The following is a 57,671-nucleotide window of genomic DNA, read 5'->3' on the forward strand; positions in this document are numbered from 1 at the left end:
AGTGCGGCTGACTTTCCACCAGACCCTTCAGGCGGACAACTCGATTATACTGTTACAATCGAGTCCGACCTGGCTTTATCAACTGCTGTTATTGCAGCTGCAAACTTTAGCGGAGTAGCTGCAGCCGGTGCCGGTGTTTTTTAGGGCTAGTTCTATTCGCAAAACCTGAAGGTTCTCCTTCAGGTTTTGTTTTTTACTCTTTCTTCATCATTGCCTGCACTTATTAACTGATTGGAAAAATACGAAAAAAAACTTTTAAAAATGCTTTGCAGTTCCACTCAGACGAACATTTACAGTATCTAGGTATATGGCGGATAGGCTTGTAGCATGAGGGATGGGTTATAAAGCCGGAAGCAATACCAGTGACCAATGATGTTTCCGTTAAGGTTTAGTCGTTTGCTCCTAAACGATTTCCGGATAATTTTTAGCTAAAGTAAGGTTGGAGGAAAGAGAGATACAGTGTTTCTACCAGGAACAGCAAGGTCTGGTTTTAAAAATATTACCTATAGTAGAGATAAAAAACAGATTGAAAAATGGAAAGCAGATTTTAACAAAAGGAAAATTTAGCATCATTGCAAGGAAAGCCTTATTGATAATATATTATTCTTATTAAGAAAGCCCGAATCATAATCGGTTTATGGTTCTCAATAACAGAGGCCTGTATTTCCTCTTGAGTAAGTTTGCTTCATTAAGCAGCTTTGTTCTGTGTTTAATGGACCCCATTTTGTTATGGACTTTATACAGAGTTAAAGGTTCATCCAGGTAGCCAAAATTATAATGCTGAATTGTCCGGAGCCAATAATCATAGTCTTGTGTACAGGCTAGTTTTTCATTGAATTTGCCCACCTTATTATAAACCTCTCTCTTCATCATAATCGTAGACCCATTTATTGGGCAGCCTTTTAAAAGTCTAATACAAAGCTTTTTTCTTGAAACAGGATGGATTGCTGCCCTTTCCTTAATGACCACTCCTTTTTCGTTTATCCTTGAAAAATTCGTATAACTTATATGAAAATTATTTTTTTGCATAAAAAGGAATTGTTTTTGTACTTTATCTTTAACAAAGAAGTCATCGGAACTTAACCAAACAATATAATTTCCTTTGGAGATTCTAATACCAGCGTTCAACGCACTGGCTGTCCCTCCATTAGCCTTTTCGATGTATTTTACTCTTTTATCTTTTAAAAAAGGCATAATCCGATCTTTATACAAAGTCGATCCATCATTAACCACAATCACCTCTATATTAGAATATGACTGCTTCAGAGCGCTCTTTATTGCTTGATTTATATATTGGCAATTAAAAAAAGGAATGATAATGGATACATTTGGTTTCATTTGTACCTCCTTATAACTGTAACAATCTATATATCTTATGAATATTTATGGAAACAAGTGAAGGAGTTTTGTTTTATTGCCAATACTAAAAAAGGGGTTTTACTGTGAAAATTCTATTTGTTTATTATTATCCCAGTGGCGGAGTTGAGACATTAGCAAGACAAAGGAGCAAAGCACTCAAAAACATGGGAATCAAATTTCATTTTCTTTACTTTTACAAAGGGCCAGGACTGCAAAATATTAATGAAACAGTATTTGTTACGAATAATGATCAAAATATTCAAAATATAATAAAGCGAGAAAAATATGATGCGATGATAGTATGTTCAGACTATACGTTTCTGCCACGAGCAAGAAGGTTAGGATATAAAGGACCGCTTATATACGAAGTGCAAGGTCTTGGACCCATTTATGCCGCAAATAAGTATCTGAAATCTGGCCAACCAATCGTGCAAAAATATGCAAATTGTTTGTTATATCCAAGAACTCCACATTTAATGAGATTAATGGATGAATACTTCCCACTAAAAGCAAAACATTGCTTCCATAACTGCATTGACACTGAAACCTTTCGTTACCAAGATGGTCTGCCTGCTGAATCAGCCCAACTAATTGGATGGGTAGGACGGCTAGAAGACAATAAAAACTGGAAAGATCTACTTGAGATTGCTGCCTCACTTATAAAACGAAAATTTAAAATGAAAATCTGGATTTTTACGGACGATACGTTAGACAAACCTGAACAAGTAAAAGCATTTCAATTAAAAGTACAACAACTAAAGCTTAAAGAATTTATCACAATGTATAAAAATGTACCCAATAAAGAAATGCCTACTTATTATACAAGAATAGGCAATTCAGGAGGTTTTCTTTGTTCAACATCAAAAACTGAAGGATTCGGATATGCAATTGTTGAAGCAATGAGTTGTTTATGCCCTGTTGTGACCACAGATTCAGATGGAATAAAAAGCTTTATTTTCCACAATAAAACTGGGAAAATATTCCCTCACGGAAATATTTCTAGAGCTACAGCAGAAGCTGCAGATTTATTGCTTAACACTTCCTTAAAAAATTCGATAAGGCAGAATGCTCGAAAATATGTTACTGAAAATTTATCTCCCCAAATATATGCCAATAATTTTAAAAATTTACTTAAAAGCTTACATCTAAATGTTTAATTAAATAGTTCAAAATAAACAAAAGACAAAAAAAGCGATTGGATGACCCATCGCTTTTTTTCAGCAGGTTTCTGACCTATCTTAAAACCTTCCCATAGAAAAAATCTTGCTAAAGGGATGCTTTTTTACCAATTTAAATCCTTTTCATAACCTATATTTTTCATAACCTAGATTGATCAATAAATCGCCAGCTACGCCCTTGAAACGTCTTTTGGCCTCGCTGTCGAATTCATTTTGCCAGATTTCTGGGGATTAATATTTTTAACATAGAAGACACTATTGTATTTCTGGGAATTCTCGTTTTCTGATGGATAAGTAGAAAGTTAACAATCCTTTCTATCGCAGAACATTGAGATAATGGCGATTGTACCCATTCTTCATAAGTTTAAGTTAGCACGTTTGATGCATTTCGCCATTTAGCGAATTCAAGAATATAATCTTTAATGTTTGGCCTTATTGCAGGAGGCAACGTAAAACCTTCGAAAATAGCCAAATATATTTGTTTCTGCGAAAGGTTATTTTTTAACATAATGCACTATATAATCATCCTTTAATGATAATATATTGTAGAAATAACGGTATGATTCTTGTTATGAGCCTAATAATTATACGTTTATTAGCTCTCGTGTTTCACTTTCAAATTGTCCTTTATCCCTTCGTAAAAGTAATACCTAAATTTCCATATTTTTATTATAATGATACTTTTCAAAATCTTTTTTAAACACCTCTCTTACTAACTGTTTTGTTTCTTCATCATAAAAATTATTATAATGCGGCAAGGGGCCGCGCAGTGTATCCTGAGACATATTAACCTCTGCGAATATTTTCTTACTTTTATCAGTCATTTTCTGTGCCTTATGATGGTGAGACTGAATGATATTTTGAATTGGGGAGTCTAATAAGTTATATTTTTTTCCATATTTTTGATTTCTGTCCAAAAATGTTCTAAATACACATAATTACCAATAAATAATTCCTCTTCTTCAACATATTGCTGGGCAATGTGAGCATCTATTAAACCTCTATTAACTCCAATATTCTTAATTTGATATAAGAATTGTTTAAATGATAATCCATCATGTTTACCATCTGGAGAGACCTGATTCATTATATGTTTATTTTTGAGTGTCGTAAAAAATGAACTGACTGCTCTGTTATATGGCATTACGAACAAGTTTATAGACCTCTTTATTGTCATCAGCAAGCTGCTTTACTACTTTAAGCTTGTGATTTTCCTGTTTTTCAAAAACTTCCATTCTATAAAAGTGAACCCAAGAGTTATAATCAACTGCTTTTTGAAGTATTCCTATTTGGAAAAAGAACCATTTAATAAGTGAAGTACATCCAATCTTTGGGCTCCAAAAAAATAGTAACGGAAAATTTTTCTCATACAATGGTAAAAATGGAGAAATTAATTTTACAGCGAGTATTTCCCGTTTTTTTGTACATTGACACCCTTTTCACCTCCTTATCTCATTAATAAATGTGTATAAGGCTTACTTTGCTTGGATTCTCCGCCAGTTTTGTTAAATGATTTATTACTTTGTGACCTTATTCCTTTCGCTTAACGGTGCTTCGCTCAATTCTGTAATAAAAACCTTTTTATAGAGGAATAACCTTTTCCAAATTAAACATCTTTACTTTTATGATTCAATAATGATTTTAATAGTGATCCAGAGAAACAAATATTAAAGTTTAGAATATTCAATTATAAGGCATCTCAGTAAAGTAATCGAAAAGGTGGAGTTCCTGCTTTGCCTTTATTTGTTTTTCCAGGAACCCAACTTGCTGACTTTTAGGAATTTTCACAGAGCCATCCGTATCCCCTAAAGTGAATTGAGTTAAAAGAGACAGTCGGGGCATATTTCACTTTGTCCCTAATATCCCTGATTTCTTCTGCACCATTATTGGATGCAGCATCAATTTTTATGACATCAGGAATAGAATCGTCTGTAATGCCTCTTTAGGCACACTCATTGCACGGTTCAGTAACCGGACCCTTCTCGGATTACAAGCTTTCCTGCCGTATTCCTTCATATTTTTCGTCAGTTATAAGGAATTGATCCAGAAGTTTAAATTTACAATACTCGATTTACACTTGAACCAGCTCCTGCGGGAGCGTTTTATACCGCCTCATTCCATACATTGTACTTTAACCATGCTCAGCAACCGGGTATATTGTATATAGATTGATAAGGAAAGTCCTTGCTGCTTCAGCGGGTACTGTTTACGCAGTTGGCCCGATTATATTCACACGTAAAGCCATTGAAAAACTTGATTAGTGTTGTTCAAAGTGACCTTCTAGAAACTAAGACTATATTGCCGGATTCTTTAGAAGGTGGCTAACCTTAATGCCTTCTCCATCACCGTATGTACGGTTCCGAATTTGTCGGTCTTTTAGGCAGTTGATTATCTCACATAAATAGTTTTCAACCTTCTTATTGAGGGTTTTTTGTATTAAAAACCCGAACCAAGTTTTCCAGGTCTACGATTATTTAGTGTCCAGGAAATAATTCTCATCAATATGCGGATTTAAATTCTCTACAAAACTAAGTGGCGATGGTTCTTTTCAATCAGCAAAAATTTTCAACCGCAGCATTCATTTAACCTAGTAGCCTACATATAATGTAAAAAACGTTTTATGTATTTTTAGGAAAGAGTTCTTTTTTGTAAAACGGAAAAACGGCCAATGAGTTTTCAGGCTTAGAATATACATGTAAAATTCTATGTAAATAGGAGCTGTTTAGTTTGGAAAAAAAGAGCAAACTATTTCTTGTTTTATGCCTCCACCGCTCTGGCTCGAGTGCTACTGCTGGTGTTATGCAAAATTTAGGAATCCATATGGGTGATAAACTCCTCCCTGCATCACGGCATAATCCTAAAGGACATTTTGAAAATCTTGAATACTTTCAGATAAATCAAGACTTGCTGCGAAGCGTAAAAAGCGCGTGGAACAGACCGCCGAGCCGAGAAAGAATAAAATCCGCCAAAATTCCTGACACGAAAATACGTGAATTTCTTAAAAAACAAGTTAAGCCTGTTTGGGGTCTGAAAGATCCCCGCACACTTTTAACGTTTGAAATATGGAAACCGTATCTTGAAGAAGTTTCCGAAATAACCTACGTGTTTGTTCATCGTCCACTGGAGGCTTCCGTCCGTTCACTTGCTCACAGGGATCGAATCAGTATTAGCAATGCAAGTCAAATTTTAACAACATATCTTATTAACCTCTATTATTACCGCCATACTTTCAGCCTGCCTCCTGAAAATATAATTGACGTTTATTATCAGGATATCATCCATACCCCAGAACCATTTGTAAGTAAATTTAATGAAAAAATTGGGAACCCCAGAGCTCACAATCTTGATAGAGTAAAAGAATTTTTGGACATTAAATTGAAAAAGTTTTAAAAACAAAAACACGATTAAGATTCATTGACTTAATACAGAGCCAGTTTTTATGAACAATGAATCCTATTACCAAACAATGTTCAGCCAATAGTAAAGAAGAAGGAGTGTTTACACATATGTGGAACCACTATTATGGACTAAAACTAACGGAACAGGATATACAGAAGGGCATCCATCGAAATCAGGTAGGCGGAATGTGGCAGGAAATGCGCGAACTACAGTTGAAATTTATGAAAGAGCAGGGTTTAAAGCCTGAACACGAACTGCTGGATGTTGGCTGCGGCAGCTTGCGCGGGGGGATTGCCTTCATCGATTATCTTAATGAAGGTAAATACAGCGGACTGGATATTAATTCTTCTCTTATAAAAGCAGGGCAAGCTGAAATAAAAAATGCTAACTTAAACTCAAAAAAACCTGTCCTAATAGTTAATGACAGTTTTAATTTCAAGCCATTTAATAAAAAGTTTGATTACGCTATTGCGCAGTCTGTTTTCACACATCTTCCAGTAAATTTAATTCAAAAATGCCTTATTAATATTGAGCACGTAATGAATCCTGGCGGGAAGTTTTATGCAACTTTTTTCGAAACAAAAAGAAAGTTTGATGCTTCTCCTATACACCAGCCAAATTCAGGAGGGATTATTACAAATATAGACAGGGACCCCTTTCATTACCATATATCTTTATTTAAATATTTAGTGAAGGGCAGTTCATTACAAATGAATTATATTGGAAATTGGGGCCATCCGAGAAATCAGAAAATGATTTGCTTTAGCAAAGGCAAAAATTCCGCCTAACAGATTCAGTTTAATAAACCGCCTTTATAATTTGTTATTAATTTCAGGACTATTTATTTTTAGGAACATTAAAAAAAACGATTGTGTGAACAATCGCTTTTTTAATGTTGAGTTTTTTAAACTGTTATGAACTTTTCAGTTTTTAATAACATCGACTCAAGCACAGTACTTCTCGATACACTAAACCTTTTCACTCGCCATTAGAGAAACCAATGATTTTAATCGAGAACTCTCAGGAGAATTTCTTGATTTATCAGGCAGTTCAAAGCGCTTCCGCTTTAACCTAGATTTCTTCTATTTCAGGTATTTTGAAAAAGATTGGGGTGTTTTTTTTGTCTTGACCTGTGCAGGAGCATAGTTTAATCTTTTCACTTTAGCCGGCTGTAAAGTTCTTCCGTGGTATAAGTCTTTGGGAGAAAAACGTTTATTTATTTCATGACATAAACACATAGGAACACCTCACCTTCTTGATATATAATATGAGAATAAATTTTTGGCGCTTGTATTATTGTACTAAATTACTTAACAAAAACGATGAAATAAGCTGTCTGGGCGTGTCCAGACAGCCTTAGCGGGAACTACATGTGTCCATTATATTAAGAAAAACTAACTAAGCTTTTCTATTATTCTCATTTTTGAGCATTTCCTTTAAACCTTTGACTAAAGTGTACTTTGGTTTCCAATTCAAAAGTAATAAAGCTTTTTTATTACTTAACTGGCTGTTTAAAATTTCTCCTTTTCTTGCTGGCTGTTTAACCCTTCTCATTTCGGTGTTTGTTACCATTTCTATAGTACTTAACACTTCGTTAACAGCGGTTCTCGAATTGGAACTGATATTAAACGTACCGCTTAAACTATTTTCGATTGCAGCCACATTTGCAGCTACTACATCCTTTACATAAATAAAATCCCTTGTCTGTTTCCCATCACCAAAAATTGTTGCAGGTTCCTTGTTCAAGGCTTGATTTATAAAAATAGAAATAACACCTGCTTCACCCTGGGAGTTTTGTCTCTCTCCATAAACATTTGAAAAACGGAGAATCGTATAGGAAAGGCTGTATAATTCGGAGTATAATCTTATATATTCTTCTGCGCACATTTTAGAAAGACCGTAAAAGGATAACGGATTTAAGGCTGCTGATTCCAATATTGGCAGGCTTTCAGAATAGCCATATACTGCTGCTGAGGATGCAAAAACTATTTTATTCACTCTATATTTTTTGCTGCATTCGAGAAGATTTATAGTTGCTAAAATATTAATGTTTCCGTCATTATATGGAGCTTTTATAGAATCCGTGACACTAATCTGTGCAGCTAAATGAATCAGTATATCCGGTTGTTCTTTTGAAAAGACGTTTTCTACATGATCTATATCAATAATATCGATTTGATGGAAAGAGATATCGTCTGGCAAATGGGCTCTTTTCCCTGTGCTTAAATTATCGATTACTGCTACTTCATAATTTTTCTTTAGTAATTCATCAACAATATGTGACCCAATAAATCCTGCGCCTCCCGTTACGAGGACTTTTTTGGCCCTTTTATCCATAGGTTAAGGTTCCATTCCTTCCCTTTGATGTATAAGTTTTTTTGTGGGAAAATCTCGCTGTATAATACCAGCAGTATAAACCTGGAATTCCTTTTTTCATGTAATATGGATGATAAGCAGAAAACTCCATACTAATGAATGTTTTTTACCGGTTTTTTGTTTCCCACTTAAAATCTATTAAAGTATCATCCCACGGTATTCGTTTCTCATCTGGATCGTTTGGATCATAGGCCTCTGTTGTGAAATAAATGATGGTGGCAGGCTTTTCCCCCAAAACCCGATAACCATGGGCAACGCCTTTTGGAATCAAAAGCATGAGCGGATTTTCCTCCCCCATGTAATAAACATCCGTTTCACCTTTAGTTTTTGAACTCTCTCTCAGATCATAAAGGACTACCTGTGCATTACCGGAAGGAAAAAACCATAGATCATCCTGTTTTTCGTGATAGTGAAAAGCTTTTATCACACCCGGGTAGCTCATAGACCAGGAGGCCTGGCCAAACCTTGATAACAGATCTGGCTCATCCTCCCGGATAAGTTCTGCAAAAAAACCGCGGTCGTCACAATGTTTGACGAGTTTCTTCACCTTAACTCCATTGATCATTTATAAGTCACCTCTTGAATGAATTCATTTAATGCTTCCTTCCAAGGTCTAAGAGCTTTAATATCTTCTCTGAGCAAGGCTTTGTGTCCGAGAACAGAATAACGGGGCCTCGGAGCAAGAGCCTCATAATGCTCAGTCGTTGTGGGCAAAACCAAATTCGGGTTGAAACCTGCTAATTCGAATATAGTCTTTGCAAATTCATACCAGCTGCAGGAACCCGTATTGCTAACATGGTAGATGCCATTTTTCTTATCGAATAAATGAATAATCGTTTCAGCGAGATCCTTCACATAAGTAGGTGAACCTATCTGATCATTTACTACTTTTATTTCTGTATTTTTTTTAGCCATGTTCAATATTGTCTTTACAAAATTCTTTCCATCAAGCCCGTAAAGCCAGGATGTGCGTATAACCGTTCCATTATTATTTTTTAGTACTAATTTTTCACCCACCCACTTGCTCATTCCATAAATGGACTGCGGATTTGGTGTATCTTCTTCATTATATGGAGAATGTTTACTTCCATCGAAAACATAATCAGAACTAATATAAAACATCCTGGCTTTTACTTTATTTGCTGCCTGAGCTATATTGAGTGCCCCTAGCCCATTCACATCAAATGCTTTATGAATGTTTATTTCACATTGATCCACTTCAGTAAATGCAGCAGCATGTATAATAATTTCCGGTTTAAAATGTAATATTATTTTTTCTGCTTTTTCCTTATTAGTTATGTCTAAATCATTTTTACTTAAACTTACGATAGAATGGGTTTGGCATAACCTTCTTTCCAATGCCGTTCCTAATTGGCCGTGAGCGCCAGTTATTAAAATCTCCATCCTTTCACCATCTCTCAAATATCCTATGTTTATACCATTCTATTGTTTTATTAATCCCCTCATTGAAAGATACACTTGGTTTCCAGCCCAACTCTCTCATTATCTTAGTTGAATCCATAGAGTATCGACGGTCATGACCTTTACGGTCTGGTATATGCTTTATCAGTTGTGTATTCTTCTTTAAATGGTTTAAAATAATATGGATAACTTCCAAATTCGTTTTCTCTGCAGAGCCTCCGATATTATAAATTTCTCCTGACACCCCCCTTTCCAGAACTAACTGGATGGCATGGCAATGGTCGTCAACATAAATCCAATCTCGTATATTTAAGCCATCTCCATATAAAGGAATTTCTATGTCGTTAAGTGCATTTGAAATAATTTTAGGGATAAACTTTTCCGTATGCTGCATTGGGCCATAATTATTGCTGCATCGTGTGATGATGAGTGGAAGCTGATGTGTTTTATAAAAAGATCTAACCAGTAAATCTGCACTAGCCTTACTTGCAGAATATGGATTATTAGGTGCGAGAGGTGTTTTTTCAGTAAATGGAGGATCTGCTGGTTTCAGTGAACCATATACTTCGTCTGTGGATATTTGAATCATTTTTCCGGCTTTCCCTGATAAAACAGCTTGTAAAAGGTTAAAGGTACCTTTTATATTCGTATGAATGAATGGAGCCGCATCCATAATGCTGCGGTCCACATGTGTTTCTGCAGCAAAGTTTATGATTGCATCATATTTTTGATCAAAAACAGATTCGAGTTCATGTACTTTTCCAATATCACATTTTGTAAAACGATAACGGTTTGATTTTTCGTATTTATGAATAATTTCATTTCCAGCATAAGTAAAGGCGTCCACATTAGTGATAAAGTAATTTGTCTTACTTAATAAATACTTAATGAAATTCGACCCAATAAATCCGGCACCGCCAGTAATAAGAAGCTGTTTACTCAATTAATTTCCTCCCCAAATTGATTGGCGCAAACATATCGTTGAGCCTTATAAAGGGATTCATGCGTCCCTGCATCAATCCACCATCCCTTTAGTACGTCATAATGAAGCAGACCTTGCTTAATATATAGATTATTTACATCTGTGATTTCGAGTTCGTTTCGGCTTGAAGGATAAATGTTTTCTATAATATTGAAGACTTCTTGATCATACATATATATTCCAGTTACACAATAAAAAGAAGGTGGATCAGCTGGTTTTTCAATGATGGAGATAATTTTTTTTGTAGTTGGATCTATTAAAGGCACACCATACCGAGTAGGATCTTTTAGTTCCTTCAGAAAGATTCTAGCGCCTTCTTTTTGTTCTTGGAATGCCTTGATATAAGGTGTTAATGAATCTTCAAAAACATTGTCACCTAATAAAGCAATAAACTTCCCATGATCTATAAAACTTTTCGCATTCATAAGGGCATCTGCAATGCCTCCACCCTCATTTTCTTGTATTTGATATTGAATCCTAACATCTTGATTCTCCCCAAAGCCTAATATATCTATAAAAGAACTCAGCTGTTTTTTATTCGTAATAATCAAAATGTCATTTATTCCCGCATCCCTTAATCTCCGGATAGGCCAATAGATCATTGGATAAGGTCCCACTGGCAAGAGGTGTTTATTGATAACTCTTGTAAATGGAATTAAACGAGTCCCGTTTCCTCCTGCAAGAATAACACCTTTCATGATTAATTCCCCTTTCGTTGAAAAACTTTGAAAATATAAAAGCCCCAGCGCTTTACATATTCCTTTCAAATTTTTTTCTATATACTATATGATAAATATCTCCCTTTGACCTAAATTGAGGTTTTTTTAAACAAATACCTTTTGGTTTTTATAGGACTCCAGGAACTCCCGGCTCAATGAGGAGGTGTCTTCCTGCCTGTTAATTCTCTTAATAATTAAGCTAAAAAAGAAATACTTCCCTACATTATCTTTGTGGTAAAAAAAGGGAAGCCGAAAATTTAAAAATGAGCACAATTTTAAGATTGCAACTTACAATACACCTAAAAAAGTCCTCCTTAAAGCCGTTAATCCGTTTTCTTAACTTTGAATTAGGGGCGGAATGAAGGTTCTAAATGAATGGGTAACTATACGAATTTTATTTCCCATTTTCTTCGCTACATGCTCAAATGCCGGAATTTAATAAACTCCGGCTTTTTCCTCTGTTCTAAATCAAATTGTCATTCGCCCTAAGTGAGCTTTTGAACGATTACTCTGCATCAGCATATAATAATGCAGTTGAAAAAAATTCTTCCTTAAAAAAGCTATTTTTTTGGCTCTGTTAAATTTGGCTGTTGATTTCCGCTGCAGGCACTCGCTTTCCGCGGGGCTACCGGGAGCCTCCTCGTCGCTCTGCGCCTGCGGGGTCTCCCTTGGTACGCTACTCCCGCAGGAGTCTCGCCGCCTTCCACTCCAATCAACAGGGTGCTAAAAACAACAATGACCTTTAACAGAGCCATTTTTTTAAATAAATGTAATGTATTCATGAGTACTGTATTAGCAACTGAAACAATACAAGTGCTATCTGTATCAGTGAATTTTTTTTAAGTAGTCCAATCCTTTTTGTTTAAAAAGTTCGCATTTGAGGACCATTAGGATGCCATTTTCTTTTTTATGTAAGGAGAATTCATCTATGAACATTGACGCAATGATTTTGGGCTTTATATTAGTAATGATGTTTTTTGTTCTTATTAAAGAATGGCTATTACCTGAATTTACAGTATTCCTATCCTTATCAGCACTGATTTTTACCGGTATATTGACACCTGCGGAGGCATTAGATGGATTTTCAAATCCTGGCGTTCACACTGTAGCATTTCTCTTCATTTTTGGAGCCGCTGTAGGAAAAAGCGGAATCTTAAATGAGCTTGTTAAAAGAATTTTAAGCCAGGGAAAGAAGCTCCCGCATATTTTATTACGATTAATGCTGCCAATTAGTGCACTTTCCGCATTCATAAACAATACACCAATTGTAACGATGTTAATTCCCACTCTTCAAACTTGGGCCGTTTCAAATCATATTAAACCCTCCAAGCTTTTAATTCCGTTATCTTATGCGGCCATTTTAGGCGGTACCATTACTCTAATAGGAACTTCTACAAATTTGATTGTTCAGGGACTTTTGCTGGAAAGAGGTTTGGAAGGGTTCCATTTATTTGATTTTGCTTTTTTTGGAATCCCTTTAGCATTAGCAGGTATTCTGTATTTTGCAGTGGCCGGACACTATTTGCTGCCGAGCAGGCCACATAATATTAAGCAGTTTCAGGATGAACAGCACCTATATATATATAAATTTGCGGTTGAAAAAAACTCCCCATTAGCTGGTAAAACCATTAAAGAAGCGATGCTGCGTAATTTAAATCAGCTGTTTCTTATTGAAATCATCAGGAATGGAAGAGCAATTATCCCGGCACCCAATGATGAAATAATTCAAAGCAATGATATTCTTGTTTTTTCTGGGAACCCAAAAGGATTATCGAAAATCAGCAACATTCTGGGTCTTGCTCAATATACAGAAGAACATAAAGGAAATCACTTTAATAATATTACAACCCTTTTCGAAGTAGGCATCTCGGGTAATTCTCCGTTAGTAAATAAAAAAATTAAAGAAAGCCATTTCCGATCAAAATATAATGCTGCCATTGTAGCCGTTAAGAGAAAAAGTAAGCAAATCACAAACGGGATAGGAAATATCGTTATTAAACCTGGGGACACGCTATTACTTCTTGCCAAAAAGGACTTTGAAAAATCATGGACAGATACTGAAGATTTCTATTTTATATTTTCAATTGATCATACAAAAGACCAGCCACGGTACGGGAAAATTATTATTATTTTGATATTATTTGGACTCATAATTTCCTCTTTCTTTCAACTGTTGCCAGTTTTCAATCTTACTTTAATTGCAACAGTTATCTTATTAATGACAAAGGTCCTTACAGTTTCGGCTGCCATTAAAGCAATTAATTGGAATGTGATTATCCTGATGAGCTGCGCCATCGGGATTGGCAAAGCAGTTGAAAAGACGGGATTGGCACAAATGGCAGGTGAATTTTTAATAAACATCCATGCTAATATCGGAATCATGGGGACATTGATTCTCTTCTATCTTCTCACTGTCATCTTAACGGAAGTTCTTAATAATCTTGCCACTGCTGCCCTCATGTTCCCAATCGGTTTTTCCATTTCTCAGCAGCTTAATCTGGATCCAATGATGTTTGCGATGATCACCGCTATCGCTGCATCATGCAGTTTCCTAACGCCTATCGGATATCAAACCAATTTACTTGTTTATGGCCCAGGTGGCTATAAATTTACAGACTATTTGAAGGTGGGGCTGCCCCTAAGCTTGATCAGTATGGTTCTAACCCTTTCTTTAACGTATTTAAAATGGCTGTAATTATATTGAAAAGGAGAATTTCTTTTGAATAAAAAGGAAACCGATAAAAATGTTGTTTGGCATCAATCCTTAATCAAAAAAGAAGACAGACAAAAACTGCATGGCCATAAAAGCTTGATGATTTGGTTTACAGGTCTTTCCGGTTCGGGGAAATCCACGATTGCCAATGCACTCCAGAAGGAATTATTTAGAAATGGCATAAGTACTTATTTGTTAGATGGGGATAACCTCCGCCATGGTATTAATAAGAATCTTTCTTTCTCTGAAGAGGACAGAAAAGAAAATATCAGAAGGACTGCTGAAACTGGAAAGCTGTTTGTAGATGCCGGAATTGTAGTCCTGGCTGCTCTCATTTCTCCATTTGCAGAAGATCGGGGAAATGCACGGGCGTTATTTGAACCTGGGGAGTTTATAGAAGTTTATGTGAAATGCTCTCTTCAGGAATGTGAAAGACGTGACCCAAAGGGATTGTATAAAAAAGCAAGAAATGGTGAAATCAAAGAATTTACTGGAATAGATCAAGTGTATGAAGAGCCGATAAATCCGGAGATCATAATTGATTCGAATAAATTATCAATTGATAAAGCAGTCAATATTCTCTTATCATATCTTTTCACCAAGATTAATCTCAAATAGCTTTAAAGGAGGTTTTTATATGACACTTAGTATTCCACACGGTGGTACCTTAGTTAATCAAATCCAATTAGACTATAATAATTCAGACATTTATTCAGAAATTGAAATAGATGCCACGGCACTCTCCGATTTAGAATTAATCGCAAATGGAGCTTATAGTCCGTTAAAAGGTTTTCTGGGAAAGGAAGACTATGAATCTGTTCTAAAAAACATGCGGCTGGCAAACGGATTGGTTTGGAGTATTCCCATTACACTCCCCATTAAAGAAAAAACGGCAGAAAAGCTTAAATTGGGTGAAAAGGTTAGTTTGAAGTATGGAAATGAAATTTATGGTGTGCTTGAGCTTCAAGATATGTATGCACCTAACAAAATGGAAGAGGCAAAAAAAGTATACCAAACAAAGGATCAGAACCATCCTGGTGTTAAAAAGCTTTTGGAACGCCCCAATATATACGCAGCTGGCCCTATAATCATGACTAAAGTTCCTCCAAAAAACCCTGAATTTAGCCTTTACTATAAAACTCCGCAGGAAACAAGAAATGCATTTGAGCATAATCACTGGGAGACAATTGTAGGGTTTCAAACAAGAAACCCTGTACACAGGGCACATGAGTATATCCAAAAGACAGCTCTTGAGCTAGTCGATGGTTTGTTTCTTAACCCTTTAGTTGGTGAAACGAAAGCTGATGACATACCAGCAAATATTAGAATGAATAGCTACGAAGTTTTGTTAAAACATTATTATCCTAAAGAAAGGGTGTTTTTGGCAGTTTTTCCGGCTGCCATGAGATATGCCGGCCCAAAGGAAGCTATTTTTCATGCACTTGTCCGCAAAAATTATGGCTGTACCCATTTCATTGTTGGGCGGGACCATGCAGGAGTTGGAGATTATTATGGCACCTATGATGCGCAGAAAATCTTTGATCAATTCACCCCGGAAGAAATCGGAATAACGATACTTCCTTTTGAACATAGCTTTTATTGTACTAAATGTGAAAATATGGCTTCCAGCAAGTCTTGTCCTCACAGCAAGAAAGACCATTTACATCTCTCCGGTACAAAGGTAAGGGAAATGCTGAAAAAAGGTATTACTCCACCTTCGCAATTTACCCGGCGTGAAGTAGCAGAAATCTTAATCAAAGGTCTAAAAACACCTGAAAAATGAGCTGTTCGTATTTGAACAGCTCGTTTTCTTATAAGTCGTATCCAAACTCTCCAATTGAGTGCTCTTCATTGTGAAAGTCGGATCCCCCTGTTATTTCCTTATTATATTTTTTAGCCATTTTTTTATAGCGAACTGAGTCTTCTTTGCTATGCTTCCTGTGCCAAACCTCAATCCCGTCGAGTGGAAGCCGCATGATCTCCTCTGTAATTATGTCATCATGTATGAGGACCGGATGTGCTAGTACTGCCATGCCGCCAGCTTGGTGTATTAACCTTATTCCCTCTTCAGGAGACAGAACCATTTTATCCACTGAACATGGTTTTCCATCAGCTAAATAAAGATCAAATACTTCTTGTGTATTTTTTGCATATCCTTTTTCCACAACAGCTTTTGCGATATGAGGGCGGGCAACAACCTCACCTTTACTGTGCTTTTGGACATCTTCATCTGTAATATACATCCCTATTTCACAGAATTTATTTACAATTAACTTTGCCCGGTTTTCTCGGTAATCACGAATTTTCTTTAATGTTTCTAATAGCTCTTTAGACTCACTAATATTATATCCTAATATATCAATATTTTTCCCTTTATACTTTGTGCTTAGCTCTATTCCTGGAATGACCTTCACTCCTAGCTTCTTTCCAGCTTCCATAGCTTCTTTAATCCCGGATGTTGTATCATGGTCAGTAATGGCCAGGGTGGTTATGCCTTTTGTAATTGCCATGTTCACTACCTCGGACGGTGAAAAACTACCGTCAGAAGCAGTTGTGTGCAAGTGAAGATCAAAATGTCCGTTCTTAATTATTTCAGCAAGTTCCATATAAATACCTCCTCCTGATTTAACCATTAATTAAACAATCTACAATGTTCATGACATCTCTTTTAAGATTTATTAATAGTATTTGACTTTCCTTTCCCGATGACCTTTTAAAAAAAATTTTACTTTGGTCCCGTTCCGGATGGGCGGATAGTAAACCTGGCTCCATATTTCAGATAGACTTTTTCTTCCATTCGATTTTTTGCAGAAAGATTTTTCTTTTTCATCTGTATATAAAGCCATTTGCCCGATTGATCATAATCTATGATACTTCTTTAAATACATGCATTTCGTTTCGGAGGTTTTTTGTAAGGAAAAAACTCAATCATTTAGATGAAAAGCATATTTTTTATATAATTATAGAGGTTTTTAAAAAACTTATTTCTTTTGTTTTTAATAGGTAGCTAATTTATCCTCCCTTCTCTGTATACTCATTTCTAATTATTATATGAAGGGAGTTAAAAAGTGGCTGTCCCATGGCCTAACAAAAATTGACTAACCATGTTTTCCTAATGGAAGTATAATTTTTCACAACTTACACTCCAGTTAAAAGCAAAAAGATCCTTCTCCACCTGAGGCGTCCCCTTCCCTTCCTCACACAATTCCACAGCTTTATCGAAACTTCTGTGATTGATGATTGAAAGGATGATCAAGGCTGCAGCAATAATAAATAGGTATTTCCTCATGTTTTTCCTCCGGCCCAATTTATTCTCAATTTGTTGACATAATCTCTGTTATAATGGAACTATAAGGCAAATTTTGCAAATTTTCTAATCGTTTTTAAATTTATTGATTGACGAGGCGATCCATTTGCTCCTTTTCTTTAAGATTGCGGTTTGGATGATTGTCGCTTGTCTCGGGTTTTATGTTATTTCTGTTTGGAAATGGGAAAAGAGAGTTAAAGAAAGAATGTTTGCAATCCGGAAAACCTGGTATATCATCTATGTACTTGGTGCAGTTATTTATTGGACTAGAGAGCCTGCTTCCATTTTTACTGATTGGCTGAATTACCTGATTGTCGCGATTATTTTTGCGCTTGTTGACGCCTTTGTTTTCCTGGGCTCTTACTTGAAAAGAGTTGGCAATAACGAACTGGCAACGGATACAAGAGAATTGCTTGAAGAAAATAACGACCTCTTGAACTCGCACATGAATAAGCTGAAGTCTTTTCAATATTTATTGAAAAATGAACCGATCGACATTTATTATGGAGATAAGGAAGCGTATATTGCCGGAATCGAAAAGCTTTTGGCCGATTACGCGGAAAAAGTGGATATGAAAGCAGCTTTATGCAAATATACAACCCAAGAAGATAAGGATTATCTCCTTGAACATTACGCGGATAAAGCATTAATTCACAGCCGCTTGGACCGCAGGGAAGTATATTATGACGCTGACGAGAAATTGGCGTTGATTCCTTTCTCCATACTTGAAGACTATTATGTAATAAAATTAACCTCCGATGATTTTGTAACTGAATTCGACTACTTGCTATTCACTTCACTCATATCAATATACGATCTAATGCTCCCTGCTGAACAGGAGGACGAAGACCATGAAGGAACCAGCGGATAAAAAAAAGGACAAATCGAGTAAAAAGAGCACCGTGAAAGTGATGAAAAAAAAGTCGCGCATCAGCCTTCCCTGCTTTGAAGTCAGCCCGCATACAGAACGGATCATAAAAGAGAATAAAAGATTAATAAGTGTTTATACAAAAAGCAAAGTCTGAGCATACTATATGGCGTGGAAGGTATTTTCTTCCGCGCCTTTATTCATGTTCACAATAAGGGTTCATATAATAAAGAAACAAATCCTATAAAAAGGGCTGAGCAAAATGAAAAAACTGACAAAGAAAGTAAAAAATATAGACTTCCCCACCTTCTCCATTTCCCCCTATACGAAAAATCTTTCCAAGAAAACGGAAGCCGCGATCCAGGATTTGAACAAAGGAAAAAATCTGCCGAAAAATAATGCGTAAAGAAAAGCCGCCTTTTGGCAAGTCGGCTTTATTTTATAAAAAGCTTCACTTTCTTTAGGGCATTTTTGGTAGTCGGATAACGGAACGGCAAATCAAATTTGGTTGTTTGTTTCAGGATGCTTTTTTCATGTGAGAACACATCAAAGCTTCCCTTCCCATGATAGGCGCCAATCCCGCTTTCCCCTACTCCCCCGAATGGCAAATAAGGAGAACTGAGATGATAGACTGTATCGTTGATGCAGCCGCCCCCAAAGGAAATATGGTTGAGAATCTCGTTTTGTATGACATCACTTTCTGAAAAAATATAAAGCGCCAACGGTTTCGGCCGCGCGTTAACCTCGCTGATCATGCGGGACAAGTTTTCATACTCCATAACCGGCACGATTGGCCCAAAAATTTCGTCCTCCATTACTTCATCTTCCCAGGTAATATTTATAAGAACAGTCGGTTCGATCGTCAGTGTGCTGAGATCATGCCGGCCACCGTGAACTGTGGTTCCATTGCTTAAAAATTTGGTTAAGCGATTGAAATGTTTTTCGCTGACGATCTTTGTAAAATTGCCTGCAGCAATTGGGTCTCCGCTATATAGCTCTTGGATTGAATGTTTGAGCTCTTTCAGGAATTGTTCCTTGATGCTGCTATGCACGTATAAATAGTCCGGCGCTACACAGGTCTGGCCGGCATTCATGTACTTACCCCAGGCAATTCTCTTCGCAGCCAGTTTTATATTAGCATCTTCATGTACAATGCACGGACTTTTTCCGCCCAGCTCCAGCGTGACTGGCGTGAGATTCTTGGAAGCTGCCTCCATAATAATTTTTCCAACGGGGACACTGCCTGTGAAGAAAATATAATCCACCTTTTCATTTAGAAGTGCTGTGCTGGTCTCGACTCCGCCTTCAACAACAGCTATATACTCTTGCGGAAAATGTTCGCTGATAAGCTTTGACAGCAACGCCGAAGTGCGCGGAGTTAATTCAGATGGCTTCAGGATCGCGCAATTCCCTGCTGCGATGGCGCCAATAAGCGGAGCAATTGCCAGCTGAAAAGGGTAATTCCATGGTGCGATAATCAGTGCAACCCCATACGGCTCTGGATAAATGTAGCTTTTTGAACCAACTTGAGCGAACGTTGACTTAACCTTCCTTGGCTTTGCCCACTTTTTCAGGTTCTTCATCGTAAAACGGATCTCTTCCAGTACAATCCCGATCTCCGTTAAATAGGCATCAAACTCACTTTTATTGAGATCTGCCTTTAACGTGTCCATTAAATCCTGTTCCTGCTCTTTAATTATTGTGCGCAGCCGCCCGAGTGCCTCCATACGAAACGAAACATCTTTCGTCTTCCCCTCTGAAAAGAAACTTCTTTGTTTTTGAATCAAATCTGTGTAATTTTCCATGCAAAGCCTCCAGATTGGATTAAGTATTAAGAATATAGTATCACCTCGAGCGGAAGAAATACATAAATAGGTATTTTTTATCGGAGTATTTTGTTCTTCAGCGTTTTTATAAAACTTCCCCGTTTTTTTATTTGCTAATTGTAATGGTTTGTTTGTTAATTTTTATATTTGTTAGTTAGTTTTCAAGATTTGTTCGCTAAATTTCAGGTTTTATTAGCTATTTTTCTCTCTTTATTCGCTAAGTTCACACTTCTGGAAATTTCCTTACATCTGGAAGACCAGACTTAACTTTTTCCACATGCTTAGTTCGAGCAAAAAAAATACTCTGGGTGCCCACTAATTTTATTTGCGGATAGCATAGTATTTAAACCAGCATTATAAACAAAAAAATGCCGAACAATGTTGTTCAGCACTTTCGTTGTTTATCTTGGAAGTTTGAAGAATTCTTTGCTTTCACTGTAATTCCCGGCTAATCTGCCCAGCGGCTGCAATTTTTTTAAGTTCACTTTATAGTTCCCGAGATAGTATTCATCTTCGATATGATAATGAACCATTCTTCCAATAATAAGATGGTCACTTCCAAGCTGGATTATTTGTTCAAGTTTGCATTCCATATGAATGGGAGCTTCTTTTACCCTTTTGGGACTGACCAGATGGCTATCTGCAGGGGTAAGTCCTGCAGATTCAAACTCATTTGTATCACTTGGAAGATTCTCTGCACTTTTTTGCATTTGATTTCCTAAAGGTGCTGGAACAACATTTATAACAAATTCTCTTTGAGAGCGTATATTAACCAATGTATCTTTTTCTGTTCCTTCACGGTCGCCTACACCAGGTCCAACTGAAAGGCAAAGCATGGGCGGATTTCTTGAGGCAACTGTAAAAAAGCTAAAAGGTGCGAGATTCAGTTCCCCTCCCTCCGATATGGTGGACACCCAGGCAATGGGCCTGGGCACAACCGAACCAGATAATAGTTTGTAAACTTCTTTTTCGTCAAGTTGTGAGGGATTAAATTCCACTAAGAAAACTCCTTCCAGACACTAAATAACATAGTTTCTTTTTTTATTTAAGATAGAAAGGCTGGCTAGAAGGGCAAATACAACGAACATCATACCCGTAATCAGGAACCACCCTGAAGAAAAATTCCCTGTCTGATCGACAATTAAACCGAATAAAGGCGGAATGATGATAGCGCCTGCTGAACCGAGTGTAATGCTTATTCCGCTTGAGATGCCGGCTTGTTCTCTTGGCACCAATTCACTGGCAAGATTCATCCATATTCCATTAAAGCCAGACGCGGCAAACCCAAAAAGGGCGACAATTGGGACCATTACCCAAAAAGGAGCTGAAGTGATTAAAGCTGCAGTGCCGCTGGCCAATGCAGTGATGATTGTAATGATCATAAGAATGATAACGCGTTTTCCGTTGAAAAGCCGATCGCTTATCATCCCCCAGGCAACTCTCCCTAACGATCCGCACACTTCCGATATGACCAGAAGAATACCGGATAAAAAGATGGAAATTTTAAGCTGTTCATATGCAAATAAAACGATATAAGTATTTAAACACATTTGCGTGCCGTTTAATCCCAATGCGCTAAAACTAACGAGCATTAAAGCTTTATTCTTAAACATTTTAAACATGGACTTATAGAATTGGACTATTCCTGTACTGCTATTTGACTGTGTCAATTCAGGCGGATCTCTATAAAAATGATAGGAGATAAACCCGCCTGCCAGCAAAAGCATGCAAGCACACAGCAGAACAAATCGCCAGCCAAAAGCAACGCTGAGTGGAAGCAGGATCAAGCTGGCAAGAGCCGATCCTGCTGTTATTCCGGTCTGCTTGATCCCCATGGCCGTTCCCCGCTGCTTAAGCGGAAACCAATAAATAATTCCTCTGTTTGTTATTGGGTGCATGGATCCGTATCCGAGTCCACCGATAATAATCAGCAAAAGGACCAGCCAAAACTGATGAAGAAAAGTCATGAGCAGGAAGCCCAAACCCATACAAATTGAAGCCAGAACCAATAGTTTACGGGAGCCAACCCAATCAGTAAGAAAACCGGCCGGTACAGAAACAATCGCCTGCCCTAAAAAGAGCGCCGCCGGGAGCATGCCGATCTGCGACTTGCTTAAGGTTAGATCCTCCCCTATTAAAACTCCCAGCGGTCCGATGCTTCTTCCCACAAATGCAACCATAAGCTGAGCCAGCAAAAGAAATAATAGCATTCGCCAAGGATCTGCCAGGGTTACAAAATTTTGTTTTGCCATTAAATTGCTCATATTATTTCATCTCTTTTTATCGGCCAATTATGTTAGGCCTTCAAATTTAACGGAGTTAGATCGTCGTCAAGAACCTTGTTTTTTGAGACTGCCGGAGCCAGCAGCGAGCCTGTAACACAGATTAAGAAGTTTAATGCTAACCCAATGACTCCGCCATGAATGCCAAAGATTGTTTTATAGCCTGTAATTGTTAGGAGTCCCGCTAATAAAGCACCAGCAAGCATTCCCCAGAAAACGGCTTTTCCGGATAAGCGCTTCCAATATAGTCCGAGCACAAATGCCGGGAATACCTGGACAAGCAATTCAAATTTTAATACAAAGATTTCATATAGGGTTCCAGGCGGATTCCAGGCAATCCACAGCAAAAGTACAATTGCGATTATACCGCCTACTTTTCCTACCATAACTTTCTTATGTTCTGTGGCACCAGGATTGATAAATTTACCATATACATCATTCGATAACATGGACGAAAAGCTTAGTAAAACAGAGTCTGCAGTTGAAATAATTGCAGCAACGATCCCGCCAAAGAAGATAATCATAACCCAGTAGTAAAATGGATTAATAGCTGCAATTTCATTGGCCATGAGTCCAACAAGCTGCTCTGAACCCGCTTTGTCCATCCCCGGGAAAAGCATAATTCCTATAATACCAACAAGGAATACAAGCCCTGTTGTAATAGGAGGCATCCATGCCATACGGGAGAAGGATTTTTTCAATGTTTTTTCACTTTGTGCTGAATAGATCCTTTGTACGGCGTGAGGGTAGATACTCGCCCCCAAACCTACAAGAAGGAGCATACTGAACCAGTTAATGTTTACGTCCATTGCAGGAACAGCTGTTTTGGCAGGTTCCATTTCAGCTATATAACGGGTTACTTCTCCAAAACTGCCTCCTGCCAGATACAATCCACCGATAAGGAAGACAACGATTCCAATCATCAGAATAATTCCCTGCATTACATCGGTGAATGCTACTGCCTTCATACCGCCCATCCATTCATAAGCAAGCATAACGATAACAAAAACAATTACAGCGATTTGGTAAGGAATTGTTCCGCCTGTCATACCAGAAACCGCTTGTCCAATCGCAACCAGCTGCTCTAACAGATAGTTTCCCAGTCCCCAAAGCATTAGGAATATACTCAATAAAGTAACGGCCTTAGATTTAAAACGATGCTGAATCCAATCTGTTGGGGTAACAAAGTTTCTCTTTTTCGCAATGACATATAATCTAGGAGCAAATAATAAATAGATAGCTATAATAATAGTCATGAAGGAAATCGACTGCAGCCAGGAGAAACCAGTCCGGTAGGCTGTTGGAGCATATCCTACAATCGTATTACCGCTGTACTGTGTTGCATAAAGAGTAAAAAACAATGCAATAAAGCCTAGGTTTCTTCCGGCCAGATAGTAGCCTGAGAGGCTTTCGTGAATATTTTTCTCACCTCTGCCAGACAGATAGCCAATTAACAGCATGATGATTGCAAAGACAGATAAAATGATTATTCCATCCGTGCCTGCAAAAGCTAATTCATTCATCCTTTATCCCCCTTTGCCTTATCTGCCTCTTCCTGATCTTCAACGATATTCCACTCATTTACACAAAGCCAGCTTAAATACCCGCATAAAATGATTGAAAAAACAGTCGAGATAAATGCCCATAATGGGAATCCAAGAATATACGGTTCTGTCGCCGCTGCTGGAAAATACCAGGGTACAATTCCTAATGTAATCAATGCGAGAACGATCCAAATCCACTTCTTTTGGATAGGTTCCTTGATATGCCCGTTTTTCATTTTGCTGCCTCCTATTGTTTAAAATTAAACCTCCAGCTTATAAAAAATTTTATGCGTTGATTCAAAGGAGTTTATTTTTTCAGCTGCTTGAAGGGTTGATCCAATTTCATCAAGGCCTTTTAACAATTGATTTTTCCGGTAAGGGGCGACCTCGAACTCAGCCATATATCCCCATGTGTCTTGGATTCTTTGCTTCTCCAAATCGATTGCTAATTGGTATCCCGGCATTTCGCTGGTTTTTTCAAAAAGAAATTCTAAATCCTTTTCAGGCAGGATTATTGGCAGAACGCCATTTTTAAAACAATTATTGTAAAAAATATCTGCAAAAGACGGGGCAATTATCACTCTAATTCCATATTCAGCTATTGCCCAAGGAGCATGTTCTCTGGATGAACCGCATCCAAAATTCTTGCGGGCCAGTAAAATGGGCGCATGGCGATATGGTTCTTTATTCAAAACGAAATCCGTTTTTTCTTTGCCATCTTCATATCTCCATTCGTAAAAAAGGAATTCTCCAAAACCCGTTCTCTCAATCCTTTTTAAGAATTGCTTTGGAATGATGGCATCTGTATCAACATTGGCTGCGTCAAGCGGAGCAGCGATTCCTGTAAATCTTGTAAAAGACTTCATTTCACAATGACCTCCTTGCTTTCTCTGGCAGGCCATTCCCGCACGTCCACAAATCGACCAGCAATCGCAGCTGCTGCCGCCATTTCAGGGCTGACTAAATGGGTACGGGCATTTCTGCCCTGTCTGCCTTCAAAGTTGCGGTTTGATGTAGAAGCACAACGCTCCTCCGGAAGAACCAAGTCTTCGTTCATGCCAAGGCACATGCTGCATCCAGCTTCTCTCCATTGGAAACCCGCATTGATAAAAATTTGGTGGAGCCCCTCTGCTTCAGCCTGCTTTTTAACAAGCTGCGAACCAGGAACAACCAGCGCTTCCACATGATCAGCCACCTTGTAATCGTTTACTATTTTTGCCGCCCTGCGCAGGTCTTCAATCCGGCTGTTTGTACAGGAACCGATAAATACTTTGTTTATTTCTATTTCTGTTATTGGCATACCAGGTTCCAATCCCATATATTGCAGAGCTTTCTTCGCTGGCTTAACCTGGTCTGATGGAAGGTTTTCCAATAATGGAACTGTTTCTGTTATCCCTGCAACCTGTCCCGGATTCGTTCCCCACGTAACCTGAGGGGTTACATGAGAAGCATTGAACTCAACCGATAAATCAAATTTCGCATCTTCGTCTGTATGAAACTGCTTCCATTCCGTCAAAGCCTCTTCCCATTCTTTGCCCTGCGGCACAGCCTGTTTGCCTTTTAAATAGGCAAATGTTTTTTCGTCTGGCTGAATAAGTCCTGCCCTTGCCCCCATTTCAATGCTCATATTGCAAACAGTCATCCGTTCTTCCATTGATAGATTTTTGATGACGTCCCCCCGGTATTCCACCACGTACCCAGTCGCAAAATCATGCCCATATTTTCCGATTATTGAGAGTATCAAATCTTTGGATGTTGTACCCTTTGGAAGTGCCCCGTTTATATTAATGGCTAATGTCTTGGCTTTGAATTGCTTTAATGTTTGTGTGGCAAGGACATGTTCCACTTCGCTTGTGCCAATTCCGAATGCGAGAGCACCGAATGCTCCGTGTGTAGAGGTATGGCTATCCCCGCATACGATTGTCATGCCAGGCTGAGTAAGGCCCAGTTCCGGAGCAATGACATGGACAATTCCCTGGTTGCTGCTATGCAGGTCAAAAAGCGGTATTTTAAAATCCTTGCAGTTTTGAGCCAATGCGTCTACTTGCTTTTTGGCTATTTCATCTCTAAAAGGCAATGAGCGGTCTGTAGTAGGAATGCTATGATCCATTGTTGCCACTGTTAAATCGGGTCTTCTCACTTTGCGATTATTGATTCTTAAACCTTCAAAAGCTTGCGGTGATGTTACTTCATGGATTAAGTGAAGGTCAATATACAAAATGGAAGGCTGGTCCTCTTCTTCATGAACAACATGCTTATTCCAAATTTTTTCATATAAGGTCTGCCCCATTAAAAAACCCTCCTAGATAATATTATTTTTCTTCAATTCTTCTAATCTATCTTGGCTAAAGCCAAGCAGGCCGGAAAATATTTCATGATTATGTTTGCCCATGGATTCAGGGCCGGCATGTTTCACTTCTCCTGGTGTTCTGCTTAATTTTGGCACAATTCCAGGCATCGGGAATTCTCCCAGCTCCGGATGTTCGACTTTTATAATCATGTCGCGTTCTTTATAGTGTGGATCTTCAAGAATATCTTTAGCTGAATAAATGAGTCCGGATGGCACTCCTTTTTCTTCCAGAATTTTGAGAGCCTCTTTTGCCGGAAGTGTCTTCGTCCATTCTTCGATCATAGAATCAAGGAGCTTCATATTTTCTCCTCTGGCGTGGTGAGTAGCAAACCTTTCATCATCGGCCAATTCCGGCTGTTCCATTGCTTCGCATAAACGGCGGAATACTCCATCTGCATTGGCGCCGATTACAATATAGGTTTTATCCTGTGTAAAATAAATATTCGATGGAGCCACACCCGGCAGAATATTACCCATTCGCTCCCTTATGTACCCTGCAAGCAAATAGTCCGGAATAATGCTTTCCATGATGGAGAAGACCGATTCATATAGCGCAGTATCGACAACCTGTCCCTTTCCTGAACGCTCTCTTTCATGAAGTGCAACAAGACAGCCGATTGTGGCAAAAAGTGCTGCCAATGTGTCTCCAATGGAGACCCCAATTCTGGAAGGCGGCCGATCCGGGAAACCGGTTACATTCCTGAGCCCTCCCATTGCCTCGCCGACACTTCCAAAGCCTGCTCGGTGTTTGTAAGGTCCAGTCTGGCCGTAGCCTGAAGTGCGAACCATAATTAACTTTGGATTAATTTCTGATAATGTCTCGTAAGAAAGGTTCCATTTTTCCATGGTTCCCGGACGAAAATTCTCAATAACCACATCGGCTTCTTTAATGAGTTCCCTTAGGACCTCTTGTCCTTCCTTTTCCCGCAAATTCAGTGTGATTGATTTCTTGTTTCGGGATTGAATCGGCCACCATAACCCGATTCCATCTTTCGACTTCCCCCAGTTCCTCATCGGATCGGACTTTCCTGGAGGCTCTACCTTAATGATATCTGCTCCGAAATCCCCGAGGAGACGCCCGGAGAACGGGCCTGCTAATAGAGTTCCAAGCTCGATCACCCTTATATCTTCCAATGGAAGCTGTTTTTCAGACATGTTTTTTCCTCCTGTAATTTCTGAAATGTTAACGAAAATTAAAATTTTCTCAATCTTGTATACAAATTTAATTGTTTGTATACAATAAGTCAATTGCATTTTAAAATTTTTTAAAAATTAAACAGAAAATGTGATTAAATCACTATTTATTCATTAGTTTTCAGAATATTTATTGAAAAGAGGATTCCTTTTGTATACAATGCAATTGAGGTGTTTCCATGGATGCATACGAATTTATAAAAGACGCAATTATTGAGGGAAAGTTTGTTCCAGGAATGAGGCTTGCAGAAGAATCATTGGCTAAAGAAATGAACCTTAGCCGCACGCCTATCAGAGAAGCCATAAAACAGCTTGAAGCTGAAGGCCTTGTAATCCCTTTAAAACGAGGTGTAAGTGTAAGACATTTCACGAAAGAGGATATTCGCCAGATCTATGATTTACGGACTCTTTTAGAAGGATATGCTGCCAGCCAGGCGGCGATCCATCGAACCGAGGACGATTTGCTGAAAATGGAAAAAGCCAATGTGTTATATGAGGAAGCAATCAACCGTTACGTGGAATCAGATATGGACAGCCTCAAGGATATTGTGGAGGTAAACCAAAAATTCCATGAGGCAATTGTTGCCGCTTCAAACAATGAACATATCCATTTTCATATTTCTAAAGTCGTCGTTGTTCCCATCGTGTTTAGGTCCTTCTATTGGTATAACAGCTTTCAGCTCAAACAATCCCTTGAGGTTCATAAAACAATTTTGGAGGCAATCAAAAGCCGTGAATCAGAACGGGCCAGAATCGCTATGCACGAACATATTTACCAGGGCCGTGACCATGTGCTAAAGCACCTGGAACAAATCAAAAACATTCATCTATTAAAGGAGGAAGCAAAATGATCGAAATCTGTGAAGTAGGTCCAAGAGATGGCTTGCAAAATGAATGTAAAATTGTGCCGACAGCACAAAAAGTTGAACTGATCAAAAAATTAATAGAAGCTGGCATTCGCAATATCGAAGCTGTTTCTTTTGTTAATCCAAAGGTTGTTCCTCCGATGGCTGATGCAGAAGAAGTTTTGAAATCGCTTCCTAAAAGAGATGATGTTCGGTTTGGGGGCTTGGTTTTGAGCCGATCTGGACTTGAACGGGCACTGAAAACCGATGTGGATTTTCTCCATGTTGTTACGACTACGAGCGATTCATTTAATTTAAGAAATGCTAAAAGAACAGTTGACCAGGCTGTTGGTGAGCTCTCTTTGGTTATTAAAGAAGGAGCCGGATCTGGTAAAGGTGTGGCTGGTGTATTGGGAACGGCATTTGGCTGCCCATTTGAAGGTAAAGTTCCTTTAGAAAATGTGTTGAAAGTTGCAGAGAAGTTTTTGGAAGCTGGCTGCACGGAAATTACACTGGCGGATACAACGGGAATGGCAAATCCAAATCAGGTACAGGAAGTAGTAAATTCATTCTTGGATACATTTGGCAAGGACCTTTCACTCGGACTCCACTTTCATAATACACGCGGTTTGGGATTAGCAAATGTTTTAGCTGGTTATCAGGCTGGCGTAAGGAGATTTGATTCTTCTATTGCCGGACTTGGCGGCTGCCCATTTGCGCCAAAAGCCGTTGGGAATGTGTGTACCGAAGATATGATCAATATGTTCCATGGAATGGGTATTGATACGGGTACGGATCTTACTTCAATACTGGAAACAGCAAAGTGGATGGAAACCGTCATGGAACGGCCCTTGGATGGAATGTTGATGAAGGCTGGAATTGCATAGTTAAAGGAAAAAGCCATTGTGAAATGGCTTTTTTTGTTTTTAATCTTTTAAAAGATCCAAGAACCGGCTGGTTATATGCCTGGAACAGGGCTTGAAAAATTTATTTGCTAGTTTAGATGAATTACTTGATAAATATTGATTTTGTTAGTTAGTTAGAGGGATTTCTTTGCTAAAAATCATAATTTATTTGCTAGTTTACTTAATTTTTTGGCTAAGTTCACATTTTTAGAAAATCCACCCTCATTCACTGGTTTTTTATATACTCTATTCTTCTTTTCGCCCCCTTGCTCAAGGTCCATTTGCGCAAGTAATTTAGAAGCAGTATAAACAGATGTTATGTGAGTGAACCTCCGAAATTCAGTATTTGTAATAATGGGATTGCATAAGAGGAAATAATCATTTACCGCCTGGTGGTGAGCGATGGCGGATGATGTTCTGCAGGCTGGGCAGCGCCATTTTCCCCAATGGAAGATCATAGGCAGTGCGGAGCATTTGGGACAGTAAACTCCCGTAAGAATAGTATCCGACTTTATATTAAAATACTCCAATATATCAATTTCTTGCGAAACATGTTTCTTTAATAGTGTTTTACTCAACTTCTTTAATTCTTTTTCTGTCAATCTCTCAGCATTATGAGTATTTTCTATGGATGTAATTTTATTGATTAACCGGTGTGCGTGAAAGACCTGATTGGAAATCTGATTTGTTGGGGATTTAATTATTGTGGACGGACTGCTGATGATAACGGCATATTCAATGGGGATGCAGGTGAATCCATGTTCCTTCAGCCATTTTCTTAATTGGAGGCTTTGGTGTTCTGCTTGTGAAATGGGGTCGTGGAAGGCTTCTTGTTTATCATTTTGAACGCGAATTAACTGATGAAATTCTGGGTCAAAGATGATCGTACCGTTCCAGTTTTTTATTTCTAGAATGAATGCCATCTTCCTGGTGACAAGCAGGGTATCAATTTGGAAATAATGCTTCCCGTTCATAAGCCGGAGGCCGTGGAAAATCCTATATTCCTTTTCATCCAAAAAACTTAAATAGTAATCCAGCTTCTGCTCTCCTTTATATCCTGCATTCCTTTTGTTTAACTCTGATTTTACTTTCTCCCTCCTTTGTTCCATTTCAGGCATGCGTTTTATTAACGCTTCTAGTTTAAGGATCATCTCGGGGATGTATCTTTCCTTTACTATCAAAAAATCCTCTCCTTTTGTCTTATTTTATTCTTTTAAAATATGTAAATTCCTTCTTTACTCTTTCAAGTTATTATAGTGTATTAAAATTATCGGATATACTTATATTTAAATATGTTAAAAAAGGAAGGTTTAATGATAACAAGTAAGTGGTTTTTTACTGGAAGGTCTATGGGTATTCACTCCATAGTTTTCAAAGGGATTTGCCTTCCGTGATCATTATCGGGATTATTGCAATTCCAGTGGGGATGGCTTGTGCGATTGCATCGGGTGTAAAGCCCGAGTAAGATTTAGGTACCCTCACTTTCCTGAGTCATGACGTTGAGAATGCTTTCTCCTGTTTGATCGTTTGATCCGGACAGCTTTTCACCTTCCTTAAAGGCAAAGTGCCTGATAAATGAATAAAAACAAAAAGAGTTTAGGTTCCATAGCCTAAACTCTTTTTTGCTTTATAACCTAAACCTGCTGATTAATCCTTTTAAGTCTTCAGCCATGCCTGTAAGCCGGTCTGCTGAGGTTGAGATTTCTTCCATGGAAGCGGCCTGTTCTTCAGTGGAAGCGAGTACGCTTTGTGTAGCCATTGCCGATTCGTTCGCAACAAGAGAAATTTCATCGATGGATTGAACCATTTGCTGGGAGCCGGCAGACATTTGCTGGATGGCAGTTGCGACTTCCTCCATTTGCTGGGTAACACCTCTGACTGATTGCTGGATTTGTTTGAAAGATTCGCCTGCATCCTTCATTACATCCATGCCTTCTGTTACCTCATGGTTCACGGTATCCATCGTTTGAACAACCTGGTTTGTCTCCTCTTGGATTTGTGAGATCAATTGGCTAATTTGCAAAGTAGATTCAGCAGATTTTTCAGCCAGGTTACGGACCTCGTTTGCTACAACGGCAAAGCCCTTCCCCTGTTCTCCTGCACGTGCTGCTTCGATTGCGGCATTCAATGCCAGTAAATTCGTTTGAGCAGCAATTCCTGTTATCACTTCAATAATTTTGCCAATCTCCTGTGAGCGCTGGCCTAAGCCTTTGACGATTTTGGATAAATCCTGAACATTTTCATGGATGGAATTCATTTGGCAGCCTGCTGTTGAAATGGAATCTGAGCCATGATTTGCTTTTTCAAGAGAATCATTAATTTGTTCTGTCACCTGCTCTGAGTTTGCTGCCACCTGGGCAAGGCTGTCAGACATTTGCATGATCACACCTGATGCCGTATTAACCCCTTTTACCTGGTTGTCCGCCCCTGCTGCCACTTCTTCTATCACTTCGGCAATATGGCTTGTTGCCATGTTGGTTTGCTGGGCTCCGCTTGAAAGCTGCTGAGCATATTGAGTGACTTCATTTGAAGCTGTTATAACTTTATTCAGCACATCCTGCCATGCAGCAGCTGTATGGTTTAGTGCTGCAGCAATGGAACCCAGCTGTCCTGCCGAATTTTCATCTAACCGGCTGGACATATTTCCATCTGCCAGTTCATTTAGGCAGGCATTAATTGTTGCAATTGGGGCAATAAATTTTCGGTAATTAATGATGGAAGAAAGAACACCAACCAATGTCCCCATTGCCATCATACTGCAGAGAGTAGCCCAAAAGGCAATCCCTTCAAGCTGGTTGCCGAAAACTACGCCCAGCCCAATTAACAGGACGCCGGGAATCACGACAACAAGTGTGCGAAACATGTAGCTAAATTGACTCATATGTAGACCCCTTTTTTTATATCATTATATTAAAAAAACGAACTTCCATGTTTAACCTTTTTTCTCTTTACTTTCCACCTGCATTTCCGATTATAGTTGATATGGAGAAAATATATCAATATATATATCGGTTATTTTAAAAATTATTTAAATAATTTGTCTTTTTCGCATTAAAAAACCTCAATCTCTTCTCCTGTGATTGAGGTTTTTATTGGGAAAATGGCAGATCGCCATTTATGATCAGTTCAGTTAGAAGGGGAAACAAAATCAACCCTGCTACTAGAAAAAGTCCAGTAGTTACACCGATTTTTTTATTTTGTAAATTTAATTTTTCCTCAATTTTCAATACAGTATAAATAATAATGCCAAAATACAACCCAAATGTAAGGCTTTCAGCTAAAGTGGGCCAATTCTGTGATTCTATAAAAGGGAAAAAAAAGAAACTCCCAGGGATAGTCGCAAGAAATGTAATGATGATAATTGAAATCCGCACAAAATTCCTCCCCCTTAATTTGCTTAAATTTTACCGCGATTACAGTTTCTGGTAAATGGTAAAAAAGCCAGACTCAATGGGGAGCCTGGCCTTTTTTACTTTTTAAAGCTATCTGCGGCTGATAGCCCACTTTCTTTTTTCGCCATGGAAAGCGCTGCAGTTCCAAGAGCGATGACAATGAAGACACTTCCAGCAGTAGCGTTGAGTTCAACAGATGTGGATTCGATCATGATTCCGCCGATCATACTGCCGAATGCCATTCCCATGTGTACGGCAGAGTTGTTAAGTGTTTGCTGAATATCTGATGTTTCCGGTGATACTTCAATCAAGTAGCTGTGAATAGCAGGTGTGATAGCCCAGCTTAGCATGCTCCAAATGATGACAACCATCAGGAAGAGCGGCAAAGAAAAGGCTGCGAACGGAAGTGAAAAAATCGTGATTCCAAACATGGCAATCAGCGTAAGGATGACAGGCTTTGCACCAAAGCGGTCAGCCAGCAATCCGCCAATTCCCCCTCCGATTACAGCAGCAATCCCAAAGATTAAGTAAACAATGCTGACCCAGTTGCCATCCAGCCCCATTTTCATTTTTAAAAAGGGCGTTAAGTAACCATAAAAAGTTAAATGGCCGGCCAATAATAAGAAAGACGTGATTTGCGCAAGTGCAATTTTGCGGCTTTTTAGCGTCTTTATTTGCACGCCAATCGGCACAGCCGGCTTTGGGGCAACTTTTCCCATAAAGAAGTAGACGCCTGCCATTGATACTAATGTGAGTGCAGAAATGAGCACGAATGGAGCGCGCCATCCGAATGCATTTCCAAGCATTAATCCGATCGGCACACCAAGTACAAGAGATGCACTAATTCCCATAAATACAATTCCAATCGCACGTGCCCGGTATTGCTCGGTTACGATATAGGAAGCCATTGTCATGCACAAAGCAATCAGCAGCGAACCGCTTGAGGCTGCCAGGATTCGTCCAACTAACAAAACGCTGTAAAATGGACTGAAAACTGCAACAATATTGCCGGCTAAAAACACAATCAAAGAAATCATCATTAAGCGGCTTCGCTCCATTTTTACAGTTAAGGTAAGTAATATAGGCGCTGCAATTGCAAATGAAAGCGAAAAGACAGTGATCAGAAGCCCCGCCTGTCCAAGGCTTACACCAAGATCTTCCGCTACAAGATCCAGCAGGCCTCCTATAATAAGTTCGACCATTCCAACAACAAACGATATAATCGCCAGTAAATAGATGCGTTTATCCATGTTGAACTTCCTCTCTCCAGAAATCTATTTTAATATTTTTTGTTTTAAATAAAATAACATCTTACCATACTGTAAGGGATCTGCTCAAAGGATTGAATAGTCAAAAAACAACAAAAAAGCCTGCCATAACCCGCAGACTTTTCTCATGTGATCTTATTTAACCCGTCCAACAGCGCAGGAATTCTTATGTATTCCTGCTTTAGCCTTGTCATTAAAGGTGCTTGTTGGTCAACAATCATTTTCTTATTGCAGCTCTGCTTGTATAGGTCCCTTCGTTCGCATTTTGGACACTATTTTCAATCATCTTTTCCGCGTTTCAGAATGACATCCTCGATTTGGTTTTCGAATTTGGCCAAATTCACCATTCCGCCCACATACAATTTTCCTTTTATTAATGTATCCATCAATAGCATAGAAAATCCTTCTATGGGAAAGATAAAATTATCTCCCTAAAACAACTTCCAAAAATTACATGTTTGAATATATGTAATAAATAGGAATTTAAAAACAAATATTGTAAAGGAGTTGATGAACTTGTCGTGGTATCCAGATAAAGGTGAACGCAGCGAAACTACCCCATTATCTTCTGTTACTGAAGAAATGAAATCCGCAAAGACAACTCCTAATGCTTCCAATGCCGTACAAAATCATGAACCGGAATTTGACTTAAAAGGAACCGTCTTAAATGATTATAGCTGATTACTTAATTAAAATCCCTTGCGCATTCACCGCAGGGATTTTTTTTATGGAAAGTTTGTCCCTCTTTTCGCATACGCTTGTAGTATTCCTTGTGCTTAGCTTGGAAAATAACCAAATGGAGATAGATGATGATTATTGGTTTACTGGTTATTTTCATTCTTGTCCTGCTGCTGCCGTTTGTTTCGGAATATGTGGAAAAAAACCTGGAAATGTTTCTTTTCGTGATGGGGCTGTCCGCTGCATTGGTAAGCGGAGTCATGAATAGCACGCTCTTTTTAAAAGCAGCTTATGATCCCGTAAAGATCACAGTTGCTGTATTTATAGCCGGCTTGCTCTTTAAATGGTTTCAGGCAAAATTGGAAAGCTATATACTTTCTGTGAGCCGCAGACTGCCCTTTCGCGTATTTGCAGCTCTGACTGTCATTTTGCTTGGCTTAATCTCAAGCATCATCACAGCCATAATTGCTGCTTTAGTATTAGTACTAGTTGTCAGTGCCCTTCGGCTGGATCGGGAGTCTGAAATCCGTCTTACGGTCCTGGCTTGTTTTTCGATCGGCCTTGGAGCCGCATTGACACCGATTGGAGAGCCGCTTTCTACCATTGCCATCAGCAAATTAAATGAAGAATTCTTCTTTTTGCTGGAATTGGTGGGAACGCAAATTGGGATTGCATTGCTGATTTTCGGGATTTTGGCAGCCCTTTTTGTAAAACGGCCGGTATCGGGAAAAAGTTCTTTCAGTAAAAAGCCAGCTGGTGAAAGCTATGAAGAAATTCTTGTGCGGGCTATAAAGATTTATTTTTTCGTGATGGGGTTGACCCTGCTAGGTGCAGGTTTTGAACCATTGATCAATCAATTCTTGATCGGTCTAAACCCATTGCTGCTTTATTGGATTAATATGATTTCAGCCGTTTTGGATAATGCGACACTGGCAGCCGCTGAAATTAGTCCATCAATGGACCATTTTACAGTTCAATCCATTCTCCTTGGACTTCTCATTAGCGGAGGAATGCTCATTCCCGGTAATATCCCAAACATAATAGCAGCCGGCAAGCTGCAAATTACGAGTAAAGAATGGGCGCGATTTGGAGTTCCGGTAGCTTTGTTTACGATGGTAGCTTATTTTATTTTTATGGTAATTTGGATAAAATAAAAAGGACTGAACTCAGTCCTTTTTATTTATTCTTCGATTATTTCCCATGTGTTTTCCATATTTATTGCCCCTTTAAGCGTCTGTGCAACTGGGCAGGCTTTTTCGAAGACATTAAGAGCCCGCTCTGCTGTTTCTCTTTTGCCTTTAGGAATAAGCAGGGTGAATTTTGTGCGGATAGTGGTTATTTTCAAGACGCCTTCAGGTGCCTCAATGACACCTTGAACATCTGCCCGCAATTTATCCTTAGTAATTGTAATTTGACGCGCCTCCAGCGCGCCTGCTAATGTTCCAACCAGTCAGCCGCCGGCAGCTGCAACAATATGGTCGAGTGTAGAAGGGTACTCCACTTCCGGTTCGACCCCATAAAATTGCTTAACACCGCCATGGACACCAAAGTATACAGGCTGCTGAAAACCGCTTATGTAGGCGCTTTTCACTTTATTCGCTGTGTCTTCGGGATAAATAGTCATTTTTGTTAATTCAATTGGATCCTTTGACATAAGTATCACTCCTTCTTTTTAGCCGCACCCCTCTGGTCCGCATACGAAACCATTGGAAACCGTTTTGAAATTTGTTTTTGCAGCTCTTCCTCGATTGCCTTTTCAATCATTTCCTTAGGGCGTGCACCCGACAAAACTGTATTCCCAATTATAAAGGTTGGCACAGCTTGAATATCTGCTTCATTATAGGCATGTCTTAGAGCTTCTTCATGGACTTCCTTATACCTTCTTGTTTCCAGCGAGTCCCTGAAAGCTTTTTCATCCAAACCCAATTCACCGGCTAATCTGGTAAGGGTCTCAATATTTCCAATATCGAGCTCATCCTGGAAAAAGGCTGTAAACATGCGATGGTTATATTGATTTCCCTTTCCATTCTCTTTGGCAAATTGATAGCCTTCGAAAGCCAAGTGGGTATAGGGCTGCGGTGATACGTGCGGCAATACCATTTTTATGCCAAACCGATCAGCCATTGGATAAACATAATTTCTCCAAGTGGTCTGCAAGTACTCCCCTTCTGGCTTCAGTGTTTCATTCGGATAAGGCCTTAATTCATAAGGCATCCATTCAACTTCCACATCTTTGCCTTTAATGGCTTCATTTAGCGGTACCTCCGCTATAAAACAAAACGGTCAAACATAGTCTGAATACACACGGATTTTTAAAGTCATAGAATGTCTCCTTTTAAGATAGTCGTTGATACTTTTTCCTTTAAAAGTGGTATTCAAACGCAGAATGCAAAATATTGAGTTTTTTTGGCTGAAAACTTGTATAGTAGTCCTGTTTTTATAAAATTCAGGTATAATCAGCAGATGTTATACTGACAGCCACCCTTTTATATGCTTAAAAGTTGGATATAACAGTACGTTTTTTGTTTTAGCCCAATATTAGAGATTTGTCCTGGAAACAGTCTTTGATTTTTTGGAGCTGAATTATTAGTTTACATAATATAATTATCGTATATCTAATAAGATCTTTCCTGTGCTAAGCCGGCTTTCGATTAGCTTGTGGGCAGCAGCTGCTTCTTCTAATGGGAATCTGTGGCCTATTTGTACGTTAAGCCTGCCTTCTTGTAAATAATTCATTACCTGATTTGCCGTTTCACTCAATGTTTCGGGGCGTTTTTTTCGGGTCGTACCAAGGCTGTAGCCTAAAACAGAGCGGCAGCTTTTATGCAGGTCGTTTGTTTTAATCTCGCCGGTTTCTCCGGTTGAATTCCCAAACTGTATCATTCTTCCATAATCAGCAAGGCAGCCAAAGCTTTGCTGTGTGATGGGTCCCGCTAATGAATCCAAAATAATATCTGCACCCTCTCCTTCTGTAAGACTGTTCACCTTATCTGCAAAGTTTTCTCTTTCATAAACAACGACATGATCTGCTCCAGCTTCCAGAGCAATAGGAACTTTCGCTTCACTGCCAACTGTTCCGATTATGATTCCTGCGCCTAAGATTTTTGCCATTTGGATCGCTGTGGTGCCCACGCCCCCTGCAGCAGAATGAACCAAAACGGTTTCGCCTTTTTCCAGACGGGCAATATCAGCCAGCATTTTATAGGATAAAAATGAAACCGTCGGGCAGGCTGCAGCTGTTTCAAAACTGACTTCTTCCGGAATCGAAAATGTCAAATTTTCATCGGCAGCGATATACTCTGCATACGAACCCTCTGCCGGAAACGCAATGACCCGATCACCCTTTTGAAACCTGGTAATCCCGGAACCCGTTTCAACAATTACGCCCGCCGCATCCAATCCTGGTATAAACGGAAACCGGCCATTTCCTCCCTGGCCATATCTTGCTTTCACATCTGCATAATTGACGCTTGTTTTTTCAACTTTAATCAATATCTGATTCGATTTGATTTTTGGAATATCCATTTCCGTGTAGGTAAGTACCTCTGGCTTCCCGTATTCAGGAACAATAATTGCTTTCATCAACATAGCCTCCAATTAAATATTCTTTAAAAACATATTCTCTTTGGATAGCGTCTAAGCCTTTTTTCTGCAGAAAAAAGAAGCTGCGTTTGGCAGCTTCAAAATTCAATCTTATTTGGTCATTTTTATGGTCGCAGCGATGTTTCTGGCCGACCTTTCCATGTAAACTGCAGCATGTTCAAAAGCTTCAGAATGTATAATGACGCCTGGGACAATACTGAATAGTGCATCAATCCCATGTTCAAGAACGACGTGGCTATCATCAGATAATGAACCCGCAAGGCCGATAACAGATACCCCATATTTCTTAGCTGCTTTCGCCACACCGATTGGCGTTTTACCATATATGGTTTGGCTGTCGATCCGCCCTTCGCCAGTAATCACCAAGTCTGCATCTTGTACTTCAGCCTCGAAATTTACTGCATGAAGGACAATATCGATCCCTCTTTTTAAGTCAGCATTCAGAAAGGCGAGCAGGCTTGCACCAAGGCCGCCAGCAGCACCTGCACCCTCTAAATTACGAAATGATCTGCCGAGCTCTTTTTCTACCACATCCGCAAAATGGGCCAGGTTTTGATCAAGCAATTCTACCATTTCAGGTGTTGCGCCCTTTTGCGGTCCGAAAATCGCAGATGCTCCTCTTGGTCCGGTTAACGGGTTATCCACGTCACAGGCTACTTCGATATGAACGTCTTTCAATCTTGTATCTAGTTCTGTTAAATCTACTAAAGCCAGTTTTGAGAGAGAACCGCCGCCAGGGCCAATATCATGGCCAGCCTCATCAAGCAGCCTTCCACCCAATGCCTGGACCATTCCGGCGCCTCCATCATTTGTAGCACTTCCGCCAATTCCAATGATAATATGCTTAACGCCTAGATCCACTGCAGCAGCAATTAATTCGCCTGTCCCTCTTGTCGAAGTGATTAGCGGGTTTCTTTTTTCAGAAGGTACAAGATGCAAACCTGAAGCAGCTGCCATTTCAATTACTGCTGTTTTTCCATCTCCCATTATACCAAAAAATGCTTGAACCGGTTCTCCCAGCGGGCCTGTCACAGTCCGTTCCTCGATTGTCCCATTCGTGGCATCAACCAGGGATTGGACAGTACCCTCCCCACCATCCGCCATCGGCATTTTCCTGTAATCAGCATTTGGAAAAATGGCTTTAAAGCCTCTTTCAATCGCATTGGCAGCCTCCATAGCCGATAAACTTTCTTTAAAGGAGTCAGGCGCAATTACTATTTTCATCATGAAACATCTCCCTTTCTTTTATCCGGCATTAACGGGCAGTATGACTCCTTTTCAAGAGTCCAATAGTTCAAAGAGAATTTTGTGCCAGGGGGTCGCTGCCTGTAAATGCCCGATTGGTTCAACTAACCACCAGTGCGACTGTAAAAGCATCCAACCGGCGGAAGTTTTCACCTTATACAAAAAGCATAAAGACTCAAAATACGAGAGTTGAAATGATTGCGAGTGTTAAGCCGACCAGAGACTCGTATGGCATCATTTATAAGCGTTCTTTAATCTCCATATTAATGCTGCCTGCAGGGGGGGAAAAGCTTCAGGGCGGCAAGTGGTCAAGTACGGCGGCACCAGCATGGATCATGGCAGCTCCTGCCAATGGGATATACCCAATCCTAACAGGCGGCACTTTTTTCAAGATTAATAGAATAGCAATCACTAAGGCACTTATAGCTCCTAAGGTGCTTGTTTGCTTATGTATCTATTGTAAGCGTTTTTGGTGCTTATTACATTGTGAATGAAGATAAAATAACTAAAGGGGATTATCAATAAATTGTGCATATGCACAATTAGTATAGATCATTTAATATTTTTGCTATATACAGTTCCATTTAATTCTTTATATTTCTAGGATCCTTTCCAGTCAATTCCATTATTTTATCCAGACGGTATCTGAGTGTATTGCGATGAATAAATAAGCTTTCTGCTATTTTGTTCAGCTCTCCGCCTTCTTTTATGTAAATATCAAGGGTATGGGCCAATTCCCCTTTCTTATCCTGCTCAATCAGCCGATCGTAAAAAGAGAAAGCATTGTCAGCCTGTTCAGTTTGTGCCAGTTTGGATAGCGTAACTTCAAGCCGGTAATCCTCATATAGATGAAAACCGGCATCCGGCTCCAGCTTTTGTCCAAGCATGAGAACTCTTTGTGCCTGCTGGAAAGAAGTCTTCATTTCTTTGATGGTTTCTGCCAGACTGCCGCTCCCGATATGGGTTTTTTCCTTTATAACTTTGACAAGCCGATTTAAAAAAACTTTCCGTTCAGATTGGGATCCTGCTTTAAGAATCACTATTTCATTATTAAACGTTACACCTGTTAGATCCTGTTTTCCTAGTTCAAACTGAATGGCGCTGATGAGCTTTTGATTGGTTGTTTCTTGTTTGCCTGAATGTTTAAGTACAATCGCTGTTCTGGGCTGTTGAAGATCGATTCCGAGAAAGCCGGCGCGCTCTTTTATCCATACCTCATTTATCTGTTCATCAGAAATCAGCTGATTGACAATTTCACTTTGCAGACGCTGTTTCAATTGCACTCTCTCCAGCAAGAAGGATTGCTCCAGCACGAGTTCTGCCGCCATTTTTACAAGCTCTGCATAATTGCGGATTTGCTCCGGCTCTCCCGTTATACCGACAACACCTACAATTTGATTATTAAAACGGATTGGCAAATTAATTCCCGGCTTTGATCCTTTTAATTCTGAAGCCTTTGATTCTTCAATTTCCACGCTTTCAGCTTTTTTTAATACTAAAAGTGCACCGTCATGAATTTGGTTAATCCTCCCGCGATCACCCGACCCAATGATAATGCCCTCCTCGTTCATAACGTTTATATTTCTATTTAATATTTTCATCGTCCGTTCCACTATTTCCTGAGCCAGCTCATGAGTCAAAAACTCCATATATCTGCCGCCTTCCTGTTTCGTTGGTTTTAATTTACCATAGTGAAGATGCACAATAAAACTAAAATAAAAAACCGTGTCCAGAACACGGTTTTTGAATGAATTATATATGCAATGATTGCAAATGATTCCATTTTTCCTTGCGTGCATCTTCGTGGAAGCGATATTGGTCATCCAGCAATTCTGCCAGAAGCTTATTTTTTTCATCTAAAGAGATTGGAAGCCTTTTGATATACTCACGGCATTCTGCCAAAAAGGCAGTATATCCCGTCCAGCTGTCATTAAATTGCTCTTCCAATTCTTTTTTCAGCTTGCGGGTAAGCTTAGGGCTAGCACCGTTTGAAGTGACGGAAACCTGAAGATGGCCGCGGCGGACAACAGCCGGAAAAGTCACATTCCCTTCGCCGAATTCATCAACAACGCAAACTAGCTGTGTAGGCGCAAGTGAATTGGCTAGTATATGGTTAATCTTCCGATTATTGGTAGCCAGGATGGTGAGAAATGCATCCTCAAAATCTTCTGGATAGGCTTCTCGGTGAACCAGCTCATACCCTTTTTGGTTAGCAAGCCCAATGACATCTTTTGAAAAATCAGGTGCAATAAACATAATATTTGCCTGTTCTGCATCCAGCACCATCGCTTTACGGAATGCCACCTTGCCTCCGCCTGCAATAACAATTTTTTTGCCAGTTAAATTAATGACTAGCGGCTGCACTGGCATTCTCCTTTCCGTTAGCTTTTTCTATAACAATATCCTGTATAACCTGATGGCTTCCCAAAGCATCAGTTAGTAAAATCGAGTATCCCTGTTTTTTCTTCTTTTGTACCTCTCTTTTAACCTCACTCAATAGAAGACCTGCAAATAAAAGGTAAGGGATGACAATTATTCGCCCCGCAGCTTTTTCGCATATGGAATCTAGGCCTTCTTTGAATGTTGGGGACGCTGCTGCCAAATAACACACGTGTACCTCTTTTATGCCAAGCCGCTGGCTGATCCCTTGTGCGATTAAGTGGAATGATTCTTGTATTGATGGGTCGCTGCTTCCTCTGCCGACTATCAAGATGGAATCATTCAGGCTAATTGGCTCGGCTTCTATGGTGACCAGTTCAGCAATTGCGTCCAGAATTCTCCCCTGCACACCAAAAGGATCGGCCATAGTTACGCTTATATTAGGGTATTTTTCTATTAGAGGGGCAAGTGTGTCGGGAATATCCTGCTTAATATGGACAGCTGCCAGCAAAAAAAGAGGAACGATTGTTATGTCCGTAGCGCCTTCCTGGACACAGCGGTCAAACCCTTTTTCAATTGTTGGTTCTGTGAGTTCGAGAAAGCTCATCTGCTGAATGGGATGGTCCACCTTTTTTATGACACTTTCTGTAAAAAGGTTTGCTTCTGCAGCACCCTGTTTCGACCGGGTCCCATGGCCGATATATAAGATCGCTTTCATATGGGGACTCCTTTCTTGATAGTTTGAGATAAATGAAGAGACTATGGGAACTAATATTTTTGATAAGTAAAATAACGAGTGTGCAGTTTGGTATTTTACTCCAATAAGACTTATAATTGCTGTTGTTTAACGGAGCAAATCCCATTAAATGAACGCAATTTCTTTAGAGGACGAATGCATACCACCATTCAAGTCACGACGTGTAATTCCTTGTTAACAACGCAATTACTAATATCCTCGCGCTCACTTCTCTTATAGGCGCGTACATTTTGATAAAACTCCCGCGAGAAGTATCTAAGTCCGTTCATTTTTCTTGGAAGGGACGTATAAAAACTCTCCCTTCCTCCTATACCACAAACATGTTCACTTTACCCCTGCATTACCGGTAATTGGGGCAAAACTTCTTCTTCGAACCAGTTAATTTTGTCGTGGAGCTTAACTACATCGCCAATAACGATCATACTGGGGTTTACGATTTTGGCTTCATTTACCTTCTTTTCAATGTTGGCAAGAGTTCCTGTTACAGTCCGCTGTTCTCCCAGAGTTCCCCAGTGTACAAGTGCAATTAGTGTCTCCGGGGATTTTCCATTATCCAGTAAATTCTCCACGATGTTTGGCAAATGCGATACCCCCATGTAGACACAAATGGTGTCTACTGCATGAGCCAAATGCGCCCATTGGTGCTCTGCTTCCTCATTTCCCGCTTGGTGGCCGGTGACAAATGCGAAGCTCTTGCTCAAGGTCCGGTGTGTAACAGGAATGCCGGCATAGGCTGCAGCTGCAATTCCAGCGGTAATACCTGGAACGATTTCAAACGCGACGCCATTTTTCACACACTCTTCAGCTTCTTCACCGCCTCTGCCGAAAACAAAAGGATCTCCGCCTTTTAAGCGGCACACCTGCAGCCCCTTTTTAGCATATTTGACAAGAAGATGGTTAATCGTTTCCTGCTTCATGACGTGATGATTTGGAAGTTTCCCGCAGTATACGAGCTGCGCTTCTTTTTTGGCATATTTTAAAAGTTCCGGATTCACAAGACGATCATAAAGAACGACATCCGCCTCCTGAAGGCAGCGCATTCCTTTGACAGTAATTAATTCGGGATCTCCCGGACCTGCACCCACTAAATAAACTTTTCCCGTCACCTTCATGACCGTCCTTTCTAAAATGTTTTTTTTTGGCTGTTTTCTCATTGATTGTTGTTTTAGTTTGTAAATGATGCCCGTTAATTTCCGCTCCTGGCACTTGCTTTCCGCGGGGAGGAATGAGAGCCTCCTCTGCTTCGCCTGTGGGGTCTCTCACCCCCTCTCCTCCCGCAGGATATTGGAAAAGCATCATTGAGTAAACATCGCACGAAGAAAATGCGAATGCATTTTCGAGGAGTCTAGTGCCCTCCGCTCCAATCAACTCAGAGGCTATACTCAGTTAAGCGCCCAAAAGCAACAAACTATACGAAAACAGTTTTTGATTTTATATATACTTATACAGTCATTTATTAAGCTATTATTCTAATTGATTTTTATAATACCATTTTTCAGAGTGAAATAGTAGGAATTGTTTTAGAAAAGGAGCCTCTTCTTTAAAAGAGACTCCCGATTTTTATAAAATATTTTTTTCGCGCAGATAAGTTAAAATCTGTTCCACCGCTTCTTCAACAGAAAATTGATCCGACCGAATGGTTATTTCCGGCTTGTCAGGAGCTTCATAAGGAGAATCTATTCCTGTAAAGTCCTTAATTTCCCCGCGGCGCGCTTTTACATAAAGCTGCTTTGGATCGCGGCGTTCGCATTCTTCCAATGGGCAGTCGATGAATACTTCAACAAATTCCCCTTCTTCAAATAGCGCCCGTACTCCGTCTCTGTCGGAACGGTATGGGGAGATAAAAGCTGTTGTGACAATTTTTCCGCTGTCGACAAACAGCTTGGCGACCTCCCCAATTCGGCGGATATTCTCATTACGATCACTTTCTGAAAAACCTAGATCCTTGTTTAATCCATGACGGACATTATCTCCATCGAGGACATATTCATTGATTCCCTGACGAAAAAGTTCATGTGATACTGCGTTCGCAATGGTCGATTTTCCTGAACCGGATAATCCTGTAAACCAAAGCACCACACTGCCATGGCCGTTTTGTGCGCGTCTCTCTTCCTTAGATATAGTGGCATCATGCCAGGTTATGTTTGTTGCCTTCGTCATTTTGCTGTCCCCCTCAAACAGTTTCTTTCTCTCTCATGCCTTCAATTAATACCTCAACAACCTCTTTCCGGCTGAAAGTGGATGGCGGAAGTTGCCCGTTGCGGAGCATTTCCCTAACCTTTGTACCTGAAAGAATAACGCGGTCCTCATTGCTGTGAGGGCAGGTTTTATCTGAAGCCATGCCTTCGCACTTGTTGCAATAAAAGCTATGTTCAAAGAATAGAGGCTTGATGCCAAGCTCTTCTTCGGTAAAATTGCTGAAAATATGCTGCGCATCATAGGTCCCATAATAATTGCCTACGCCGGCGTGGTCCCTTCCAACAATGAAATGGGTGCATCCGAAGTTTTTGCGGGCAATCGCGTGGAAAATTGCTTCACGAGGGCCAGCATATCTCATGGCAGCCGGATAAACAGCGAGCTGTGTACGATCCTTTGGATAGTAATTTTCCAAAAGGACGCGATAGCTCTTCAGACGGACATCTGCCGGGATGTCATCTGACTTTGTTTCACCGACTAGCGGGTTTAGGAAAAGTCCATCCACTGTTTCCAAGGCTGCCTTTTGGATATATTCATGAGCACGGTGAACTGGATTTCTTGTTTGGAAGCCCACAACGGTTTTCCAGCCTTTTTCTTCAAATAACGCTCTTGTTTTTTGAGGCTCGAACCAAACATCTTCTGCTACACCCTTGCCAGGCTTTTTAATAAGGGTTACTTCACCGGCAACATACACCGGTCCGCGTTCGAACAGCCTTTTTACACCTGGATGTGCAAGTTCTTCTGTTTTGTAGACTTCACTGGCTTCTTTGCTTAAGTCCGGTTCATACCACTCAGAAACCGTGATCACGCCATAAACAATGCCTTCGTTGACTAGCTTTAATTTCTCGCCAGCTGCAAGCTCTTCTGCTTTTTCATTTGATACAGGGAGTGTAACAGGGATTGACCAAACAGTTCCGTCTGCTAATCTCATTTTTTCTACAACAGATTCATAGTCCGCTTTTCCAAGGAAACCTGTCAGGGGGCTGAACAATCCTACCCCAATCAGCTCAAGATCACTGAGTGCGATAGCGTCAATCAAGATTTCTTTTTCAATTCCTGTTAGATCATAATCCGGGTTAAATGCTTGAATTAATTTTCCTCCATGAGGTTTTGGTAAAGCCATTTTTCATCAACCTTTCTTGTTAGAATTTACTTTTTTTCAGTTAACGGCCTTGCACTTGAAGTTGCCTGAGTCATTAAAAACTTCACTCCGAAAACGGATATGAGTACGCCCAGCATTGCAATGACCGGATACACATTCTGCTCAATGACCAGCTGGATGAATGTGTAGGATAGAACCATTGATAGTACTGGGGAAACAACCCATACAACCAATAGCTGGACCACAATATCCTTCTTTAGAACGGAGCGGCCTTGTTTGGCAAATCCGATTCCAATTATGGATGAAGTCGTGATTTGCGTTAATGGGACCGGAATTCCGAAAATCGATGCTACCATGACGATTCCGGCACCTGTGCCCGAAATGACGCAGCCCTCTTCCAGTCGGATGCTGGTAATCCTTTTACCATTCGTTTCCAGAACCTTTTTTCCGAGAAAAATCGCTCCTAGTGCAACGAATAATCCTCCCCAGAAGATTCCGTTAGCTGTGCTCATAATTCCTGCGCCAACCAGTGGTCCAACAGCATTCGCGACATTATTCATGCCAGCAGAAAAGGCCTCAAACACGCCCATAAAAATGACAAGGGCAGTTAAAATCGGAATTGACTTTGGTGTGCTGACTAATTTTTGCATGAAAGGCTTCTTTAGCAGTGTTGCTGCCAAAATGGCAATAATAAAGGCAACAACCGGTGTTAGGAGCCAGAACATGACGATCCATGCCAGCTTTCCTGCAAAAACTGATTGATACACAATCCCGGCACCGACTACTGCTCCGACAGTTACTTCGCTGGTTGACAGCGGAATGCCAAATACATTAGCCAGGAACAGCGAGAGTGCTGCAGAGGCGATTACAATGAGGGCAATGGCCTCTGTGAATGTGCTCTGCGGTACAATCCCGCTTCCCATTGTTTTAACGACTTCCCCTCCGCCCAGCCATGCCCCCAAAAAAACGGCCATTCCGCAAAGGATGAGAGCTATGATCCGATTTTTAATAACACCTGATCCATAAGCGATCCCCATTGATGCCGCTGCTCCGCTGGCACCTATATTCATGGCAAAAAACAAACCAACAGTGACCGCTATAATTGTGAGCATGGTATCTCCCTCCTTTTATCTGGTATGAAGTCCACATTCGGTCTTGCCGCTACCTGACCAACGGCCGGCGCGGGAATCGCCATTTCCACCGACTGCCTGTGTACATGGAAAGCAGCCGATGCTTGGGTAGCCATGATCATGGAGAGTGTTATATGGAAGATCATTATCCCTGATATAGGACCAAACTTCATCCCAGGTCCAGTGTATCAACGGGCAGATTTTGATATTTCTGAACTTTTCGTCCCTGTTGAGGAATTCTGTGTTTGCCCGCGTAGGCGATTGCTCGCGGCGGAGGCCTGAAATCCATGCCTGCTTTGGCGTTAAGGCTTCTCTTAATGGGATAACCTTGCGGATCTGGCAGCACTGGTTTGGTTCTCTTTTCCACAAGGCCGATCCGAATTCCGCCGCTTGCTGGTCCAGCGTAAACGCTGGCTCTTTCCGCTCAATTTGAAGTTTTGGGAATCGGGCTTCGATTTTTTCAATCACTTCATAGGTTTCTGGAAAATGCAAACCAGTGTCCAGGAAAACAATATGCGCATCAGGCTGAATATCCTGGATAAGGTCGATTAAAACAATTGCTTCCGCTCCAAAGCTGGAAGCATAAACGATTTTATCCTGTGGGTAGTTTTTATACGCCCACTCCAGCACATTTCGGGCGCCTTTCAGTTTGTCATCAAAGGCAAATGTTTCAGATATCTGATTCCAATTTTCATATGTGACCGCAGTGCTCATCTTGCAGTACTCCTTTCATCCTTTAAAAATCCTGCCTATTCTTCAGCCAAAAAAGGCCGCCTTTTTGCCTGAAGTTTTTTTCAGGTAAAAAGACCGCCTCTAGTTTGTCTAGTCAGCGCGCTTATTCGGTTGAAGACGAACCTTTTCGTTCTTCTCAAGTTGTATAACTTTGCCATCCTGGACGACCAATGTGATCGATCCGTATTTGATGCTCTGCAGCATCTGCTTCAAATGAGCAGATAGTTCTTCCCAGTCAGCCTGTTTCAGAGCGGCTCGCCTCCTTTTCATAGTCTAGGAAAATACTTATTTTGGGTTCGATTTTCACTAAATTTTTTATAATGTTGAGATTAATCCTACCATACCTATAGGAATTGTCAACGAGTTATTAAAAGAAAATTTTAAAATTGTAAAAAATGGGCTTTTTTTCTCAATTTGAAAAGTGAATTATATGATGTGCTCTAAAAAGTTCAACCTAAAAAAGCACCCCTTTTCAGGGATGCAGTATGGTATTAAACTGTTTGAAATTCTTATTTGCGGTTTTCGATTTTGCTATTAAAATCTCCTGATTGGAATGGTTCGGGAATCAGTGGACGATCTACTTCAAATGGGATTGCTGGGGCAATACTTGGCTGGCCTAATTGAGACCACATTCTTAATTTGCTGCCATCAAAGGTTCCCGTTGATACAGACCCCATTTCAATGCCATTAATTTCAGATTGGGCATCAATCCAGTAAATCTTATCTTCACCGTTCTGATCCTCAGAAATTTCAACTAAATCCTGTGGATTAAGCTTTCCAATTTGTCCATTTAAAAGATGTGTTGCACGATCTAGTCGTTCTTCTGTAGAAATATACCAGCTCCAGCGGGATCTTTCAGCAGGATCGTCATCCAGGGCTTCATATTTCTCCATTCCGGGAAGGATATAATGATTGGTATGAGCCATTGCTTCATCGACAACCCACTTAACAGCAAATGCACTGTTTGTGGTTTCCAGAAAGGCGCCTTCTTTAGCATCGGCTATCCCATACGCAGAACCGGAAGCTCTTGGAAGATCCTGAATATAGGATACTGCTTCCCGCGCATCCGCTGCGTTTTCAAGCGCCATGCGTATGACCGTCAAATTTCCGTATCCTTTTCCTTTGTCCCATGTATGAAGAACATTATTGCCTACAGAGACACCATACTCATTAATTCCCATTGCAATTCCTGAAGAACCGGCACTAGTTATCCCGATAAAACTATAACCCTTCTCTGGTTTAACCTGGAGAACCACTTGCTTATATCCTCTTGATGCATCGCGATTCTTGTGGTAATACGCTTTATCCCCCTGAGTAGCAGAACCTGTTGCAATGATTGTCGTACATCCATCACCAGCAACTTCTTCTTCTAAAACATTAAAAGCCAGCAAATCTGATAACTCAGTGCCTGAACTTTCAGCCATTGCTTTGTACTGTTCCAAAAGGCTTGGCTGTGCATCCTTTAAGAATTCCTGATATTCCTCTGCAGCGCTGTCTAATTCAGTCTTGGTATAACCTGCCATACTGGCAGCCTCTTTAAATAACTCGAGATTATGCCTGATGGAAGATTTTGCTTGCTCCCCATACTCTTTCCCAACCTTTTCAGAATGGCCGGATGCTATAACAGTCTCTTTTGAATCCTCTGCCGATACAATTATAATATTTTGCGGGCTTAAGGAAAATAAGGTGATGGCTGCTATAGAAACAAATAAAAAAGCTTTAGCTAATTTCAATTTTTTGGCTCCTTTTCTTATAATTTTTTTTAAAAAATCTCTGCTGTAAAAATTGGGGGCCTAACCAAATGGCAAAATAAATAAAAACATCCCCGTTTTTCAAGAGAAGTTAAAACGGGGATGTTTGTTAGGTCTTATTCGTCCGCTTCTTCGCCTTGTCTGTTTTTCTGTTCAGGCAAAGTGTCCCAGAAGCTTGTGTCCGCGGTTTCAATGGAACCGTCTGCAATCGCTTTTACAGCGGCATCAAGAGCTATTGTTGTCTGCTTAATCAGGTAGCCGTTGCTCTTTTGGCCAAGTGCATAATCTTCTCTGTAATGGTCGGACATTCCACGCATTTCAAAAAGAAGTGTGGAGATATCGTAGCGGACTGCAGCGCCATTTCGGCCGATATTTTCACCAGTTCCGCCTACATATTTACCGATATGGCCCCAGCCTGTATGATGTAAAGCATTAAACACGACAGACCCTAATTTTTTGGAACCTTCCAGCACTTCAGGATCGACGTTTGGATTTGTTGGATAAAGAATTGAACCGGAAACAAGCTGTCCTTCTGTTTCACTTAAAGTACCCTGATGATGAAGGTCGATCATGTAGTCGATATCGTATTTCATAAATACATTTTCATGAAGAGCACGTGCTTCAGGCTCCATTTCGCTAGTCTCTTTAGCATGTTCGCGATTGAGATCGATTCCATTATAATTGTATCGTGTTAAATGGCGGTCTCCATCGGCGTGATAGTTATCAAGTGAGAAACCAACATCTCCCATAGCCCCATCAGCATTTAACATAGGGATGACAAGAATATTAACATTCTCAAGAACTCCTCCTGTCTTTCCAGTTCCCAAATGCTTGATGAATTCTAAAGCCCCTTCTGTTGTCAGCTGCTCGTTGCCGTGCTGCTGCGTCAAGAACAAGACAGTTGGATTTTCAGGATTTGAAATGTATTTTGCCATGTAAATATCGCGCTTTTGGACTGTTTGGCCGATTACTTCAAGCTCCAGAGCTTCTTGTTTGGCATCTTGAGTTTTTAAGTACTCTACTAAACTATCATATGTATGCAGAATAGATGTTTGCACCGCACCATTTCCAGCACTTGGCCCATTTCCAACAGCACCAGCAGGCAGACCTACAGCCGTAACGGCACCCAAAGCCATTAGGCCTGATAAAGAAACTGATAAAACCTTTTTCTTTAGTGTCATAAATTCATTCCTCCAAATTAAAAGTTTATTACACTATTAATTTTAGTGAATATTTTTAATAGTGTTAATAGAGTAAGGTGCCTATTATTCTGACAAATTTCGTAAGGCGAAATAAGTAAATATGGAGGAGTTTAAATCAATAAAACCCGATCGCTGATATGTAAAAATAATCCAATATTCCCAATTTAGTTAGCACATTACAAAAAATCCCAAATAGGATGGGTGTAATAAGAACTACATAAAAAAGACCAAACAATTTATGCTTGGTCTTTTTACTCTTATTTTTGATCAGCCGGATATACAACACCGATTTGCCTGCGGGCTTCCTCGATAATCTCCATGGCAATCATCGAGTTTGAGAATGAATTTATGTCAGATTCAGTCTTGCCTGCCTGCACCAATTCGATAAATTCTTTTGCTTCATAATACATGCTGTCACTCATTTGCTGCTGTGTCAAATCCTCTCGATTACCATTTCGATATTGGATTTCAACCTTCTCAGGGGTATTTATTTTATCTATAAAGATATTGCCATCTTCGCCCTGGATTTCTGACGGCAGATTTGAATTGGCTATTTTGCTGTACATTACTACTGCATCTTTGTCCGGATATTTCAGCACAATGCTTCCTTCTCCGTCAACGCCTGATTCCAGCATGTAGCCGGTTGCTTTTACCTCTTCGGGCTTGCCGAAAAGCGTGACAAGCGGGTAAATGCAGTAAATGCCAATGTCCATTAGCGATCCATTTGAAAATTTAGGATCAAATGCATTTAACACTGTACCCTGCCTGTATGCATCATAGCGGGAAGAGTATTGGCAATAGCTAGCGAAATATCTGCGGACTTGGCCAATTTTATGTAAATTCTCCTGTACTGCCTTAAAGTTTGGCAGGAAGGTAGACTTAAGCGCCTCCATTAGCAGGACATTATTTTCCTTTGCCAAATCAATCATTCTTTGAAGTTCCTTTGTATTAGATGCAATTGGCTTTTCGCATAATACATGGACCTTATGTTCCATGAAAATGACCGCTTGCTCTGCATGCAAGGAGTTTGGACTCGCAATATAGACGGCATCTATATCGCCGCTGCCTGCCATTGCTTCTAAATCCGTATAAATGTTATTAACACCGAATTTGCCGGCAAATTCTATTGCCTTTTCTTCTGTACGCGAATAAACAGCTGATAACTTAAAATCCTCTATCTGAACTGCTGCTTTTAAAAATGCTTCTGTAATCCAATTGGTGCCTACAACTCCGAAACGAACCAAAATAATTTCCTCCACTTTCTTATGTAAAAATATTATTTTTTTATGATGCAGGAGTTTTTAGGAAAAAGCAACCTTTATCGATTATTATAATAAAGCAGACATTTATTAAACGGACTTCTTTTAAACCTCATTAGCGTGTTATAAATGTTAGAGGAATTAAATATCTTTAGATATTATTAATTTTTACTGTAATTAGCTTTTGACAGCATCTTTTATATATGGAATAGTCAAAGGCCCAAGAGGCATGACAGCAATTCTAGCATTTTTCCCGTGTTTTTCTAGTAGTTCTTCAACCGTTTTCTCGATCGAGTCTGTTGGCTGGAACATGGCATTTTCAATGTCCTCATTAGAAAGGGTGGAATACACATAGACATCTGCCCAAACTTGAATAAGCGCCTGCTTCTGTACTTGCCACTGATCAAATATGGAGAACTCAGGGTTACCGATCATATCTAAAATCTCTTGAGGTGTTGGTTTCATTTTTAAAATTTCAGCATAGTTGCCATGGCTGGGGAGTCCATCTCTGCACTCCGCTGCACAAATAATGGTGCCGCCTTTTTTCACGATTTTTTGGGCAGCGCTCATCCCTTTTACGGACTGATACAAATTTTGATCCAAAGGATATCCGCTGTTACTGGTAATCACAATATCGAAGGGTTCTTCACAAGCCACCATCGAATGTTCCCTTACATATTCACAGCCTGCCCTATGGGCTTTTATGACGTCCCCTGCAAAATAATTTGTAATTTCCTTATCACCGTTTAAAGTTACATTCAGCATGAAATCCGGTTTTGCCATTAACGCGGTTTCTGTTGCTTCACCTTGTACAGGGTTCCCCTCAATTTTTCCCCAGGTGCTGTTTTTATCGCCAATCATCCTCGCGTTGTGAAAATGCATAATGGTATCGATTCCGGCTATGCCAGGCATGATCCCCTTCGGCCCTCCGCTGAACCCGGCAAAAAAATGGGGTTCGATAAATCCTGTGACAATTTTAATATCACTTTCACAATACTCTTTGTTCAAATAAACCTCTGCCCCATATGAAGTAGTCCCCAAATAGCTTTGAGTATTTTTATCAAAGGCATTGTTATGAATGATGCGGACGCTATTTACCACCTCTTCGCCGAGCATTTGGATAAGCTCTTCGCGGGTATTATCACGATGGCTGCCAGTACCATTAATAATGACAAACTGTTCTTTTGGGACGTAATTTAATTCCTCCAAAATCCAGGGTACAAGTTTGTGGTTGGGTGTCGGCCTAGTCAAATCACTGATTACAATGGATATTTTATCAGTTGCTTTAACCATTTCTTTTAATGGGCCGGTTCCTATGGGATTACGCATTGCCTCAATGGCTTTTTCCCTTTCATTTGCCAGTCCGGATATATGTACTGGTTCAATAACTTCTATGTTGTCTGGAAGATTAACGTGCATTCCTTCCTTTCCGTATGCTAATTTTACTCTCAATGTTCTCTCCTCCTTCGTATTTCTAATTGACTGCTTTCATCGTTTCTTGAAGCGATTTGACACGGATCCATGGCCGTCCATTTTCCCAATCCAAAGAAACAGGTATTTTAAAAGTCTCTGCCAGCAGTGGTTCTGTCACCGTTGTCCTTTTGCTGCCCTGAGCCATCACTTTTCCTTCCTTCAACAAAAGTGCATGAGAGATGGAAGGGACAATTTCCTCAATATGATGGGTTACATAAAGAACAGTTGGACCATCTGGCTGTGCCATCATCTTCTCAATCGAAGATAATAATTCTTCCTTGGAGTAGATATCCAATCCATTGCATGGTTCATCCAATATCAATAATTTCGGGGATGCCATTAAAGCTCTGGCAATCATTGCTTTTCTTTTTTCGCCTTGCGAGAGGCACGTCAGTGTTTGATTTTCCACATGACGGATATTAAACCTCTCCATTAATTCAATGGCTTTATCTAAATCCTTTTGGGTAATGTCCTCATACAAACCAATGGAAGCGAATTTGCCGCTCAAGATAATCTCAAGGGCTGTATCGGAAGGTCGGAACTGAAATTTATCATCCAAAGAGGTGCTTACCCATCCTATGGACCTTCTCAATTCCGGAATATTTGTCTTCCCGTAAAGATTCCCTAACACGGATACCTGCCCTCCATTCGGCCACTCATATCCAGTAATCATCTTAAGCAGAGTGGTTTTCCCTGATCCATTCAAACCAAGAACTGCCCAATGCTGTCCCTTCTCCACTTCCCAGGAAACATTATGCAAAATTTCCTTGCCGTTTCTTTTCCAGCTGATGCTATTTAAGCAGATGACACTTCTGGAATCTATTTGACTCATGGTAATCCTCCTTCTAACTCACCTTAATTTAAGTGGGTTAATGCATACAGATATCGAAAATTATTTGCCTTAAATGCGAAAGAAAGCTGAAGACACTATTAATTGATTTCCATAAGACTGCTGAGAAATCCTGTGTTGCAGTTCATTCTTTTTCATCTGCCATGCTTTTCCTTTTGGGGAATGGGAAAACGTCGTCATAGAGTTTCCTTGAATACGAAATTCTTCGGTGGAGTGAAAAAGAGAGTCTTAGAGCAAATATGAAGACGAAATCCATTTACGCATTGTAAAAAAGGTAGTCATAGAGCACTGTTGAAGACGATTATCTTTAGTGGAGTGGAAATATCGTCGTCATAGTGCTTTCTATTATGAATGGTTTGTATAATTTCATAAACAATAAAAGGCAGCCCCATTCTTTCGAACAGGCTGCCTTTTTACACATTCAATTGTCGGCTAACTACGAAATCTTTCTTAATTCATTTGTTAAGCGGATGAATTCATCCTTGTTTCGGTCCGTAAGAGCTTCATCAATTTTTTCGCGAAGCTTTTCTTTACGATATTCTTTAAGAGCTTGATTTAGGACCTGTTCTGCTAACTGTGACACATTTTCCTCAGACTGTTGCGGCGAGTTAAGTAGACGTTTTTCCATTTGAAATCAACCCCTTGACCTTTTTTCTATTATAACAAAAGTTTTCTGATAATTCAAATCATTATTTATTAGAAATTTTGTTAGCAGCTTCTTAGCTTGTATTTTCAATGTACCCGGTCAGGGTGGGGTTTAAACAAAACAGAGTTAAATGACAAAAAAGCTGATTCATAAAGAAAATTGCTTTTCCTTACCAAGTCAGCTTTTTCGATTAGTCCGTAACTTTCGCCGTTTCAAGAATGCCCATAACATTTTGGACAGACTTAACTGATTTATCAAGCGCAGCTTTTTCCTCTATTGTCAACGGAATTTCAATTACACTTTCAATTCCATTGCCACCTAGGATTGTTGGCACACCTAGATATATATTACTGTAGCCATATTCCCCTTCCAGGTAGGCTATCGAAGGCAAAATACGTTTTTTATCCTTAAGGATGGCCTCCGCCATTTGTACCATAGAGGCAGCAGGAGCATAATACGCACTTCCCTGGCCAAGCAGATTAACGATTTCCCCTCCGCCTTTTCTTGTTCTTTGCACAATTGCTTCAATTCTTTCTTCAGGAAGAATTTTTTCAAGCGGGATACCCCCGGCATATGAATATCGTACTAAAGGCACCATTTCATCTCCATGTCCTCCAAGTACAAATCCGGAAATGTCTTCAATTGAGACGCCTAACTCTTGTGCAACAAACGTATTAAAACGAGCTGTATCCAATACACCTGACTGTCCAATTACCCGGTTTTTCGGAAACCCTGTCGTTTTATAACATACATAGGTCATAGCATCGACAGGGTTACTTAAAACAATAATATAGCTTTCCGGTGCATATTTTTTAATATTCTCTGAAACTTCTATCATAATCTTCTCGTTTACCGCTACTAAATCATCACGACTCATTCCAGGCTTTCTCGGCAAGCCTGCTGTAATTAAAACTAAGTCAGCATCTTGAATGTCTTCATAGTTGGATGTACCTGTTATATTGGCATTAAAACCTTGAACAGGACTGGCTTCAAGCAAATCTAGGGCTTTCCCTTTTGTAGGGTTTGTTTGAGACGGGATATCTACCAAAATGATATCCCCCAATTCTTTTTGTGCTAGCATTAATGCTGCAGTGGCACCTGTATATCCTGATCCGATCACGGCTATTTTTCTTCGTTTAAAGGACATTTCTGTTCCTCCGTTTCACAAATACATATGGAGTAATTATTTATTTGTCTTCGGGATTATTCTCCGTATTTGATTGCTCGATTATCGTTTCCTGCGAAACTTGTTTCTTTTTACTTCCTGTTTTTTTGGCCACCGGAACTTCATCAGCAGTTTCTTGTTTTGGTGCCATTGGTTTGCGATCATCCAATAAAGCTTTTTTTATTTCTTCATCCGGATGTGGAATAACATGGGCCGATACCAGTTCCCCTACTCTCACAGCCGCTTCCTTGCCTGCATCAACTGCTGCCTGAACCGCACTGACGTCTCCTTGAACTAGAACAGTAACAAGTGCCGCATCCACTTTCTCCTGCTTAACTAATGTTACATCAGCCGACTTCAGCATGGCATCTGCTGCCTCAATTGAGCCGATCAGCCCTCTTGTTTCAATCATGCCAAGTGCTCTTGCCATACTATTTCACCCCTTTCTTTTCGACATCAATAGAATCAATAATTCCAATAATCAATGCATCAATCGGTAATTTTGCATTCCCGGACATATTAGCTGCAGCGCTTCCGCGCGTAACGAGAACTTGATCGCCAACTCCTGCCCCAATACGATCCACTGCAATGAAAGATCCTTCTGCAGAGGATTCATTAGGTGATTCAGGCTGAACAATCAAAAATTTTAGGCCAGTTAGATCATCCTCTTTTCTGGTTGCCCATACATTGCCGATTACTGTTCCCATTTGCATGTTTTTTCAGCCCCTTTTGACTCCATTACCGTGATGCTTTTCCCCAGTTCCCGTGCAGTATCACGTGCCAATGGGGTGATGATGGTATATTTATCTACAAATATTTGATCCGATTTGGAGTCCTGCACATCTCTTTGAGTTACTAATTTTTTTGCTTCAGGTTTGTCTGCTATAATTTCTTCATAACCAGCGAAGCCTTCTAAAGTATTAAAACTAACTCCATACTTAAGTAGTCTTTCCTTATAATCCAGTAATTGAGATACATACTCCTGATTAGACTTCTGATTGCCGTTTAGAATGTTAAACATGTACCTTTTCGGAATTAAAGTAACCGGCACATATTCTAAAATACACGCTGCAAGCAATTCACTTTCAGGTGTATCGCAAATACCAAGTGCCCCTTTAACAATCAAATCCTGTGAAGCTTCCAGAAAAACCACTTTCATAGCAGTATGCAACTTTGCTTCTTCCAAGGTATCGCATTGGATAATATTCCAATGTGAATTAATAGTTTTCAGCAGATTAGGATCCAGGTGTGCCGTTTCTCCTACTACAAGAAGATTATGTTTAAGTTTCCTGCTTGGCATCGAATCTGCAGACATAAGCCTCTTGACCACTTCAGCAACAATTTGCTCGACCATAGGACGATCAATCATAGCGTTTCCTCATACTTAACCAATCGGCCTGCTGTTTTTCCTGTTATAAAACCAGCATTGGCTTCATCTGTATCGACATGCATCTCAAGTCTGTATCGGGAAGATATTCGAATGAGTACTTTTCCAAGGGTAACTGGACGTTCGCCATCTACCTCTATTTTCACGTATTCTCCATTCCTGACTCCGAAAATTTGAGCATCATCCG

61 protein-coding genes and 3 pseudogenes (2 of these 64 cut by a window edge) are annotated in these 57,671 nt (G+C 39.9%); 15 read left to right on the top strand and 49 right to left on the bottom strand.

Annotation, left to right across the window (positions count from 1 at the left end):
• Window positions 1-144: the end of a hypothetical protein gene (locus DFO73_RS00850; protein WP_110062900.1), read on the top strand. It extends 297 nt beyond the left edge of the window; the window shows 144 of its 441 coding nt (coding positions 298-441); its start codon lies beyond the left edge, outside the window; its stop codon occupies window positions 142-144.
• Between the two features lie 480 nt (window positions 145-624).
• Here the strand turns inward: DFO73_RS00850 and DFO73_RS00855 are convergent, their stop codons facing one another.
• Entirely contained in the window at window positions 625-1,338 is a 714-nt protein-coding gene (locus DFO73_RS00855) for a glycosyltransferase (protein ID WP_110062901.1), read from the bottom strand.
• A gap of 104 nt (window positions 1,339-1,442) precedes the next feature.
• Between DFO73_RS00855 and DFO73_RS00860 the strand changes: the two genes are divergently transcribed.
• The gene (locus DFO73_RS00860; protein WP_110062902.1) at window positions 1,443-2,516 is read left to right on the top strand and encodes a glycosyltransferase family 4 protein; all 1,074 of its coding nucleotides are present in this window, start codon (window positions 1,443-1,445) and stop codon (window positions 2,514-2,516) included.
• Between the two features lie 671 nt (window positions 2,517-3,187).
• Here the strand turns inward: DFO73_RS00860 and DFO73_RS28365 are convergent.
• The 3 genes and pseudogenes from DFO73_RS28365 to DFO73_RS29085 all read right to left on the bottom strand — a co-directional run.
• Window positions 3,188-3,361: a hypothetical protein gene (locus tag DFO73_RS28365; protein WP_181395870.1), complete on the bottom strand. Its 174-nt coding sequence runs from the start codon at window positions 3,359-3,361 to the stop codon at window positions 3,188-3,190.
• Between the two features lie 50 nt (window positions 3,362-3,411).
• Complete coding sequence (locus DFO73_RS00865) at window positions 3,412-3,690, bottom strand: hypothetical protein (protein ID WP_110062903.1); 279 nt, start codon at window positions 3,688-3,690, stop codon at window positions 3,412-3,414.
• A 678-nt stretch (window positions 3,691-4,368) separates the two neighbouring features.
• Window positions 4,369-4,521, bottom strand: a pseudogene (locus DFO73_RS29085) (hypothetical protein); the annotation flags it as partial.
• A gap of 743 nt (window positions 4,522-5,264) precedes the next feature.
• Here DFO73_RS29085 and DFO73_RS00870 point away from each other — a divergent pair.
• The gene (locus DFO73_RS00870) at window positions 5,265-5,927 is read left to right on the top strand and encodes a sulfotransferase family protein (RefSeq protein ID WP_258309136.1); all 663 of its coding nucleotides are present in this window, start codon (window positions 5,265-5,267) and stop codon (window positions 5,925-5,927) included.
• A gap of 116 nt (window positions 5,928-6,043) precedes the next feature.
• On the top strand, window positions 6,044-6,724 hold the full coding sequence (locus DFO73_RS00875; protein WP_181395871.1) for a class I SAM-dependent methyltransferase: 681 nt from the start codon (window positions 6,044-6,046) through the stop codon (window positions 6,722-6,724).
• Between the two features lie 610 nt (window positions 6,725-7,334).
• On the opposite strand, the gene DFO73_RS00880 is transcribed toward DFO73_RS00875, so the two are convergent.
• The 5 genes from DFO73_RS00880 to DFO73_RS00900 all read right to left on the bottom strand — a co-directional run bounded on the left by DFO73_RS00880 (window position 7,335) and on the right by DFO73_RS00900 (window position 11,414).
• Complete coding sequence (locus DFO73_RS00880; RefSeq protein ID WP_110062906.1) at window positions 7,335-8,273, bottom strand: NAD-dependent epimerase/dehydratase family protein; 939 nt, start codon at window positions 8,271-8,273, stop codon at window positions 7,335-7,337.
• A 145-nt stretch (window positions 8,274-8,418) separates the two neighbouring features.
• On the bottom strand, window positions 8,419-8,877 hold the full coding sequence (locus DFO73_RS00885) for a dTDP-4-dehydrorhamnose 3,5-epimerase family protein (RefSeq protein ID WP_110062907.1): 459 nt from the start codon (window positions 8,875-8,877) through the stop codon (window positions 8,419-8,421).
• Window positions 8,874-9,716 carry a dTDP-4-dehydrorhamnose reductase gene (gene rfbD / locus DFO73_RS00890; protein WP_110062908.1) on the bottom strand — a complete coding sequence of 281 codons (843 nt, stop codon included), beginning with the start codon at window positions 9,714-9,716 and terminating at the stop codon, window positions 8,874-8,876. The genes DFO73_RS00885 and rfbD overlap by 4 nt, the downstream gene beginning before the upstream one ends.
• A gap of 4 nt (window positions 9,717-9,720) precedes the next feature.
• The gene (gene rfbB / locus DFO73_RS00895; protein WP_110062909.1) at window positions 9,721-10,677 is read right to left on the bottom strand and encodes a dTDP-glucose 4,6-dehydratase; all 957 of its coding nucleotides are present in this window, start codon (window positions 10,675-10,677) and stop codon (window positions 9,721-9,723) included.
• Entirely contained in the window at window positions 10,674-11,414 is a 741-nt protein-coding gene (locus DFO73_RS00900; protein WP_110062910.1) for a sugar phosphate nucleotidyltransferase, read from the bottom strand. Before DFO73_RS00900 ends, rfbB begins: the two co-directional genes overlap by 4 nt.
• 949 nt (window positions 11,415-12,363) lie before the next feature.
• On the opposite strand from DFO73_RS00900, the gene DFO73_RS00905 reads away from it, so the two are divergent.
• The 3 genes from DFO73_RS00905 to sat (DFO73_RS00915) are packed head-to-tail and all read left to right on the top strand — an operon-like array spanning window position 12,364 to window position 15,931.
• Window positions 12,364-14,130, top strand: coding sequence for an SLC13 family permease (locus DFO73_RS00905; protein WP_181395872.1), 1,767 nt, complete (start codon window positions 12,364-12,366; stop codon window positions 14,128-14,130).
• 24 nt (window positions 14,131-14,154) lie between these two features.
• The gene (gene cysC, locus DFO73_RS00910) at window positions 14,155-14,766 is read left to right on the top strand and encodes an adenylyl-sulfate kinase (RefSeq protein WP_110062912.1); all 612 of its coding nucleotides are present in this window, start codon (window positions 14,155-14,157) and stop codon (window positions 14,764-14,766) included.
• Between the two features lie 19 nt (window positions 14,767-14,785).
• Window positions 14,786-15,931, top strand: coding sequence for a sulfate adenylyltransferase (sat, locus tag DFO73_RS00915; RefSeq protein ID WP_110062913.1), 1,146 nt, complete (start codon window positions 14,786-14,788; stop codon window positions 15,929-15,931).
• A 28-nt stretch (window positions 15,932-15,959) separates the two neighbouring features.
• On the opposite strand, the gene DFO73_RS00920 is transcribed toward sat (DFO73_RS00915), so the two are convergent.
• Window positions 15,960-16,754, bottom strand: coding sequence for a PHP domain-containing protein (locus tag DFO73_RS00920; RefSeq protein ID WP_110062914.1), 795 nt, complete (start codon window positions 16,752-16,754; stop codon window positions 15,960-15,962).
• Window positions 16,755-17,260: 506 nt separating this feature from the next.
• Window positions 17,261-17,437: a hypothetical protein gene (locus DFO73_RS28370; protein WP_181395873.1), complete on the bottom strand. Its 177-nt coding sequence runs from the start codon at window positions 17,435-17,437 to the stop codon at window positions 17,261-17,263.
• 124 nt (window positions 17,438-17,561) lie between these two features.
• Between DFO73_RS28370 and DFO73_RS00925 the strand changes: the two genes are divergently transcribed.
• The 3 genes from DFO73_RS00925 to DFO73_RS00935 are packed head-to-tail and all read left to right on the top strand — an operon-like array spanning window position 17,562 to window position 18,722.
• Window positions 17,562-18,326, top strand: a complete 765-nt coding sequence (locus DFO73_RS00925; RefSeq protein ID WP_110062915.1) for a type II toxin-antitoxin system SpoIISA family toxin — start codon at window positions 17,562-17,564, stop codon at window positions 18,324-18,326.
• 40 nt (window positions 18,327-18,366) lie between these two features.
• Window positions 18,367-18,480 (top strand): type II toxin-antitoxin system SpoIISB family antitoxin, encoded by a 114-nt coding sequence (locus DFO73_RS00930; protein WP_375137298.1) that lies wholly within the window; start codon window positions 18,367-18,369, stop codon window positions 18,478-18,480.
• A 14-nt stretch (window positions 18,481-18,494) separates the two neighbouring features.
• Window positions 18,495-18,722 carry a hypothetical protein gene (locus tag DFO73_RS00935; protein ID WP_110062917.1) on the top strand — a complete coding sequence of 76 codons (228 nt, stop codon included), beginning with the start codon at window positions 18,495-18,497 and terminating at the stop codon, window positions 18,720-18,722.
• Between the two features lie 35 nt (window positions 18,723-18,757).
• On the opposite strand, the gene DFO73_RS00940 is transcribed toward DFO73_RS00935, so the two are convergent.
• The 8 genes from DFO73_RS00940 to DFO73_RS00975 form a co-directional block, all read right to left on the bottom strand.
• Complete coding sequence (locus DFO73_RS00940) at window positions 18,758-20,128, bottom strand: aldehyde dehydrogenase (protein WP_110062918.1); 1,371 nt, start codon at window positions 20,126-20,128, stop codon at window positions 18,758-18,760.
• Window positions 20,129-20,550: 422 nt separating this feature from the next.
• On the bottom strand, window positions 20,551-21,147 hold the full coding sequence (locus DFO73_RS00945; protein ID WP_110062919.1) for a flavin reductase family protein: 597 nt from the start codon (window positions 21,145-21,147) through the stop codon (window positions 20,551-20,553).
• 21 nt (window positions 21,148-21,168) lie between these two features.
• Entirely contained in the window at window positions 21,169-22,401 is a 1,233-nt protein-coding gene (locus DFO73_RS00950) for an MFS transporter (protein WP_258309137.1), read from the bottom strand.
• A 44-nt stretch (window positions 22,402-22,445) separates the two neighbouring features.
• A complete protein-coding gene (locus DFO73_RS00955; RefSeq protein ID WP_110062921.1) occupies window positions 22,446-23,954 on the bottom strand; it encodes a sodium:solute symporter family protein in 1,509 nt (502 codons plus the stop codon).
• On the bottom strand, window positions 23,951-24,211 hold the full coding sequence (locus DFO73_RS00960) for a hypothetical protein (RefSeq protein ID WP_110062922.1): 261 nt from the start codon (window positions 24,209-24,211) through the stop codon (window positions 23,951-23,953). The genes DFO73_RS00955 and DFO73_RS00960 overlap by 4 nt, the downstream gene beginning before the upstream one ends.
• A gap of 24 nt (window positions 24,212-24,235) precedes the next feature.
• On the bottom strand, window positions 24,236-24,841 hold the full coding sequence (gene leuD / locus DFO73_RS00965) for a 3-isopropylmalate dehydratase small subunit (RefSeq protein ID WP_110062923.1): 606 nt from the start codon (window positions 24,839-24,841) through the stop codon (window positions 24,236-24,238).
• Window positions 24,838-26,265, bottom strand: coding sequence for a 3-isopropylmalate dehydratase large subunit (gene leuC, locus DFO73_RS00970; RefSeq protein WP_110062924.1), 1,428 nt, complete (start codon window positions 26,263-26,265; stop codon window positions 24,838-24,840). The genes leuD and leuC overlap by 4 nt, the downstream gene beginning before the upstream one ends.
• Before the next feature lie 12 nt (window positions 26,266-26,277).
• Window positions 26,278-27,480, bottom strand: a complete 1,203-nt coding sequence (locus tag DFO73_RS00975; protein ID WP_110062925.1) for a CaiB/BaiF CoA transferase family protein — start codon at window positions 27,478-27,480, stop codon at window positions 26,278-26,280.
• A 218-nt stretch (window positions 27,481-27,698) separates the two neighbouring features.
• Between DFO73_RS00975 and DFO73_RS00980 the strand changes: the two genes are divergently transcribed.
• A complete protein-coding gene (locus DFO73_RS00980; RefSeq protein WP_110062926.1) occupies window positions 27,699-28,370 on the top strand; it encodes a GntR family transcriptional regulator in 672 nt (223 codons plus the stop codon).
• Window positions 28,367-29,251, top strand: a complete 885-nt coding sequence (locus DFO73_RS00985) for a hydroxymethylglutaryl-CoA lyase (protein WP_110062927.1) — start codon at window positions 28,367-28,369, stop codon at window positions 29,249-29,251. Before DFO73_RS00980 ends, DFO73_RS00985 begins: the two co-directional genes overlap by 4 nt.
• A 176-nt stretch (window positions 29,252-29,427) precedes the next feature.
• Here the strand turns inward: DFO73_RS00985 and DFO73_RS00990 are convergent, their stop codons facing one another.
• Window positions 29,428-30,420, bottom strand: a complete 993-nt coding sequence (locus DFO73_RS00990; RefSeq protein WP_309043006.1) for a nuclease-related domain-containing protein — start codon at window positions 30,418-30,420, stop codon at window positions 29,428-29,430.
• Between the two features lie 176 nt (window positions 30,421-30,596).
• On the opposite strand from DFO73_RS00990, the pseudogene DFO73_RS29715 reads away from it, so the two are divergent.
• Window positions 30,597-30,731 (top strand): annotated as a pseudogene (locus DFO73_RS29715) (hypothetical protein); the annotation flags it as partial.
• 165 nt (window positions 30,732-30,896) lie between these two features.
• Here DFO73_RS29715 and DFO73_RS00995 read toward each other — a convergent pair.
• From DFO73_RS00995 to DFO73_RS01005, 3 genes are all read right to left on the bottom strand, one after another.
• On the bottom strand, window positions 30,897-32,150 hold the full coding sequence (locus DFO73_RS00995; protein WP_110062929.1) for a methyl-accepting chemotaxis protein: 1,254 nt from the start codon (window positions 32,148-32,150) through the stop codon (window positions 30,897-30,899).
• 208 nt (window positions 32,151-32,358) lie between these two features.
• Window positions 32,359-32,643, bottom strand: coding sequence for a hypothetical protein (locus tag DFO73_RS01000; protein ID WP_110062930.1), 285 nt, complete (start codon window positions 32,641-32,643; stop codon window positions 32,359-32,361).
• A 95-nt stretch (window positions 32,644-32,738) separates the two neighbouring features.
• Window positions 32,739-33,911: an MFS transporter gene (locus tag DFO73_RS01005; RefSeq protein WP_110062931.1), complete on the bottom strand. Its 1,173-nt coding sequence runs from the start codon at window positions 33,909-33,911 to the stop codon at window positions 32,739-32,741.
• A 534-nt stretch (window positions 33,912-34,445) separates the two neighbouring features.
• Here DFO73_RS01005 and DFO73_RS28375 point away from each other — a divergent pair.
• Together DFO73_RS28375 and DFO73_RS01010 are read left to right on the top strand one after the other, a co-directional pair.
• Complete coding sequence (locus tag DFO73_RS28375; protein ID WP_181395919.1) at window positions 34,446-34,610, top strand: hypothetical protein; 165 nt, start codon at window positions 34,446-34,448, stop codon at window positions 34,608-34,610.
• Between the two features lie 128 nt (window positions 34,611-34,738).
• The gene (locus tag DFO73_RS01010; protein WP_110062932.1) at window positions 34,739-35,761 is read left to right on the top strand and encodes a DUF1646 family protein; all 1,023 of its coding nucleotides are present in this window, start codon (window positions 34,739-34,741) and stop codon (window positions 35,759-35,761) included.
• Window positions 35,762-35,787: 26 nt separating this feature from the next.
• Here DFO73_RS01010 and DFO73_RS01015 read toward each other — a convergent pair whose 3' ends face one another.
• The 26 genes and pseudogenes from DFO73_RS01015 to pduL all read right to left on the bottom strand — a co-directional run.
• Window positions 35,788-36,057 carry an OsmC family protein gene (locus DFO73_RS01015; protein WP_110062933.1) on the bottom strand — a complete coding sequence of 90 codons (270 nt, stop codon included), beginning with the start codon at window positions 36,055-36,057 and terminating at the stop codon, window positions 35,788-35,790.
• Window positions 36,058-36,261: a hypothetical protein gene (locus tag DFO73_RS01020; RefSeq protein WP_110062934.1), complete on the bottom strand. Its 204-nt coding sequence runs from the start codon at window positions 36,259-36,261 to the stop codon at window positions 36,058-36,060.
• Between the two features lie 5 nt (window positions 36,262-36,266).
• Window positions 36,267-36,836, bottom strand: coding sequence for a DsbA family oxidoreductase (locus DFO73_RS01025; RefSeq protein WP_309042955.1), 570 nt, complete (start codon window positions 36,834-36,836; stop codon window positions 36,267-36,269).
• Between the two features lie 375 nt (window positions 36,837-37,211).
• Window positions 37,212-38,189, bottom strand: coding sequence for a quinone oxidoreductase family protein (locus tag DFO73_RS01030; protein ID WP_110062936.1), 978 nt, complete (start codon window positions 38,187-38,189; stop codon window positions 37,212-37,214).
• A 111-nt stretch (window positions 38,190-38,300) separates the two neighbouring features.
• Window positions 38,301-39,434 carry a glycerate kinase gene (locus DFO73_RS01035; RefSeq protein WP_110063520.1) on the bottom strand — a complete coding sequence of 378 codons (1,134 nt, stop codon included), beginning with the start codon at window positions 39,432-39,434 and terminating at the stop codon, window positions 38,301-38,303.
• Between the two features lie 196 nt (window positions 39,435-39,630).
• Window positions 39,631-39,822: pseudogene (locus DFO73_RS01040) on the bottom strand (GntP family permease); the annotation flags it as partial.
• A gap of 217 nt (window positions 39,823-40,039) precedes the next feature.
• Window positions 40,040-41,104: a sugar diacid recognition domain-containing protein gene (locus tag DFO73_RS01045; RefSeq protein WP_110062937.1), complete on the bottom strand. Its 1,065-nt coding sequence runs from the start codon at window positions 41,102-41,104 to the stop codon at window positions 40,040-40,042.
• Window positions 41,105-41,207: 103 nt separating this feature from the next.
• Window positions 41,208-41,819 carry an NAD(P)-dependent oxidoreductase gene (locus DFO73_RS01050; RefSeq protein ID WP_110062938.1) on the bottom strand — a complete coding sequence of 204 codons (612 nt, stop codon included), beginning with the start codon at window positions 41,817-41,819 and terminating at the stop codon, window positions 41,208-41,210.
• A complete protein-coding gene (locus DFO73_RS01055) occupies window positions 41,800-42,669 on the bottom strand; it encodes a sirohydrochlorin chelatase (protein WP_309043007.1) in 870 nt (289 codons plus the stop codon). Before DFO73_RS01055 ends, DFO73_RS01050 begins: the two co-directional genes overlap by 20 nt.
• Window positions 42,670-42,920: 251 nt before the next feature.
• Window positions 42,921-43,697 (bottom strand): uroporphyrinogen-III C-methyltransferase, encoded by a 777-nt coding sequence (cobA, locus tag DFO73_RS01060; protein ID WP_110062940.1) that lies wholly within the window; start codon window positions 43,695-43,697, stop codon window positions 42,921-42,923.
• A 454-nt stretch (window positions 43,698-44,151) separates the two neighbouring features.
• Window positions 44,152-44,751, bottom strand: a complete 600-nt coding sequence (gene cysC / locus DFO73_RS01070; protein WP_110062942.1) for an adenylyl-sulfate kinase — start codon at window positions 44,749-44,751, stop codon at window positions 44,152-44,154.
• 13 nt (window positions 44,752-44,764) lie between these two features.
• Entirely contained in the window at window positions 44,765-45,910 is a 1,146-nt protein-coding gene (gene sat, locus DFO73_RS01075) for a sulfate adenylyltransferase (protein ID WP_110062943.1), read from the bottom strand.
• A 26-nt stretch (window positions 45,911-45,936) separates the two neighbouring features.
• Window positions 45,937-47,001 (bottom strand): inorganic phosphate transporter, encoded by a 1,065-nt coding sequence (locus DFO73_RS01080; protein ID WP_110062944.1) that lies wholly within the window; start codon window positions 46,999-47,001, stop codon window positions 45,937-45,939.
• 15 nt (window positions 47,002-47,016) lie between these two features.
• Window positions 47,017-47,733: a phosphoadenylyl-sulfate reductase gene (locus DFO73_RS01085; RefSeq protein WP_110062945.1), complete on the bottom strand. Its 717-nt coding sequence runs from the start codon at window positions 47,731-47,733 to the stop codon at window positions 47,017-47,019.
• Window positions 47,734-47,841: 108 nt separating this feature from the next.
• Window positions 47,842-48,021, bottom strand: coding sequence for a YezD family protein (locus DFO73_RS01090; protein WP_110062946.1), 180 nt, complete (start codon window positions 48,019-48,021; stop codon window positions 47,842-47,844).
• A gap of 239 nt (window positions 48,022-48,260) precedes the next feature.
• Window positions 48,261-49,484 (bottom strand): C45 family autoproteolytic acyltransferase/hydolase, encoded by a 1,224-nt coding sequence (locus DFO73_RS01095; RefSeq protein WP_110062947.1) that lies wholly within the window; start codon window positions 49,482-49,484, stop codon window positions 48,261-48,263.
• Between the two features lie 134 nt (window positions 49,485-49,618).
• The gene (locus tag DFO73_RS01100; RefSeq protein ID WP_110062948.1) at window positions 49,619-50,683 is read right to left on the bottom strand and encodes a M14 family zinc carboxypeptidase; all 1,065 of its coding nucleotides are present in this window, start codon (window positions 50,681-50,683) and stop codon (window positions 49,619-49,621) included.
• A gap of 278 nt (window positions 50,684-50,961) precedes the next feature.
• Window positions 50,962-51,948, bottom strand: a complete 987-nt coding sequence (locus DFO73_RS01105) for a Gfo/Idh/MocA family protein (protein WP_110062949.1) — start codon at window positions 51,946-51,948, stop codon at window positions 50,962-50,964.
• Window positions 51,949-52,140: 192 nt separating this feature from the next.
• Window positions 52,141-53,415 carry a nickel-dependent lactate racemase gene (gene larA / locus DFO73_RS01110; protein ID WP_110062950.1) on the bottom strand — a complete coding sequence of 425 codons (1,275 nt, stop codon included), beginning with the start codon at window positions 53,413-53,415 and terminating at the stop codon, window positions 52,141-52,143.
• Between the two features lie 22 nt (window positions 53,416-53,437).
• Window positions 53,438-54,268, bottom strand: coding sequence for an ABC transporter ATP-binding protein (locus tag DFO73_RS01115; RefSeq protein WP_110062951.1), 831 nt, complete (start codon window positions 54,266-54,268; stop codon window positions 53,438-53,440).
• Window positions 54,269-54,722: 454 nt separating this feature from the next.
• Entirely contained in the window at window positions 54,723-54,914 is a 192-nt protein-coding gene (locus DFO73_RS01120) for an IDEAL domain-containing protein (protein WP_110062952.1), read from the bottom strand.
• 208 nt (window positions 54,915-55,122) lie between these two features.
• Window positions 55,123-56,079: a malate dehydrogenase gene (gene mdh, locus DFO73_RS01125; RefSeq protein ID WP_110062953.1), complete on the bottom strand. Its 957-nt coding sequence runs from the start codon at window positions 56,077-56,079 to the stop codon at window positions 55,123-55,125.
• A gap of 40 nt (window positions 56,080-56,119) precedes the next feature.
• Window positions 56,120-56,527, bottom strand: coding sequence for a BMC domain-containing protein (locus DFO73_RS01130; protein ID WP_110062954.1), 408 nt, complete (start codon window positions 56,525-56,527; stop codon window positions 56,120-56,122).
• 1 nt (window position 56,528) lies between these two features.
• Window positions 56,529-56,810, bottom strand: a complete 282-nt coding sequence (locus DFO73_RS01135; RefSeq protein ID WP_110062955.1) for a EutN/CcmL family microcompartment protein — start codon at window positions 56,808-56,810, stop codon at window positions 56,529-56,531.
• Window positions 56,792-57,466, bottom strand: coding sequence for a hypothetical protein (locus tag DFO73_RS01140; RefSeq protein ID WP_110062956.1), 675 nt, complete (start codon window positions 57,464-57,466; stop codon window positions 56,792-56,794). The genes DFO73_RS01135 and DFO73_RS01140 overlap by 19 nt, the downstream gene beginning before the upstream one ends.
• Window positions 57,463-57,671 carry the end of a phosphate propanoyltransferase gene (gene pduL / locus DFO73_RS01145; protein ID WP_110062957.1) on the bottom strand. 445 nt of this gene lie beyond the right edge of the window, so only the last 209 of its 654 coding nucleotides appear in the window; its start codon lies off the right edge, out of view; the stop codon is at window positions 57,463-57,465. The genes DFO73_RS01140 and pduL overlap by 4 nt, the downstream gene beginning before the upstream one ends.

It is taken from the genome of Cytobacillus oceanisediminis (genome assembly GCF_003182355.1).
Classification (GTDB): Bacteria; Bacillota; Bacilli; order Bacillales; family Cytobacillaceae; genus Cytobacillus; species Cytobacillus oceanisediminis_A.

What these genes read in the sequence shown, in the direction of transcription:
- DFO73_RS01010 (WP_110062932.1), top strand. Translation starts at nt 34,739, where the DNA reads ATGATTATTGGTTTACTGGTTATTTTCATTCTTGTCCTGCTGCTGCCG.
- DFO73_RS01080 (WP_110062944.1), bottom strand. Translation starts at nt 47,001, where the DNA reads ATGCTCACAATTATAGCGGTCACTGTTGGTTTGTTTTTTGCCATGAAT.
- DFO73_RS01030 (WP_110062936.1), bottom strand. Translation starts at nt 38,189, where the DNA reads ATGAAAGCAATTATTGTTCCTGAATACGGGAAGCCAGAGGTACTTACC.
- DFO73_RS00975 (WP_110062925.1), bottom strand. Translation starts at nt 27,480, where the DNA reads ATGTCTGAAAAACAGCTTCCATTGGAAGATATAAGGGTGATCGAGCTT.
- DFO73_RS01120 (WP_110062952.1), bottom strand. Translation starts at nt 54,914, where the DNA reads ATGGAAAAACGTCTACTTAACTCGCCGCAACAGTCTGAGGAAAATGTG.
- DFO73_RS00885 (WP_110062907.1), bottom strand. Translation starts at nt 8,877, where the DNA reads ATGATCAATGGAGTTAAGGTGAAGAAACTCGTCAAACATTGTGACGAC.
- DFO73_RS01035 (WP_110063520.1), bottom strand. Translation starts at nt 39,434, where the DNA reads ATGAAAATAGTAATTGCGCCTGACTCCTTTAAAGAAAGTTTATCGGCT.
- DFO73_RS00985 (WP_110062927.1), top strand. Translation starts at nt 28,367, where the DNA reads ATGATCGAAATCTGTGAAGTAGGTCCAAGAGATGGCTTGCAAAATGAA.
- DFO73_RS00990 (WP_309043006.1), bottom strand. Translation starts at nt 30,420, where the DNA reads ATGATCCTTAAACTAGAAGCGTTAATAAAACGCATGCCTGAAATGGAA.
- DFO73_RS00955 (WP_110062921.1), bottom strand. Translation starts at nt 23,954, where the DNA reads ATGAATGAATTAGCTTTTGCAGGCACGGATGGAATAATCATTTTATCT.
- DFO73_RS00855 (WP_110062901.1), bottom strand. Translation starts at nt 1,338, where the DNA reads ATGAAACCAAATGTATCCATTATCATTCCTTTTTTTAATTGCCAATAT.
- DFO73_RS01085 (WP_110062945.1), bottom strand. Translation starts at nt 47,733, where the DNA reads ATGAGCACTGCGGTCACATATGAAAATTGGAATCAGATATCTGAAACA.
- DFO73_RS01045 (WP_110062937.1), bottom strand. Translation starts at nt 41,104, where the DNA reads ATGGAGTTTTTGACTCATGAGCTGGCTCAGGAAATAGTGGAACGGACG.
- rfbD (WP_110062908.1), bottom strand. Translation starts at nt 9,716, where the DNA reads ATGGAGATTTTAATAACTGGCGCTCACGGCCAATTAGGAACGGCATTG.
- sat (WP_110062913.1), top strand. Translation starts at nt 14,786, where the DNA reads ATGACACTTAGTATTCCACACGGTGGTACCTTAGTTAATCAAATCCAA.
- DFO73_RS00875 (WP_181395871.1), top strand. Translation starts at nt 6,044, where the DNA reads ATGTGGAACCACTATTATGGACTAAAACTAACGGAACAGGATATACAG.
- DFO73_RS01005 (WP_110062931.1), bottom strand. Translation starts at nt 33,911, where the DNA reads ATGGATAAACGCATCTATTTACTGGCGATTATATCGTTTGTTGTTGGA.
- DFO73_RS01090 (WP_110062946.1), bottom strand. Translation starts at nt 48,021, where the DNA reads ATGAAAAGGAGGCGAGCCGCTCTGAAACAGGCTGACTGGGAAGAACTA.
- DFO73_RS00960 (WP_110062922.1), bottom strand. Translation starts at nt 24,211, where the DNA reads ATGAAAAACGGGCATATCAAGGAACCTATCCAAAAGAAGTGGATTTGG.
- DFO73_RS00905 (WP_181395872.1), top strand. Translation starts at nt 12,364, where the DNA reads ATGAACATTGACGCAATGATTTTGGGCTTTATATTAGTAATGATGTTT.
- DFO73_RS01020 (WP_110062934.1), bottom strand. Translation starts at nt 36,261, where the DNA reads ATGTCAAAGGATCCAATTGAATTAACAAAAATGACTATTTATCCCGAA.
- DFO73_RS28365 (WP_181395870.1), bottom strand. Translation starts at nt 3,361, where the DNA reads ATGACTGATAAAAGTAAGAAAATATTCGCAGAGGTTAATATGTCTCAG.
- cysC (WP_110062942.1), bottom strand. Translation starts at nt 44,751, where the DNA reads ATGACGAAGGCAACAAACATAACCTGGCATGATGCCACTATATCTAAG.
- DFO73_RS00995 (WP_110062929.1), bottom strand. Translation starts at nt 32,150, where the DNA reads ATGAGTCAATTTAGCTACATGTTTCGCACACTTGTTGTCGTGATTCCC.
- mdh (WP_110062953.1), bottom strand. Translation starts at nt 56,079, where the DNA reads ATGTCCTTTAAACGAAGAAAAATAGCCGTGATCGGATCAGGATATACA.
- DFO73_RS00930 (WP_375137298.1), top strand. Translation starts at nt 18,367, where the DNA reads ATGAAAAAAAAGTCGCGCATCAGCCTTCCCTGCTTTGAAGTCAGCCCG.
- DFO73_RS28370 (WP_181395873.1), bottom strand. Translation starts at nt 17,437, where the DNA reads ATGAGGAAATACCTATTTATTATTGCTGCAGCCTTGATCATCCTTTCA.
- DFO73_RS00880 (WP_110062906.1), bottom strand. Translation starts at nt 8,273, where the DNA reads ATGGATAAAAGGGCCAAAAAAGTCCTCGTAACGGGAGGCGCAGGATTT.
- DFO73_RS00920 (WP_110062914.1), bottom strand. Translation starts at nt 16,754, where the DNA reads ATGGAACTTGCTGAAATAATTAAGAACGGACATTTTGATCTTCACTTG.
- DFO73_RS00940 (WP_110062918.1), bottom strand. Translation starts at nt 20,128, where the DNA reads ATGGAAAATTACACAGATTTGATTCAAAAACAAAGAAGTTTCTTTTCA.
- DFO73_RS01135 (WP_110062955.1), bottom strand. Translation starts at nt 56,810, where the DNA reads ATGCAAATGGGAACAGTAATCGGCAATGTATGGGCAACCAGAAAAGAG.
- DFO73_RS00980 (WP_110062926.1), top strand. Translation starts at nt 27,699, where the DNA reads ATGGATGCATACGAATTTATAAAAGACGCAATTATTGAGGGAAAGTTT.
- DFO73_RS00950 (WP_258309137.1), bottom strand. Translation starts at nt 22,401, where the DNA reads ATGGCAAAACAAAATTTTGTAACCCTGGCAGATCCTTGGCGAATGCTA.
- DFO73_RS01100 (WP_110062948.1), bottom strand. Translation starts at nt 50,683, where the DNA reads ATGACACTAAAGAAAAAGGTTTTATCAGTTTCTTTATCAGGCCTAATG.
- leuD (WP_110062923.1), bottom strand. Translation starts at nt 24,841, where the DNA reads ATGAAGTCTTTTACAAGATTTACAGGAATCGCTGCTCCGCTTGACGCA.
- DFO73_RS00900 (WP_110062910.1), bottom strand. Translation starts at nt 11,414, where the DNA reads ATGAAAGGTGTTATTCTTGCAGGAGGAAACGGGACTCGTTTAATTCCA.
- DFO73_RS01130 (WP_110062954.1), bottom strand. Translation starts at nt 56,527, where the DNA reads ATGGCAAGAGCACTTGGCATGATTGAAACAAGAGGGCTGATCGGCTCA.
- sat (WP_110062943.1), bottom strand. Translation starts at nt 45,910, where the DNA reads ATGGCTTTACCAAAACCTCATGGAGGAAAATTAATTCAAGCATTTAAC.
- DFO73_RS01115 (WP_110062951.1), bottom strand. Translation starts at nt 54,268, where the DNA reads ATGAGTCAAATAGATTCCAGAAGTGTCATCTGCTTAAATAGCATCAGC.
- DFO73_RS01140 (WP_110062956.1), bottom strand. Translation starts at nt 57,466, where the DNA reads ATGATTGATCGTCCTATGGTCGAGCAAATTGTTGCTGAAGTGGTCAAG.
- leuC (WP_110062924.1), bottom strand. Translation starts at nt 26,265, where the DNA reads ATGGGGCAGACCTTATATGAAAAAATTTGGAATAAGCATGTTGTTCAT.